We start from the raw sequence: 57,671 nt of genomic DNA on the forward strand, positions 1-57,671 counted from the left end.
CCGAAGACCGAGGCCGGCAAGATGGTCTCGCGGCTCAACGGACTGATTCACGGCAAGCGATCGAAGATCCTCTCCATGCCGGTCCTGCCCCAGGAGGATCCGAGGGACCTCGCACGCCTGGTCGCCGACTTCATCCGCGACGGCCGGCCCGCCGACGCCCTGGAGAGATCGCTCCTCGTCCGCGCCGCCCGGCTCACCTGGATGCTCGAACGCTCCGACCGGGCCGAGTCTGCCCACCTGGCCAACACCGTCCGCGCGCGGCGCTGCCCTCGGATCGACCGCACCGATTCCAGCGAGGCCCGCAGCCGGCGCGTCCGCGACCTGGGCGTCCAGCTCTTCCATCCGCTCTCGCCCCACGAGACCCGCGACCCCGACTGGCAAGATGACCCGGCCTCCTGCCTCGCCGGCCTGGAGGAGACACGCGAGGGCTGCCGCTGGCTCCTCGAGCAGTGGCGGTCCATCCGGGCCTACTTCGTCGCCGGCAAGCAGCCGCTGGTCGGTGATTTCTATCGGTTCATCCGGCTCCACGGCCGCAAGGTCACCGACCTGTTCTGGGACCTCGACCTGAACGCCGTGATGGCCGCGGCCGAGGTCGCCTTCGACGGCTGTAGCCGGGAGATCTACGCCCACTACCTCCGCGGCCTCCGCGCCGAGGAGTTCGGCACCTACGAGCAGCAGCGCCAGTGGTGGACCTTCGCCGCGCCCCCGGCCACGAAGGAGGAGGCCATGTCGCTGCTCCTGGCCGACGCCGAGGCCCGCATGGACCGCCTCGCCGCCATGCTCGGCGACGACGATGACGAGATTGATGACGACGCCGCGGCCTTCGCCGCCGAGCGCGACCTGGACCGCCATCGCCGCACGGTCGCCGCGCGAAGCCGCGAGCTGATGCAGACCCTGGAGATGCTCCGCAAGCTCCGGAAGGAACGCGGCGGCGCCGGCCTGGCCCCGCGCGATCCGGTCGAGCCCAATCTCGAGCCCGAACCCGAGCCCGAACGGGCGGATTTTTCAAGCGGGGCAAGCCCTCCGGTCCCCTCCCCCACGTGGGCGAGGGGACCGGAGCTCGACGCCTCGCTGCTGAGTGAGGAGGAGCTGGGTCATGGGGAGACATCGGACATCGAGCCCGAGCCCGAAGCGGCGGCCTTCGTCGAGGCCGACCGCTGGGAGCCCGCCCCGATCGTGATCGCGGAGGACGAGGACGAGCCGCTGCCGGCCGACGTGAGGGATCCGAAGCCGCCTGGGGCGGAGCATGAGCTCCGGCAGGACAAGGACCCGGAGACGAACGAGGAGTTCCGGCGCTGGGTCGCATCAGGCGGCCCGGCAGGCGAGCGAAGCGAGCGAACCCAGGACCGGCCTCCCCGCGAGCGGGAGCTGCAGAAGAACCGGGACCTGCTCACCCTTTGGCTGGACACACCGGTCGGCCGCGGCCTCGATTATCGCAAGCTGCCGCGAAGGGAATAGCCGGGCCAACGTTCATCGCCGTGTCGATCGCCCGATTCGATCCGGGGATTCGCTCAGGCCCGGGGCTCGTGACGGGACCGGCGGGCATGCGAGCGCCGAGTCAGCTCGTGGCGGACGGCCGAGACGAGCTCGAGGAGCTCCTTCTGGAACCGGCGAAGGGCGGGCTGTTGTGAGATCCAGGACTCGGCGTGCGGCAGAGCCTCGAAGACGCGGCGGCCGTGGCGGATGGACCGTTCCACGACGCCCTTGTCGACCAGGAACAGGAGGATCGCCGCGGTGTGATCCAGGCGGACCTCGCCCCAGAGGTCGGACTTGCAGAGGTCACCCTCCAGATGCAGGCCGACGTACAGCACCGTCTCCTCGAAGAGCGCGGCGAGGTGCTCATCGTTGCGATGCTGCCGGTAATGCGACAGCCGGCCAGTCCAGCTCTCTCGGAATTTACGGGCCAGTTTGTCACGCACGGAATGATCAGCCTCCACGACTTCCGGATTGGAGGCGCCCTTTCGACAAGGCACCTATCGCTTTACTACCTCATAATATGCGCCCCGACAAGTCCGCGGGGAAACCTGACTACACGCATCGATGCGATGCGGTTTTCCGGCATCACGCGTGGAAGGTGGCCCGGGCGGGCCCGGGCGACCGGGCCGGGCGGGCCGAGCCGGCTTCCGCTTTGACACCCGGTGCGGGAAACACTATGTTCGGGCTTGTCAAGTCGAGCGAATCCGTCGAGTTCGGGGCACGGAGCGTTCGGAGCCGCGGCGGGATCGAAGCGGCGGACATCCCCCGGCCGCGTCGCCAACTTCGGGAAGAATGCGTACCCATGTTTTCGATCCTCGCCCGGCTCGTCCAGCGACACTCCTGGTTCGTGCTCATCGCCTGGGGGGTGATTGCCTCTCTCCTCTACTGGTACGCGCCCCTCTGGGACAGGATCACGCAGGACGACGATGTCCGATTTTTCCCCCGCGACTATCCGAGCGTCATCGGCCAGGAGCTCCTCGAGCGGGGATTCCCGCTCGACTCGGCCAGCTCCCAGGTCGTGCTGGTCCACGAACGGGCGGATGGTCCCCTAACTCCCTCGGACCTCGCCGTCGTCGAGGAGCGGGTGGCGAAGTTCCACGAGTTCAGCCAGGAGAAGCCGGAGCTGGGCGTCAAGAAGATCGACACCCATCGCACTCCCGTGATCGGCCCTCGCCTGATCGGCAAGTCCCCGGACCATCCGGGGCAGGCGGTGCTGTCCATCGTCTCGCTCCGGGGGACCTACCTGTCGCGGAAGACCCGGATCGCCGTCGACGAGATCCTCAAGTATCTGGACGGCTCGCCTCCCCTGCCCCAGGGGCTTCGGCGCGTCGTCTCGGGGTCGGCGGTCGTCGGCCACGACATCAACACGGCCGCCAACTCGAGCATCGACAGCACCACCGCGATGACGATCGCGCTGGTCGTGATCATCCTCCTGATCGTCTATCGGTCGCCGCTGCTGGCGATGATCCCCCTCCTGACCATCGCGCTCTCGGTCGTCGTCTCCATGAAGGTGATCGCCCTCCTGACGGAGGTCCCATGGCTCTCCTTCCGGGTGATCACGATCACCAAGGTCTTCCTCGTGGTCGTCCTCTTCGGGGCGGGCACCGATTACTGCCTCTTCCTGATCGCGAGGTATCGCGAGGAGCTCGCCCGGGGGCGATCGCGGGCGGACGCCCTGCGTGAGGCCATCACCCAGGTGGGCGGGGCGCTCATGGCCAGCGCGGGGACCGTGATCGTGGGCCTCGGCATGCTCTTCTTCTCGAGCTTCGCCAAGATCCGATACACGGGCCCGGCGATCGCGATCGGCCTCACCGTCGCGCTCCTCGCCGCCCTGACGCTCGCTCCGATCCTCCTCAAATGGCTCCGTGGCGCCATCTTCTGGCCCTTCAAGCCGCCCCGGCACGAGCCGGGACGGGACGTCGAGCAGGAGGCGCGGTCGCTCTCGTGGCGATCCAGCTTCTGGTTCCGGGTCGCCGACCTGGTGGTGACCTACCCGGCGACGATCCTGGTGATCTGCCTGGTCGCCCTGCTCCCGCTGGCGTTCGTGGGCGCCCGCACGACGGCGAACTACAGCCAGCTCGCGGACCTCAATCCCGACCGGCCGAGCGTCGTCGGGGCCAGCGTGATCCGGAAGTACTTCGCGGTCGGCGAGCTCAGCCCGACCTCGGCCTTCGTCCACAGCGGACGGCTGGACTTCCGCTCCGAGGAAGGACGGCAGGCGATCCGCGAGGTGACCCGTAGGCTGGTGGCGATCCCGATCGTCGCCGAGGTCCGGTCGCTCACCCAGCCTCTGGGAAGGCCGCCGATCCCCGACGGGGAGAAGACGCTGGTGCAGCGGATGGCCGACCAGGCCCTCCGGGCCGTGGCGGACTCGCGGTACGTGAGCACCCGGCCGGCCGACAAGGCCGACCTCAACCACATCACGCGGCTGGACATCGTCTTCAGGTCGGATCCGTTCTCCCCGACCAGCCTGGCGGGGCTCGAGCAGGTCCGTGAGGCCCTCGTGACCTCGGCCCGGCCGGGCCAGCCGCTCCAGGGCACGACCGAGATCGGGCTCGCGGGGTCGACCTCCGCCGTCAACGACCTGCGCACCGTGACGACGGCGGACCAGCGCCGGATGTACGTCCTGGTGACGCTCGGCGTGTACGCCATCCTGGTCGCGCTCCTCCGCCGCCCGGGGATCTGCCTCTACCTGATCTTCACGGTCGTGCTCGGCTACCTCGCCTCGCTGGGGGTCACCGAGCTGGTCTTCCGCTCGCTCCACCACAGCACCGAGCCCTGGGGCGGCCTGGACTGGACCGTCGGGTTCTTCCTGTTCGTGATCCTGGTCGCGGTCGGGGAGGACTACAATATCCTCCTGATGGCCCGGGTCATCGAGGAGGAAGAGAAGCATGGGGTGACCGAGGGGACCCGGCTGGCCGTGGCCCACACGGGGGGCATCATCAGCTCCTGCGGCCTGATTATGGCCGGCACCTTCGGCGCCATGCTGACCGGCAAGCTCGCTTCGCTCCGGGAGATCGGCTTCGCCCTCGGCCTGGGGATCCTCCTCGACACGTTCCTGGTCCGCCCCATCCTGGTCCCGGCCTTCGTCGTGATGATGGACCGGCTCCGGGCCGAGCGTCGCGCGACCCGACCGGCCCCCGCCCCGAATGCCGGGCTCCGTGCCGCGTCGCCGGGGTCCCAGCTCGAACCGGCGGGGATCGCTCGCGAGGATACCTCGCGCCTCCACCCCGAAGCCATCGACTCCTGTCTCGGCGAGATTTACGAGGATTGAACCGGACGCGATCCCCTCGGACGGCCGGTTCGGAACGCCATTTGCCACTGGTGTTGCCCCATCCACGGGTCATCCGACGAGGCGATCCGCCGCGGTCGTCGTCTCCGGATCGGCCCAGAGGCCCGACGAACAACTTGACACGGGGGCGCGAGTCGCGCGATGAAGGTCTTCCACTGCGGACAATGCGATCATCTCATCTTCTTCGAGAACTTCGCCTGCACGAACTGCGGCCACACCCTGGCGTTCCTCCCGGACCGCATCGAGATGGTCGCGCTGGAGCCGGCCGGCGGCACCGAGTGGCGGGCGCTCGGGAAGGGCAACGAGGGCTCGACCTACCGACTCTGCCAGAATTACACAAATGACAATGTCTGCAACTGGGCCATCCCGGCCGACGATCCCGAGCCGTTCTGCCGGTCGTGTCGGCTGGACCGGGTCATCCCCAACCTGAGCCAGCCGGGCACGGTCGAGGCCTGGGCGAAGCTGGAGGCGTCGAAGCGACGGCTGCTCTACACGCTCCTCTACCTGGGCCTCCCGGTGCCCACCAAGGCGGAGGAGCCCGAGAAGGGATTGGCCTTCGATTTCCTGGCCGATCCGCCGAAGGGCTCGGACGAGCCGAAGGTGCTGACCGGCCACGCCGACGGCGTGATCACGATCAACATCGCCGAGGCCAATGACGCCGAGCGGGAGAAGCGCCGGCTCAACATGCACGAGCCGTATCGCACGCTCGTCGGCCATTTCCGGCACGAGGTCGGGCATTATTACTGGGACCTCCTCATCAAGGATTCGGCCCAGCTCGAGGAGTTCCGCCGCCTCTTCGGCGACGACCGCGAGGACTACGCCGAGGCCCTCAATAAGCACTACGAGGCCGGCCCGCGGCCCGACTGGCCGCAGCGGTTCATCTCGGCCTACGCCAGCACCCACCCGTGGGAAGACTGGGCGGAGTCGTGGGCGCACTACCTGCACATGACGGCCACCATGGACTCGGCGATCCGCTCCGGCGTCTCGCTCCAGCCGGGTCGCGACGACGAGCCCACCTGGAAGCCCAAGGCCGCGGGGGCCGGCTACCAGGACTTCACCTTCGACGAGCTGATGGAAGGCTGGTTCGCCCTGACCTATATTATGAACAACCTTAACCGATGCATGGGAATCCAGGACGCCTATCCGTTCGTCCTGGCCCCTCCCATCCTCGAGAAGCTGCGGTTCGTCCACATGGTCGTGCGGCTTTCCGCCGAGGTGGGCCGGCAGACCGGGACCGTGCAGGGGGTGAAGGTGGAGCCGGTCGCGGTCTAGGGGCGAGCCGCGGAGGCGAGCGGAGGACGTCGCCGAGATTCGGGAGCGGGGCCCGTCCACGGGTGGCCCCGCCGGCCCGGGACCTGGTCCTCAGTCGTCCTCGAACTTCGTCTTCGTGAGCGTGGGCAGGCCGTCCTTGAGCACTCCCTCATCGTTGTGATGATAGACGTTCACGGTCAATTCGGGGCCGGAGCCGCGAGGGCCGCAAACGACGACGTAGGAGTCTCCGACGACCCGCCAACGGGACTGGTCCACGACGAAGGCCGTCCGTTCGTCGATCGCGATCCCCGACAGGGACGGATGGCCGGCCATGACGCCGAGGAGTCGGGGTATGCGGTTCCGCCGCAGTGCGTGCTGGTCCACGACGGCCCCGGGGAGGAAACCGAATCCCGTGCCGACCGTGGCCTTCTCGCGCCCCCCCGTGATCATCACCCGCGACATGATCGCCGCGCCGGCGGAGGTCCCCCCGATGACCCCGCCCCGGTCGAGCAGGGCGCGGAGGGCTTTCTCGACTGCCGTCCCGAGATAGGCGTCGGTCACCCGGGACTGGTCGCCCCCGCTGACCCAGACCGCGGTGGCCCGGTCGATCGGCTCGGCGAATCCGGGGGCATTGGCCGATTCGCGGGACCGGGTATGCAGGAGGGTGAGCGACTCGAGGCCGTGCTTCTTCCACGGATCGAGATACTCCTCGCGGACGGCGGGAGGGCCATCCGCATCCTCGCTGGCCGTCGGGATGACAACCAGCCGCCCCTTCTTGCCACCGGCCCTCTCGAGGAAGGCACTCCGGACGGAGTCGGGCATTCCCCCGCCGCCGACGATCACCAGCGAGCCTCGAAGCTCGGCCGCGGTCGCGACCTGCGGAGGGTCACCTCCGGCGACCGACCGCGAACAGCAGAGCCCCGCGATCGCGAGGAAGGAGACGAGGCGGAAGAGGCGCGGAGGGAGACAGGGAAAAAGCGTCATGAACCGTCGAGACCTCATTCGCGGAGGAGCGGCCGGGATTCGTACGAGTCGGGGAAGCTCTTCAGCGTATCCGGCCAGCAATAGTCCTGAAAGGCCGCGTCGGCCCTCCGCCTGCCGACGACGCGGACGTGGCCGAGCTGACGCCCGGCGTCGGCCTCGACGGCCTCGATCTCGGGCCGATTCTCGGGGGCCACCAGCCGCTGCCACTCCAGCCAGCGACGCCAGCCGTCTTCGAGATTGTCGGCGATCTCCACGGAGACGATGCCAGACTTCTCCCAGTGGTGCCCCCACCAGGAGGCGGAGTGGAGCGACCAGAGGTCGTTCGTCCAGAAGCCAGCAAGGTGCGGCGGCACGGGGGAGGTCATCTCGGTGATGAGCCCGGCGCCCGCGATCCCAATCTGACCGCCCGGCTTGACGAAGCTGCCGAGGTAATTGAGATAGAGGTCGTCGGTGCCGTAGTAGTAGTAGGAGTCGACGCTGAAGATGGCGTCGAAGAACTCCCCGGCGAAGGGGAGCGAGCGGGCATCCGCGTGGATCGGGAAGACCCGATCCTCGAGGCCGGCGTCCTTGATCCGGCGGGCATTCCCCGAGGCGGAGAACCAGAGGTCGGTGGCCCAGACCTGCACCGAGAACTCGCGAGCCAGGAAGATCGAGGTGACGGCGCGACCGCACCCGAGGTCCAGGATCCGCATGCCGGGCTTCAGGTCCATGCCCTCCGCCAGCCATTCGGCGAGCCAGAGCGGGTTCGACGAGCCGGTGGCGGCGTTCTTCAGGACCCAGTCGGGCGAATAGGCCGAGGCTCGCGGGAATCGTGCGGAGATCAGGCGGTCGTCGGCCATGGGTTGGAGGATTCCTCGAAGTGGATGTGGTCGGGATCAGCTCCCGCGGGACGCTCACCGCGACAGGGCGAGGATCCACGCGGGGATCTCCACCTGGGTCGCGGTCTGGAATTCCTTGATCCGATCCTGGATGACGTCGATCTGGACCTCGAGCTCGCGGATCATCGAGAGGACTTCGGGCTTCACGAAGACCGCGACGTAGCGGACCTGGGTGCCGTTGCTGCCCGGCTCCGTGCCGTTCCGCGTCTCCAGGCTGCTGAGCATCTTGATCAGGCTCTTGAGCTCTCCAAGCTGGAGCACATCTTCATAGATCGGCTCGTTGCCGCGCCGGATCACCGCCTTGATGACGATGAGGGCGTCCTGGAGCTTGCGGTACTGGTTGTATTCGCCGCGAATGTTGACGGACTCTCGACCCTGCGGGTCGTACTGGCCGACGGGGACGCTGTTGTAGTCCTCGATGATGGTTTGGGCCCGGGAGAGCCGCTCGGCCAGCCGATTCTTGATCGAGATTGCCTTGGCGAGGGTCACGGATTCCTGCTCGGCCATCACGGCCCTCCGGGTGGTTCGCTGCGGCCCATCGAGTCCGCAGACACGCCCGCGAAGACCTGGTTCGCGAGACTCGGCCGGGAAACGAAGATGGGGCCCGAAGGCCCCATCTTGATCTCGCGGTCGACTAGGTGCAAGCAGGTCCGGCCGTCAGCCGCTGATCCCCTTGGCGGACGACTCGCCGCCGACGCCGGCCAGGGCCGGGCCCTGGGATTCGGCCTTGCTGGTGGCCTGGAACTTGAGCTTGCGGTTCTCCTCGTCCCCCTCGGCATCGACGATGATCGTGTCCTTGCCCGTGAAGACGCCCCGGAGGAGCTCCTCGGCGAGCGGGTTCTCGATCATGTTCTCGATCGCGCGGCGGAGCGGGCGGGCACCATAGTCGGGGTTGTAGCCCTTGACGATGATGTAGTCCTTGGCCGCGTCGGTGAGGACCAGCTCCAGGCCCCGGTCGGCCATCCGGCCGCGGATCTTGGAGAGCTCGATGTCGACGATCCGCTTGAGGTCTTCCTTGGTCAGCGAGTGGAAGACGATGACGTCGTCCAGCCGGTTCAGGAACTCGGGGCGGAAGTACTTCTCGATGGCGACCTTGAGCCGCTCCTTCATCTGCTCGTAGGTCGTGGCGTCGTCCAGGGTGCGGCCCCGTTCGAAGCCGAAGCCGGCGTTGACGCTGGTCACCTCGGCGCCGGCGTTGGTGGTCATGATGATGATGGTGTTCTTGAAGTCGACGTTGCGGCCGAAGCTGTCGGTCAGCCGGCCTTCCTCCATGATCTGGAGGAGCATGTTGTAGACGTCCGGGTGGGCCTTCTCGATCTCGTCGAGGAGGACCACGGCGTAGGGCCGGCGGCGGATCTTCTCCGTAAGCTGGCCCCCTTCCTCGTAGCCCACGTAGCCGGGAGGGGCGCCGATGAGCCGGGAGACGTTGTGCTTCTCCATGTACTCGGACATGTCGATCTGGATCAGGGCATCGGCGTCGCCGAACATGAACTCGGCGAGGGCCTTGGCCAGGTGGGTCTTGCCGACGCCGGTCGGGCCGGCGAAGACGAAGCTGCCGATCGGCCGCTTCGGGTCCTTGAGCCCGGCGCGGCTGCGGCGGACGGCCTCGCTGATCCGCTTGATGGCCTCGCCCTGGGAGATGACCTTCTTCTTGACCTCGTCCTCCATCTTGAGGAGGCGGGCGGTCTCCTCGGTCTCGAGCCGGGTGAGGGGGATGCCGGTCATCTTGCTGACGACCTCGGCGATGACCTCCTCATCCACGGTGCCGTCGACCTCCTTGGAGCGTTCCCGCCACTCGCGGGTGATCGTCTCCTTCTTCTTCTTGAGCTTGTCGGCCTGGTCGCGGAGGGACGCGGCCCGCTCGAAATCCTGGTTGGCGACGGCCTCTTCCTTGTCCTGATTGAGGCGCTCGATCTGCTCGTCGAGCTCCTTCAGGTCGGGCGGCCGGGTCATCGCCTTGAGCCGGACGCGGGCGCCCGACTCGTCGACCACGTCGATGGCCTTGTCGGGGAGGCAGCGGCCGGTGATGTACCGGTCGGAGAGCTCGACGGCCGCCTCGAGGGCGTCGTCGGTGATCTGCACCCGGTGGTGGGCCTCGTAGCGGTCGCGGAGGCCGCGGAGGATCTCCAGGGCCTCGGTCTTGTTGGGGGGCTCGACGACGATCGTCTGGAATCGCCGCTCGAGGGCGCCGTCCTTCTCGATGTACTTGCGGTACTCGTCCAGGGTCGTCGCCCCGATGCACTGGACCTCGCCGCGGGCGAGGGCCGGCTTGAGGACGTTGGAGGCGTCGATCGCCCCCTCGGCGCCGCCGGCGCCGACCAGCGTGTGCAGCTCGTCGATGAAGAGGATCGTGTTCTTGGCACGCCGGACCTCGTTCATGACGGCCTTGATCCGCTCCTCGAACTGGCCGCGGTACTTGGTCCCGGCGACCATCATCGCCAGGTCCAGCACCACGATCCGCCGGTCGCGGAGCAGCTCGGGGACGTTGCCGTCGACGATCATCTGGGCCAGGCCCTCGACGATCGCCGTCTTGCCCACGCCCGCCTCACCCAGGAGGACCGGGTTGTTCTTGGTGCGGCGCGACAGCACCTGGATCACGCGCTCGATTTCGTTTTGGCGGCCGATGACGGGATCCAGCTTAGCTTGCCGAGCCAGATCGGTCAGGTCGCGCCCGAAAGAGTCCAGGGCCGGAGTCTTGGACTTGTTTCCTTTTGACGTGGCTCCGCGTTCGGATTCGCCGCCAGCGTCCATCCCGTGACCGAGCAAGTTCAGCACCTCCTCGCGGACTTCTTCGAGCTTCAGGTTCAGGTTCATCAAAACCTGGGCGGCCACCCCCTCCTGCTCGCGCAGGAGCCCGAGCAGGAGGTGTTCGGTCCCCACGTAGTTGTGGTTCAGGTTGCGGGCTTCCTCGATCGCGTACTCGATGACCTTCTTGGCTCGAGGGGTCTGGGGCAGCTTGCCCATGGTGACCATCTCGGGCCCGGCCTGGACGATCTTCTCGACCTCGTTGCGGATCTTGCGGAGGTCGACGTCCAGATTCCGAAGGACGTTCGCGGCGACGCCGCTCCCCTCCTTGATCAGCCCGAGCAAGACATGTTCGGTTCCGACGTACTCGTGGTTGAAGCGCTGGGCCTCTTGGTTGGCCAGTTGCATCACCTTGCGAGCACGATCGGTGAAGCGTTCAAACATTCGGTCTACTCCGATCCGACATTCCTCAGCGAGCGGCCATGCACCGGCCCGTCCGACTGCCGATCCCCACGGGAGCTAGGTCCGAGAAATCTCCAGTTCCATTGTATGCGCGAGGCCCGGCGCGTGTTGAGGCCAATCGAGATGCATCGAACCGGTCGCCGGCCGTCCCGTCGCCCCTTCGACTCCCCCGAAACCGGTCACGGGTTTGTCCTAGAGAACCACGGGGAGCCGCCGTCCTGCAACCCCCGACCGCCCAAGATCATCTTTCGCCGCGATTTCATAAAGGCAAGGACCGCAGCCCAAGAACCACCCCAGGAGGGGGCCGTCGGTCGATGGATCATGGAGTCAGGCCTGGCGATAAAGCGTGGAGGCACCGCCCCGGGACGGCATCTTCTACCTCAGGACCTTCTCCCGGATTTGCCGCCCGAGCATGCGGAGTCGCTCGCGATCCTCCGGGCCGACGGCCTCCGGGATCGGCGTCGCCGAGCCGTCGGCGGTATTGAGGCTGACCCGAACCTGGTTCATGTCGCCGGTCAGCCGGATCGTCGCCAGCTCCTCGAGATCCACGTCAAGCCGCTGGATCAGGCGTCTGGCCCTGGTCGGGAGGCGGTCGGCGACCCCGTCCAGCTTGACCAGGTAGTCGAGGCTGCCGGAGAAGTCGGTCCAACCCGAGATCAGGACCGGGAGCTTGCCGACGGACAGCTCCATCCGTTCGGTCGTGACCCGGTTCGACTGGACGATGAAGTCGGTCCGGAGCGAGCCGGTCTTCTCCGCGATCCGCCCCTTGAGGAGCTTGCCGAGCTCGACCATGAAAGGCGTGCCTTCCAGGTCCACCGGGTCGATGGCCGCATGACCATGACCGACGAGCGACGCGGCGATCTCCGGCCCGCTGGAGCCTCGGCCGCGGAGGTAGAGATCGACGGCCATCCTCCCCTGGACCTGTGCCTCCTTCCCCGCCAGGACGGGGACCGCGTAGGCCAGCAGGTTCATCCGCTCATCCAGGATCACGTCATTGGCCCGCAGCTCCCCCTCGAAGCTGGGCGTGTTCTCCGAAGAATCGAGCTTCGCGCTGAGCTGAAAGGTCCCGCCATTCCAGTGCCCGAACAAATTCGTCGAGAGCCCCGAATCGCGCACCCATGTCCCTTCTCCGGCGACATCTTGCAACGAGAGGGCCGTGCCGTCCGGCTCGTCGATCACCTCGAGCCGAAGGCCGCGAAGCCGGGCGTCGAGGCATGCCGGGCCCGCGGCTTCGGGATCCCGGATGGCGCGGGAGATCGGCCCGGGTGTCTTCCGGGTCGTTTCGGCAATTTCGAGGGTGCCGTCGGACTTCCGCAGGACGCGGAGGGTCGCGTCGTCGACTTCCAGGTAGGTCGGATTGAACTTGCCGCAAAGGAGCTGGAAGAGGCTGACGTTGAGCCGGACGCTCCGGGCGTCGAGCCAGGGCTTGTCGCTCCGCCCGGGTGCGGCCACCCGGAGCCCGCAGAGCTCGATGTTGCCGGCCAGGCAGACGCTCAGGCCATCGAGCTCCACCTTCCGGCCGCTCCTCTTCTCGAGGGCGGCGACGACATGCCGTCGAGCCCAGCTCGTGGGGGCCACCAGGACGATGAGGACCCAGAGCAGGAATGGCGACAGGGCCAGCCCCACGACCGTCAGCCATCCCAGCAAGCAAAACTGGCGGCGTTTCAACGGGTTCCTCCCTGGTCCCGCGGGCGGACCACCGTCCGCATCCGGGGCCATCATGGCCGGCGCCGAGCGTTGGCCCGAGGCGGGGAATCCCCGCCCGTCCAGCCCGGCAACCCTTCGCGCGGGGAACATACTCCAATCTCGCCGGTGTCGCAAGGACAGTACGCCGAGAGCCGGGCACGAAGACGACGGCCCGGCCATTCCACCCAATCGTGGGTCGATGGCCGGGCCGGTGTGGACCGGAAGTCCGGGCGCGGGTCAGAGCGCGTCGCCGCTGATGACCTCGCCGCCGGAGATGGTATTGATGCCGATCCAGATCGGGGCGGCGATCGAGTTCTTGATGAACCTGACGGAGCCGTCGCCCATGCCGGCGTTGACGCCGCCAGGGTGTCGGCTCCGCGATCCGGAGAAGGCCTCGTGATCGCCCGCGCCCGGGAAGCAGGGCATCTGCAGGACCGGCTCGCTGGTGCAGAAGAGTCCGGGGTCGTTGTTGAGGTAATCGCCGCCGTTGACGATGTTCAGGTAATCCTTCAACCCGTTCGGCGTGAAACGCGTCATGAACGACGAGCCGCCGGGCACGATCGACCACATGACGCCGCGGATGTCGTTCTTCGCCCCCTGGAGGACCTCCGCGGTGAACACGGTGTTGCTCGTCCCGTCGGTGATCGCCGCGATCGAGATGTTGCCGTCGTGACCGAAGGCGGATCGCATGTACTGGCTCCCCAGGCCCGAACTGTGGGCCGCGCCCCAGTCCGTGTTCCCCCAACTGACCGCGTAGTTCCCCTTGGTCAGGATCGGTCCGCTGAGCAGTCCACCCGCGTAGGAGGTCGCGATCTGGAACTGCTCCTCGCGGTCGCTCGGGCACTGGAATCCGGAGATCTTGGTCGCGCTGACCGTGGAGTTGGCGAAGAAGCCGGCCGCCGCCGCCAGGCCGGCCCCGTAGTACCCCTCCGCCCCCAGGGTGAAGTTGAACGAGTTCGAGAGGTTCGACTGCTCGACGAGCGGGAGCATGAGCGTGAACCAGGTCGTGTTCTGAACGCCGGCGAAGATGGTCGGGAAGTCGGTGCTGGACTTGGTCGGCCTCGGGGCCCAGATCCGCCCCGGGGGGAGGCTGTTGTGGGTGTTCAGATAGTTGTGAAAGGCCAGTCCCAGTTGCTTCAGGTTGTTGACGCACTGGATGCGCCGGGCCGCCTCGCGGGCGGACTGGACCGCGGGCAGCAGCAGGGCGATGAGGACCGCGATGATGGCAATGACGACCAGCAGCTCGATCAGTGTGAAGGCGCGGCGCGAAGCGCTCATACGAGGACTCCCTGGTACGGCTGAGAGGAAGTAGACCGACGTCGGATTGGGGCTCACCGATGAACCCGCCCTGCAGGAAGCTGAGATTAGATTCTCTGGTGGGGAACTGCATCCGTAGAAATACGAAGCGGGGAGTGCTCCTGTCAACGGGTTGATTCATCGAATTGTCTACTTTCGTCTTGCATCGAGTCCGGACGGCGGATTAGGACCCCCTGCTTGCCTTCTTGCTTCCGTCGGACTTCAATGGACCGATTCGAGCCGTTCATCGCGACCCGGTTCGCGGCCGACACTCCCCATCTCGATCGGACGAGGACTTGACCATGGACTGCCCAGCCTGGACGCCGCTCCCTGCCTTCCTGCTCTCCCTGGCCCTGGTCCTCGCCGCGCCGCCGCCCGCGTCGGCGGAGCGGCTTCCCCTGGTGCCCGGGGTCGAATTCCAGCCCCTTTCGGCCCAGGCGCGACGCGTCGCCGACGCCCTCGAGATGCTCGGCAGGCCGCTCCCGCCGAAGGACAGGGAGCGGCTCTTCCGGGCGATCGAGGGGAGCGACCCGGAGGCGAGCGTCCGGGCGATCCAGCAGGTCCTGGACGCTCATTGCCTGATCGGCATCGAGATCAACGCCGAGAGCCGGGTGAAATCGACCCAGGGTCCGGCGCCCGCTCGGCTCGTGCAGAACGGTTGGTCGGCCTTCCTGGTCAAGGTCCAGAACGGGGCCGGCGTCACCGCCGAGCTGGCGGCGAGCAGCCCCAACGCCGCCCCGGTCTTCCGGCCCTCGACGGGGAGCGCCGAGCCGAAGCCCTCGGTCGCGCCCGGCGCGATCCTCCAGCGCTGGATGGACGTGGCGATGTTCCAGTCCCGCCCCCTCAAGCCCGAGCTGAGCGGCCTGCTGCTCGAGTACCGGATCATCGAGGTCTACAGCCGTGACGCCGGCCGCCGCGAGGCCCGGATCAGCTTCAACGTCGGCCAGGGCTCCCAGGACCTGGGATTCCGGAGCGACGTCGACATCCTCTTCACGATCGATCCCGCCGTCCCCGTGACGCTGGAGGTCCGCGACGTGGACGGCCGACCGGCGATGGCCTCGTTCCTGATCCGGGACGGCCAGGGGCGGGTCCATCCTTCCGCCGGCCGCCGGCTCGCGCCCGACTTCTACTTCCATCCCCAGATCTACCGCAAGGACGGCGAGACCATCACGCTGCCGCCCGGCCGCTACGAGGTCGAATACACTCGAGGGCCCGAATACCGGACGCTCAAGAAGTCGATCACGGTCAAACCGGGCAGCGGGCAGTCCGAGTCATTCCGCCTCGAGCGCTGGATCCACGTCGCGGAGCAGGGCTGGTTCTCCGGCGACCATCACATCCACGCGGCCGGCTGCGGCCATTACGAGAGCCCTTCCGAAGGGGTGAAGCCCGAGGACATGTGGCGGCACATCATCGGCGAGGATCTGGACGTCGGCTGCGTCCTGGCCTGGGGCCCTTGCTGGTACTACCAGAAGCAGTTCTTCGAGGGGAAGACGAACACCCTCTCCACGGCCGAAAACGTCATGCGCTACGACATCGAGGTCTCGGGCTTCCCGTCCTCGCACGCCGGCCACCTGTGCCTCCTCCGGCTCAAGGAGGACGACTATCCGGGGACGACCCGGATCGAGCAATGGCCGAGCTGGGACCTGCCCGTCCTGAAATGGGGCAAGTCCCAGGGAGGCGTCGTCGGCTTCTCGCACTCCGGGTGGGGCCTGCGGATCTCCACCGACGAGATCCCGTCCCTGGAGCTCCCCCCGTTCGACGGGATCGGGGCCAATGAATATGTCGTGGACGTCGTCCACGACGCGGTCGACTTTATCTCGACGGTGGACACGCCGGCGCCCTGGGAGTTGAACGTCTGGTATCACACGCTCAACTGCGGCTACCGGGCGAGGATCAGCGGCGAGACCGACTTCCCCTGCATCTACGGCGAGCGGGTCGGGCTCGGGCGTGTCTACGTGAAGCTCGCCGACGGGAAGCTCGATTTCGATCGCTGGTGCCAGGGGCTCAAGGACGGCCGGTCGTACGTCGGCGATGGCCGCAGCCACCTGATCGATTTCCGCGTCGACGACCGGGCCGTCGGCGAGGACGGCAGCGAGCTGAAGCTGGTGGCTCCCGGCAACGTGAAGGTCCGCGCCAAGGTCGCCGCCTACCTCGACCCGACCCCGACCGCCGAGGCGAAGGCCATCCGCAAGCGCCCCCTCTCGGAGAAGCCCTACTGGGACCTGGAACGGGCCCGGATCGGCGACTCCCGCACGGTCCCCGTGGAGGTCATCGTCAACGGCAAGGCCGTGGCCCGGAAGGAGGTCCCCGCCGACGGAGAGATCCGCGACGTCGCGTTCGACGTCCCCCTCAAGGCCTCGAGCTGGATCGCGCTCCGGATCCTGCCGTCGTCGCACACCAACCCGGTCTTCGTGCTCGTCGGTAACAAGCCCATCCGCGCGTCGAAGGCATCCGCGGACTGGTGCCTCAAGGCGGTGGATCGGTGCTGGGCCCAGAAGGAGACCGCCATCCGCCCCGCGGATCGGGACGAGGCCAAGCGAGCCTACGACGCGGCCAGGGTGTCCTATGCGAAGATCAGGGATGAGGCCGTCGGGGACTGAGGACCGTCCGCGGCTCGACGGCTCCGTCTCCCCTCCGTGCAGCGTTTCGACTCGAGGTATCTCGCGCATGAGCTTCGATCACGACAGGGCCCTGTCCGAGGCATTCGACGGCCAGGCGTCCCTCTTCGAGAAGGCCCCCGTGCAGACCGACCCGCTGGCGATCGAGCGCCTGATCCGGATCAGCGGCTTCCCCGCGGGGAGCCGCATCCTGGACGCCGGCTGCGGGCCGGGGCTGGTCGCCTCGGCCCTGGTCCAGGCGGGCCATCGCGTGGTTGGCGTCGACCTTTCACGCGAGATGATCGATCGGGCACGCAACCGTTGTGGCACTCCGGCGGGCGCCGCGGAGTTCCATCAGGTCTCCCTCCACGACCCGCTCCTGGACGGACTGGCGCCGTTCGACGGGGCGCTCTCGCGATACGTCCTCCACCACGTCGTTGACCCGATGACCTTCGTCCGCCGCCAGGTGGCGCTGCTCCGGCCCGGCGCGGTCCTCGTCCTCAACGACCACCTGACCGATCCCGATCCGGAGCTTGCCGCGCGGCACGAGGCCATCGAGCGGGCCAGGGACGGCACCCACACCCGAAACCTGACCGGCGGGGGGCTCATCGACGTCTTCGCCCGCGCGGGACTGGAGCGGATCCACTTCCTGGAGGAGCCCTTCGTCCTCGACTTCGACGAATGGTTCGACCGCGGCACGCCCGAGCTTCCCAAGGAGGAGGTCCGCCGGATGATCCTCGACGGCCCGCCGATCCGCGGCTTCACGCCATCGCTGCTCGACGACGGCTCGATCCGGATCGAATGCGTCCGGGGCTTCGTGAAGGGGGTGAAGCCGGCGCGGGCCTGAACCCGCGCCGGTCGTTCGCATGGGTCACGCCGGCTTCTTGGTGTCGATCTTGGGGAACAGGGGAGCCGGCTTGCCGCCGGTCAGCGGGGCCTCGATGCGAAGGTCCAGCGGCCGGGCCGGGGTCGCGGCGGTGGCGAACGAGACCTGCTCCCAGGGCGTCGCCTCCTCGAAATTGAACGCCCGGTAGAACGTCTCCGCGGTCCTGGGCAGGAACGGCTTGATCAGGATGGCCGCGACCCGGATCCACTCCACCAGGTTGATCAGGATCTTCCGGGCCGCCTCGAGGTCCGTCTTCGCGACCTTGAACGGCTCGGTCTCCTGGGTGTAGCGATTGGCCCGGTCGACCACGTCGAGCCAGATCCGCTGGAGGGCCACGTTGTACTCGAAGTTGACCATCCGCTCGCGGAGCTCGCCGACCAGCGACGCGAGGTCCAGCCCTTCACGCCAGGCGGCCAGGTCGACGCCGGCATTGTCGCCGAGGCCGTCCGGGAAGTACTTGGCGCACATCGTCAGGATGCGGCTGTAGAGGTTCCCCAGGTTGTTGGCGAGGCCGCTGTTGTAGACGTCCGCGAACCGCTCGAACGAGAACTCGCCGTCCCCTCCGAAGGGGCACTGGCTCATGAAGTAATACCGGAAGCCCTCCGACGAGAACTTGCTGATCAGCTCCATCGGCTCGACGACGTTCCCGAGGCTCTTGCTCAGCTTCTCCGCCTCGCCGGTCGCCTCGTTCTTGCGGAAGACGAAGCCGTGCCCGAAGACCTTGCGGGGCAGCTCGACCCCGGCCGCCATCAGCATGGCCGGCCAGAGCGCGCAGTGGAATCGCGTGATGTCCTTGCCGATCACGTGAACATCCGCAGGCCAGTACGATCGGAATCGCCCCGGATCCGTGCCGTAGCCGACCGCCGTCACGTAGTTCAGGAGGGCGTCGAACCAGACGTAGATCGTATGATCCGGGTCGAACGGGACCGGGATGCCCCAGGTGAATCCCCTGCGAGAGATGGCCACGTCCCGGAGCTCTTCGCGGACCAGGCTCAGGATCTCGTTGCGGCGGCTCTCGGGCTGGATGAACTCCGGGTGGGACTCGTAGTGGGCCAGGAGCTTCTCGCGGAACGAGGAGAGCCGGAAGTAGTAATTCTCCTCCTCCAGGAACAGGAGCTCCTGGTTGGGATGGTTGGGGCAGCGGCCGTTCCCCTCGGCGACCTCCTTCTCCGTCTTGAAGGACTCGCAGCCGTTGCAGTAGTGCCCCTTGTACAGCCCCTTGTAGATGTGGCCCGCGTCGTGGACGACCTGCATGAAGGCCTGGCAGCCGCGGTGGTGCCGCTCCTCGCTGGTCTGGATGAAGTCGTCGTTGGAGATGTCCAGCGCCTTCCAGACGTCCTGGAACTGGCGGGCCATGTCGTCGACGTAGGGCTTGGGCTCCTGGCCGAGCTCGCGGGCGCGCTGGGTCACCTTGATCGTGTTCTCGTCGTTGCCCATCAGGAAGTGGACCGACGCGCCTTCCATCCTGCGGAATCGGGCCTGGACGTCCGCGCCGATCTTCTCGAACGCGGTGCCGATGTGCGGCCGGCTGTTGGGATAGTCGATTGCCGTCGTGATGTAGAACCGGGAAGCATCCGCCATCGTCTTCGTTCCGTTCCTCGATACCGCTCGCGGCGATCCGACCGAGCCACGGCCCTCGGCCCCCGGGGGCCCACGAGCCCGGCTCCCGCACCGATCCGACACGGTGGGCGGTGTCCGGGTTCCGGGAGCCCCTCTCCGGGAACAGCTTACCAGATGAGGCCTCGCGCCGTCGGGCGATTTCGCCGCCCGTGGCGGTCAGCCCTGCCGCTGCTGCCGTTCGATCATCCGATGACGCCACCAGAGACCCACGCCCGCCATCCCGAGGGCCAGCAGGGCCGAATTCGGCTCCGGTACCGAGGCCGGCGTGATGTCCTGGCCGACCGGGTTCTGGAGCGGATCCGAGGAATAGGGCGGGGTCAACGTCTGCGGGGGGGGCGTCACGGCCTGGGGCACCGGGGTATCGATCGGCAAGGGGCCGGGTGCCCCGGAGGGGAGTGTCGGGGACCTCAGCAGTTTGGCCAGTTGAGGAGACAGGTTGGGGTGATAGGTCGCGAACCGCTTGACGTTGAGGCTCCGCCGCCAGAGCAGGTACTCGATCATCGGGTTGGCGAGCTGCTCGCCCTGCGTGCCCGATTTCACGATCTGCCAGATCGTGCTCCGGACCGCCGGCGAGAAGTCGGGAGGGCGATTCGACGCCCAGGTCGTCTCCCCCTTCGCGAGGTAGTTGTTCCAGGCCGCGAAGGCCCTGGCCTGCTGCGGGCTGAGCGTCGACTTCCGCGAAGCCGCCTCGACGCGACCGTTACCCGTGCCGATCGCCCAGGCCCCGGCCAGCATCAGGACGAACCGGGTGCCCCGGCCCGATGCCAGCCTCCGTGCGATTCTGTCCGCATCCATGCGTCACCAGACTTATGTGAAGTCGGGGCATGAGAGCATGCCCGAATCTTGCTCGTCCTCCTGAACAGACATGCCTATCGGAAGTCGACATTGGGCAAGTTGAGCCGATTGTGCTCACGACTCGGATTTTGTTCACGAGGAGGGCGCGCCGGGGCCGTCAAGATCCCAGACCTCCCGGATCCTCATCTCGACCCCTGCCGACGAGGGATCGAAGGGTCCGGATGGGCCTCATTCCAGCCCGGCGAGCGCACGCAATCCCCCGGGGTAGAGATTCACCCCGGTCTGGATCGCGTAGACGGTCGCCAGGCAGGACAGGATCAGGACGAGCTTCCCCAGGCCCGGACGCTTCCGCTCGACGATCTCGCAGGCGACGATCGCGAAGGCGACGGCCGCGAACTTGAACAGGACCATGCCCGCCATGTTCCACCGCGTGAAGAACCACTTCGCGACGGGGTTCGACTCGTAGAAGGCCGGGCTCGTCTGGAGGAGTCGGTAGGTCATGAACAGGTCGCCGGCGCTCAGCAAGAGGAGCGCAACCGCCGGGCGTTGCACCCGAGCATCATCGAGGATCGGGTGTCGCACGCGGCCCCGGTTCTTGGCTCGGGCTTGTTCGGGGATCTCCATGGATCGACCTCGGGATCGTCGGGGATCGACGTCGGGACGGCCTCCACGGACCGCACCGACGGTGGGGGACGGGAATCCTCGACCGAGCATGGTAGGTCGTGACCCATCGACGGGTCAATCTGATGGAGAACGGTCGATGGGACTTGCGACGCCCCGGAAATCCCGAGAGCCGGATTGCCGGGTGCTCGAAATCTGCCGTATCGTGGCCTGGTGCAACTTGTTCGCGGCCCTCATTCACGCGTCGCGTCGCGGGGGATTCATGCGGCCAACCGAGCCAGTCCGTCCCGGACGTCCGGAGCGGGATCCCGCCGATTCGCCACCGGCGGACCTGTCCGACTACGCCCTGGACGAGACCGACACGCTCCGCTACGAGGCGGAATCGCCCCCTCCAGGGGGGTCGGAAGCTCGGGCGATGTCCCCGCCGACGACGATCATCAACGATTCGCGCCAGTTCCTGCGGATCATCCTCGAGAAGGGCCTCGTCCCCGCCGCGGACCTGGCGGCGTTGAGAGATCGACTGGTCGGCCCGGGATCGTCGCTGGAGCTGAGTCGGCTCGCGAGCGAGCTCGTCCGACTGAGGAAGCTCACGCCCTACCAGGTCGCCGCGATCCGCCAGGGGAAGACGCGCGGGCTGGTGATCGGGGACTACGTCGTCGTCGACAAGATCGGCGCGGGTGGGATGGGGCTGGTCTTCCGGGTCCGTCATCCGCGCACCACGGCCGAGCTCGCGCTCAAGCTGCTGTCCCCCTCCATCAGCCGGGACAGCGCGGCCGTCGCCCGGTTCCGCCGCGAGGTCGCGGCCGTCGCGCGACTGAGTCATCCCAACATCGTCACCGCGCTCGACTCCGGCGAGACGCGCGGCCTCCTCTTCCTGGTCATGGAATACGTGGACGGCCGGGACCTCGCCCGTGCCGTCCGGGAGAGCGGGTCGATGACCGTCGGGCGGGCCGTCGACTGCGTGATCCAGGCGGCTCGCGGCCTGAAGGAGGCCCACGACCGCGGCATCATCCACCGCGACATCAAGCCGGCGAACCTGCTCCTGGAGCGATCCGGCGTCGTGAAGGTCCTGGACCTGGGCCTGGCCCGCGTGAGCCAGGGGATCGAGAGCTCGCCCGGAGACGGCTCCGAGACCGACCTGACGGTCAGCGGAGTCATCGTCGGTACCGTGGACTACATGGCCCCGGAGCAGGCCTACGACCCCCGCCTGGCCGACCCCCGATCCGACGTCTACTCGCTCGGCTGCACGCTCCACTACCTCCTCACCGGCCGTGCCCCATACGGCGGCAAGTCGTTCATGGAGCGGATGCTCGGCCATCGCGAGCGACCCATCCCGTCGCTGCGAAACCAGCGCGACGATGTCCCGGTGCCGCTCGATGACTTCTTCTGCCGGATGATGGGCAAGTCCGTCGCGGTCCGTCCCCAATCCATGGCCGAGGTCATCGCGGGCCTCGAAGGATCGAAGGGCAAGCGCCGGGCGCGAGCCGCGTCGACGGGCAAGCAACCGGCCAGCCGCCCTCCTCGAAACGAGGATCGGTTCGACCCGGAGTCGATCTACGGACTCGTCGACCGATCGATGAGCGAGCCCGCGCCGTCGAACCGGAACAGGGACGTCTCGAACGTCTACGTCCGTCGCAAGGGGGAGAACGAGACTCGCCTGGAGACGCCAAGCGTCATCCGCCGCCGCGGGAGACGCCGGCGACTCCTCCTGGGGCTGGCGGGGCTGGCCGTCGCGCTCGTCCTCGGCTGGCTGATCGGCCGGCGGAGGCGATGAGACACCCGCGGCCTGATCGGCGTCAGTTCAACACCGGCAGCACGTTCTTCGCCTGCCGCTGCTTCTCCTTCTCGACGAACGAGGCGAGCGGCTGAGTCTCTTCCTCGAACCGCTCGACCTCCTCGAGGAGGGCCTGGACCATCTCCGCCTCGTTGACCTGCCGGATGGGAACCCCGCGCTTGAAGATGATCCCCTTGCCCGCGCCTGCGGCGATGCCGATGTCGGCCTCCTTGGCCTCGCCGAAGCCATTCACCCGGCAGCCGAGGATGCTGATCCGCAGCGGGTTCGTGAGCCCCTTCATCTTCTCCTCGACCTCGGCGACGATCCGCTCGAGGTCGATGTCGAGCCGGCCGCACGTCGGGCAGGCGACGACCTCGGGCTGGGTCACCCGGCGGTCGCAGGCGCGGAGGATGTCGAAACCGGCCGCGATCTCCGGCACCGGATCGCCCAGGAGCGAGACCCGGATCGTGTCGCCCACCCCCCGCAGCAGGATCGAGCCGATCCCCGCGGCGCTCTTGAGCGTGCCGTATTCCCTGGAACCGGCCTCGGTGATGCCCACATGAGTCGGATAATCGCATTTCGCGGCGTACTGGGTGTAGCACTCGACGGCCGTGGGGACGTGGCTGGCCTTCAGGCTGACGATCATCAGCTTGTAGCCGAGGCCCTCCGCGGTCTCGATGTGCCGCAGGGCGCTCTCGACCATGGCCTCCGGGCAGGGGAAGCCGTACTTGTCGATCAGGTCCTTCTCCAGGCTGCCGGAATTGACGCCGATCCGCATCGGCACGCCGGCATCGCGGGCCTTGCGCACGACCTCCTTGAACCGCTCCTCGCCGCCGATGTTGCCGGGGTTGATCCGGATCTTGTCCACCGCCCTGCGTCCGGAGGGCGTGCGAGCCTCCAGGCAGGCCAGGGCCATTCGGTAATCGTAGTGGATGTCGGCGATCAGCGGGATCTTGATGTGGTCGCGGATTGCCTTGCAGCCCTCGACGTCCTCCTTCTTGGGGACGGTCACGCGGACGATCTCGCAGCCCGCCTCCTCGAGCCGGAGGATCTGGGCGAGCGTCGCCTCGGCGTCGAAGGTGTTCGTCGTCGTCATCGACTGGACCCAGATCGGGTTGGATCCGCCGACGACATGGTCGCCGAGGCCGACTTCCCGGGTGGCGTGACGCGTAACGGTCGTGGAGTAGGCCATCTAGGCTCGTCCCAAAATCCTGGATTGGGCGGACTTATCGCCGAGTCACCGGCGCCGCGGACGCATCAATTTATTGTAATCAGAAGGCCTCGGTCGGTCAATGGCGAGCGTCGGGCCTGTCCCTCCGCCGGCCGCTTCGATACCATCCGGTCATCATCGAGGAGGATGGAGATGGGACGCCTGCCGATGCCGGGCCCGATCAAACGTGTCCTGGTCCCGATCTGGAACGAGGCCCATCGCCTGGGCTGGCTCGTCCGCGAACAGTCCGCCGCGATCCTGTCGGGGAGCACGTCCTTATGCTCCGTCTGCGGCAAGGTCCGGCCGATGATCTACCGCCGGCGAGTCGTCCCCGAGAAGCTGGTCGAGCGCTGGGGACTCACGCCAGAGCTCGCGGCGGCGCTCGCCCGCAAGGAGTCGTCCGACTGCGCCGGTTGCGGCGCCAAGCTGCGAGCCCGGCGGCTGGCCTCGGTGATCCTCGAGACCTTTCCCGTCGGCAGCCCCCCTGCCCCGGCCCGTTCGCTGGCCGGCTGGGTGAAATCTCCGGAGGCCGCCCGCCTGCGAGTCGCCGAGATCAACCGGATCGACGGCATCCACGAGGTCCTCAGGGCCTTACCGAACTTCGCCTCATCCGACTATCATCCCGGTGCCTTGCCCGGCGAGATCGTCGAGGGGACTCGATCCGAGGACCTGACTCGGTTGACTTACCGGGATGAGAGCTTCGACCTGGTGCTGACCTCCGAGTCCCTGGAGCATGTGCCGGACCTGGACGCGGCCCTCGGCGAGATCCGCCGCGTCCTCGTCCCCGGCGGCCGGCACATCTTCACGATCCCCGTACTGCCCGATGAGCCGAGGACATTCTCGCGAGCCGAGCTGCGACCCGACGGGTCGATCAAGCACCTCGCGGCCTCGATCCACCATCCCGGCGGCGACGTGGGCTACCTCGTCTTCACCGAGTTCGGGGCGGATCTGCCGGAGATCCTGAGGGCCGCCGGATTCGAGCTGACCGTCCACTTCGGTCCGGTCCGGGACGACGACCTGGCCCAGGTCTATGGATGCGAGCGAATCGATTCATGAGCGGCTGACAATCGTGTCGTATACAAGGGACATATTCCGCACGAGCAAGCTCCGACACGGATGGTCCCGTAAGCGATCCAATCGAAGGCGCCCGAGGGAGCCGGAGGCGATCAACGTGACGAACCAATCCCGCCAGGCTGGGAAACGGCTGCGTTCTATGGTGCGGGGGTTCATGGCCCTGCTGGCGATACTCGCCATCGCATGGGCCAGTTTCTTCGGTATCGCACATCTATTTGTCTATCATGTTAACGCCTATAAACCTAGAACTACGGATGATCCTGCCATGCGGGCCTCGTTCGAGAGGGACTACGAGAGGGACATCGCCTGGAATCGCCAGAGTCCCGTGTTCGTAGCGACGCTCTCCTCCTTCCTGGCAGTGGCGGGACTGTCCATCGGGCTGAAAAGGATGCTCAGATCAAAAAAGAGTTCGGTAGACTCGCCTCGAAGCAAGGCCATCGTATTCGCATGCTCGACGGTGACGAGGACCATCGTCGCGGGGGTCGTGCTGGCCGTCATCGGCTATGGCGTGGGCATCTTGCTGGTCATGTTCTCGGACGATTGACCTCTCGAGGCGGTCTGTAATTGTCGACGATCGGATCGAGCGGAAGGAGCGAACTGCTCCCGTCACCGGGCATTCGAAGTTATTGGCCTAGCGATCTCCTCGTCGGCGCGTGCCACGTCCTCGTCCGTCAGCTTGTAGACATAGATTGAATGACCAATCCTCTCAATCGGCGTGAACATCCGAAAATAAGAGAAGGCATCCTGTGCGGCGTTCCAGGCCGGCTCCCACACGAAGGGGGACGGGTCGTAGATCCGCCAGCTCAGGCCCTGGACGATGGTGGCGCTGAGGGCATAATAGCCGGGCCGGAGCTGAGCGGCCGGGCCGGTGGCCCGCAAGGGAGGCGCCCCGGGATCGCCCATCGTCTTCAAGCCACCCGGCCGCACCGGCGGGATGAACCACTTCATCACGGGCCCGCGCGACTCGAGCAGGGCGGGGTTGATCTGCCCGAAGTAGGCCAGGCCGATCGGCTGACCCGCGGCCTTGTCGCGATACCAGTCCTGGAGGTTGATCAGGTCCTGTCCCCAGTCCAGGTTGCTGTCGATCAGACGAGGGGGCACCCGGTCGGGCCCCCCCGACAGGACATTGAAGTAGGCCAGGTACGAGGGGTGGATCGTCGCCGTCGCGGCGATCGTCAGGAGGAGCGAACCGAGGATCCCGCGCCGGGCCCAATGTCCTCGCCGGCCGTCGAGTCCCCATGCCCAGGGGACGACCTTGCCGGCCGCGATGTACAGATAGGGCAGGATCGCGAGCACGTACCGCAGGCCCAGGTTGATATCCGTGAGGAAGCTCATCGAGAAGAGGACGACCGCCGGGACGGCCGCCAGGCAGATCTCGTCGGCCCAACTCGCCCGGTCCCTGCTTACGATCGCAAGCAACGCGAACGACCCCAGGATCAGGAGCCATGTTCCTTCCGGCAGCTTGTAGGCCAGCGTCGCCAGGTAGTAATACCACCAGCCGGTTCGTCGGAGCTCTCCATTCAGGTAGACGGGATAGCCGTTGACTGACCTGTCCGAGGAGAGCGCCTCGGCCCGGGCCGCATCCAGGTCCCCACGGCCCAGGGCCTCGAAGGCACGGGAAAGCCGGACCGGGATTCCCTCGGTCTCGACCCGTTGCTCGTCGAACCCGAGCAGGTAGTGCGACGGCAGGGGCGAGGGCAGGCCGGCGAGGAATGTACCGCGGAAGCGGTTCTCGCGGAACGGCCACATCATGGCGAAGAGCTGGTTCTTGGTGGCTGGTGGTTGCCGCAAGCCTCCGGGCACCGGTCGCGTCAGGCTCGATGAGGCGAACTCGAAGCGGCCGAGCGGCGTGCCGACCCCCTCGAAGAAGTAGCCGGCGTCGATCGTCAGGAGACTGAGCAGGACCACGAGAAAACCGTGAGCCGCGTAGCGACCGATCGTCCTCGTTCGCTCGTCGGCGCGGACGACCAGCGCGAGCCAGACGACGGCCAGGAACGGCCAGACGAGATAGAGGACCAGCATGCTGAACTTGCAGAGCTGCGCCAGGCCGAGAAGCACGCCCGCCAGGACAGCCCGGCGCCAGCCGGGTTTTCGGAGGTACAGCCAGAAGGCAAAGGTGGCCAGCACGCCGACGGCCGTCGATCCGGCGTCGGTGGTGAGCAGCCGGCCGTGGGCCAGGATGTTCGGGCAGAAGCACCAGAGCGCCAGGCTCAGGAGTCCGCCGCCGGTGCCATAGAGCGATCTCGACCAGGCGAAGACGACGAGCCCCCCGATCACGCCGAAGACCGGCATGACCATCCGGGCCAGCGTGAACAGGTCGAAGTAGCGATCCGAGTTGAACCGGGCGAACGACTGCGAGAACGTGGTCGGCGACGGGTCGGGGTTGGACCAGCTTTGTTGCTGATAGACGGGCTCCATCACGGGCCTCGCCAGCACCGCGGGGAGTGCGGCGACCATCCGGACGAGGGGAGGATTGTGGTGATACAGGCGGAACGTATGCTGCTGCCAGTACGTGATCCCGGCGGGGAGGTGGACGACCTCATCGACCGTGGCGTTCTCGCGGACCAGGCTCGATTCGGCGAGCGCGACGTGGGCGACCAGGAGCGCGGCGACGGCCAGGGCCTCGCCGAGCGGCCCGCGAAGGCGGATCCGGCCCGGCGAGGACGCGTGAGATTCGGCAAGCTCCTTCTCCTTCGGGGCGTTCAAGCCTGGCTCTCCACCAGCTCGGTCATCTGCTTGAACGTATCCTTCAGATCCGTGTACAACTTCCCGTAGATCTTGAAGCCGCGATCGTAGAATTCCTTGACCTTGGGGTCGACGGGCGTGGTCTCGACCGTCCGGATCGTGGCGTCGCAGGCTTCCGGGACCGAGGCGAAGCCGCCGGTGCCGACCTGGGCGAGGAGCGCGACGCCGAACGCCGGGCCCTCGGTCGAGTTGAGCGTGACCGCGTCGGCCCCGTAGACGTCGGCCTGGATCTGCCGCCAGATCGGGTTCCGGGCGCCGCCGCCGGAGAGCCGCACCTGAGTGACATGGACCCCCATCTCGCGGATCAGCTCCAGGCTGTCCCGCATCGCGTACGTGGCCCCCTCGAGCACGGCGCGGATCATGTGCGGCCGGCCATGGCGGACCGTGAGGCCGATCCAGCCCCCCTTCGCGTCGGGGTCGAAGTGAGGCGCCCGCTCGCCCGTCAGATAGGGGAGGAAGAAGAGGCCCTCGCCCCCCGGCCCCGCGAGCGCCGCCTCCGCGGTCAGGAGGTAGTACGGGTCGATCCCCTGCTCCTTCGCCATGGCGACCTCCGCCTTGCCCAGCTCGTTGCGGAACCACTGGAAGCTGCCGCCGGCCGAGAGGACCACGCCCATCGTGTAATAGGCACCGGGCACCGCGTGGCACCCGCGCTGGAGCCGTCCCTGGGGGTCGAAACCGACCTCGTCGGCGTGGGCGAAGATCACGCCCGAGGTCCCCATGGTCGCCGACACGACCCCCTGCCGGACGATCCCGTTGCCCACCGCGCCGGCCGGCTGGTCGCCGCCGCCGCCGACCACGGGCGTGCCGACGGCAAGACCCGTCGCCTCGGACGCCGCCGCGTTCACCTCGCCGGAGACCTCGTAGCTCTCGTAGCAAGGGGGGAGGATCGCCGGGTCCAGGTCGAGCTTGCCCAGCAGCTCCTTGCTCCAGCGGCGGTTGGCCACGTCGAGCATCAGGGTCCCGGAGGCGTCGCTGACCTCGGTGGCGTACGTCCCCGTGAGCTTGTAGCGGATGTAGTCCTTGGGGAGAAGGACTTGGCGCACCCGGTCCCAGTTCTTCGGCTCGTGGCGGCGGACCCAGAGCAGCTTGGGGGCCGTGTAGCCCGTGAGGGCGATGTTGGCGACCATCTTGACCAGGGCCTCCCGGCCGCCGGCTCGCTCCTCGATCTCCCGGCATTCGGCCGCAGTCCGCTGGTCGTTCCAGAGGAGCGCGGGGCGGATGACCGCGCCCGCGTCGTCGAGGAAGACCGAGCCGTGCATCTGGCCGCTGAGGCCGATCCCGGCCACATCGGCCGGCCTGAACTTGCCCGAGGCGAGCACCCCCTTGAGGGTCTGGACCGTGGCGTCCCACCAGAGTTCCGGGGACTGCTCCGACCATCCGGGCTTGGGGTACGAGCACGGATACTCGGCCGACGCCGAGGCGAGGATGGTCCCCGTCTCGTCGATCGCGATCGTCTTGGTCCCGGAGGTTCCGATGTCGATGCCTATCGTGACGCTCACGAGTGAATCTCCCACCGCTCGCCGCACCGGAGGACCTTCGCCGAGACCCCCGCCGGCAGTCGGCGGGCCTCGGCCTCGAAGCATTCAACCGGAACGGTATTGAATGTGAACATGTCGTAGTGATGAGGCACGACGAAGCGGGGCCGGACCCGGCCGGCCAGGTCCACGGCCTCCGCCGCCGTCATGTTTCCCGGCACGCCCCGCGCCGGATCGCGACCGTTGATCGGCAGCAAGAGCACGTCGAACGGCTCGCCGCCGAGCTCGCGATCCAGCCCCTCGTAGTCCAGGCTGTCCCCGCTATGATACAGGCGAAATCCCGAAGTCTCGATGACGTACCCAAGGTAGAGGCAGCGACCTCGGTCATCCCGGTCGATCGCCTCGTGGGCGGAAGGCACGGCCCGGATTCGAAAGCCGGCCTGCTCGACCGTCCGTCCGGCATCCGTCGGCAATAGCCGGTCGCGCCCCAGCCCCATGCCGGCGGCATGCTCCAGGAGGGACTCGGGCAGCACGAGCCGGGCCCGTCCCGCGCGGAGCAGCTCGGGCATGGTCCCGGGGTCCAGGTGGTCGGAGTGCTTGTGCGAGGCCAGGACGAGGTCCACGCCCCGAAGATCGGCCCCGCGGAGCGGCGATCGCGTCATCCGGACGTGCGGCCGAATCGTCCCCTCGTACTTCGTCGTCAGGTGCTCGGAGAGGTAGGGATCGACGACCAGGATCCTCGTCCCGGATCGGATCACGAACCCGCTCTGCCCCAGCCACCAGATCGACAGCGAGCCAGGTGAGACGGCCCTCTCGAAGATCTCGGCGACCAGGTCCGATCCGCTCCGGACGGGCTCGATCATGTCTCATCGGTCCCCTGATGGCGTCTCGACGGCCCACCCCACGGGCCGCCCGCCGCCGGCTGCATTATGGGCACGTCGACCGCTCGATTGCGACGGGTGGGCCCTTTCGTCCGGTCGGCGCGGGGCCCATGATGAGACCGTGGGCTCGACGCCGGGAGCCCGGCCGCTCCTCGCGCCAGGCTCGTCACCCCGGCCTGCCCTGAATCCGGTGCCCGATGACTCCTCTCTGGCTCCTGCTGGTGCCGCTCCTGGGCACCTCCGGAGATCTCGATCCGATCTCCCGGGCCTTCGATGTGCCGCCCGCCGCCGCGCGGCCCTGGGTCTACTGGATGGTGATGGACGGCAACTTCTCTCGGGCCGGCATCACCGCCGATCTCGAGGCCATGCGAGCCGCGGGGCTGGGCGGGGCGATCCTGCTCGAGACCGACCTGGGCCTCCCCCGCGGCCCCGTCCGCTTCGGCTCGCCCGAATGGGTGGGGCTCGTCGCCCATGCGGCGGCGGAGGCACGCCGGCTGGGCCTTCAGCTCGCGCTCCCGACCGGGCCGGGTTGGTGCGGCACCGGCGGGGCCTGGGTCCGGCCCGAACACGCCATGCAGCATCTCGTGGCGACGGCGACCCGCGTGAAGGGACCCTCGCGATACGACGGGATCTTGCCCCGACCGGCTCCGCGGAAGCCATTCTTCGGGGTCGAGACCCTGACTCCAGAGCTTGCCCGGACCTGGCGGGACTTCTACCGGGATGTCGCGGTCCTGGCCTTCCCCTCGCCGGCACCCACCGCCTCGCCCCCGATCGCGGATCTGGACGAGCAGGCCCTCGTCTACCGTGCGCCCTACTCGTCGCAGCCCGGGGTCCGGGCGGTCCTGCCGGCGCCCTCCCGCGAGCCCGCCGTGGCGGCGGCCTCGTGCGTGGCGCCCGAGAAGGTCCTGGATCTCACCGCGAGCCTCGGGGCCGACGGTCGACTCGCGTGGGACGTTCCCGACGGGACGTGGACCATCCTTCGACTCGGCCGCACCCTGACCGGCCAGACGACCCGGCCCGCCCCGGCGGCGGGCCTCGGCTTCGAGACCGACAAGCTCGCCCCCGAAAGCCTGGATGCTCACCTCGACCGCTACCTTACCCCGCTGCTCGAGGCCATCCCGCGGGCCGATGGCTCCGGGACCGGACTCACGACGCTCCACTTCGATAGCTGGGAAATGGGCTCCCAGAACGCCTCGCCGCGATTCCTCCAGGAGTTCGCCGCCAGGCGGAAATACGACCCCAGGCCATACCTGCCGGTCCTCGCCGGCCTCGTCGTCGGCGATCGCGAGCGATCGGAGCGATTCCTCTGGGACCTCCGCCGTACCGCCCAGGAGCTGACCGTGGCGAACCACCTCAACCGCCTCCGCGATCGCGCCCACGGGGCCGGGCTCGAGCTCTCGGTGGAGCCCTACGACATGAATCCCGCAGGCGACCTCGAGCTGGGGGCCGCGGCCGACGTGCCGATGGGGGAATTCTGGTCCGCGGGCCACGGCTTCAAGACCGAGCACACGGTCTTCGAGGCCGTGTCGATCGCCCACGTGCACGGCCGGCCGATTGTCGGCGCCGAGGCCTTCACGGCGGCCCCCGGCGAGGACTGGCGGCTCTTCCCGGGTGCCCTCAAGTCCCAGGCCGACTGGGCGCTGGCCTCCGGGCTCAATCGGCTCGTCATCCACCGATACCAGCACCAGCCCGAGCCGGTCCGTCCGCCCGGCTGGACGATGGGGCCCTACGGCGTGCACTGGGAACGCACCCAGACCTGGTGGCCCATGGTCAGCGGGTTCCACGACTACCTGGCCCGCAACCAGGCCCTGCTCCGGGTCGGCCGGCCGGTCGCGGACATCCTCTTCCTCACGCCTGAAGGGGCCCCCTCGGCCTTCCGTGCCCCCGGCTCCGCCACCCAGGGCGACCCGCCCGATCGCCGCGGCTACAACTTCGACGGCTGCGATCCGGACTCCCTGATCGAGCTTGCAGCCACCGATCACGACGGCCGCATCGCCTTCCCCGGCGGGGCTTCATACCGCGTGCTCGTGCTGCCTCAGACCCCGGCCATGACGCCCCGGCTCGTGCGAGCGATCGGGCGGCTGCTGGATGCCGGCGGCACGGTCGTCGCCGGCCCGGCCCCCGCGCGCAGCCCGAGCCTCGAGGGCTACCCCGGCTGCGACCAGGAGGTCGCTCGCCTGGCCGCCCCGATCTGGAAGTTGCCGCGGCTCCTCGAGCGGCACGCGGCCGGGCAGCTCTATCCCGATTACGACGTACTGTCGGCCGCGGTCGGCAAGCTCGGGTTGCCCCCAGATTTCGAGTCCGATATCCCCCTCCGCTACACCCATCGCCGGGACGTCGGGGCCGACCTCTACTTCGTGGCCAACCCGACCTCCGCCGCCGTGACGGCGCTGGGCCGCTTCCGCACCCTCCGCCCGCACGTCGAGTGGTGGGACCCGCTCGAGGCCAGGCGGCTTGCCGGCCCGTCGGCGCGGACGGAGGACGGCCGCAGCGTCGTGCCGCTGCAACTGGGACCCTTCGAGAGCGGCTGGCTCGTCTTCCGGGACACCGCCGGTCCGAAGCGGCCCGCCCGCACCGAGCCGCGACCGTGGCGAACCCTCGAGGGCCCGTGGCGGGTCGAGTTCGACCGCGATCGGGGCGGGCCGCCGGAGGTCGTCTTCGACCGCCTCGATGACTGGGCGAGGCGTCCCGAGCCTGAGATCCGCGCCTACTCGGGCCGGGCCGTCTACCGCAAGCGGTTCGACCTGGGACCGTCGGAGGTGCCTGCGATCGACGGCGTCGATCTCGGCCACGTCGAGTGTGCAGCCCTGGTTCGCCTCAACGGGCGGGACCTGGGCCCGGCCTGGTGCTTTCCATGGCGAGTGCGGATCCCCGCGGGCATCCTCCGCGCAGGCGCCAACGACCTGGAGATCACCGTCGCCAACCTCTGGATCAACCGGCTGGCCCACGACGCGGGACTGCCCGAGGCAGAGCGACGGACCTGGACGACGTTGACCCCGTACCGGCCCGGCGAGCCACCCCGAGCGTCCGGCCTGCTCGGCCCCGTCCGGCTCGAGTCGCACCCGGCCGGGCCGTGAGCGTCGGGCTCAGCGGCTCAGCTCGGAGCGGACGATCTTCGCCCCCTCGACCAGGGACTTCGCCTTGGCCGCCGCGACGTGCCGCGCCGTCTGGGAGAAGCCGCAGTCCGGCGTCACCGAGAGCCGCTCCGCCGGGACGAATTTCAGGGCCGTGCGAATCCGGTCGGCGACGAGCTCCGCCGGCTCGATCCAGGTGTTCTTCACGTCGACCAGGCCCACCGCGACGTCCATCGAGTCCGGCAGGCCGCGGAGGAGCTCGATCTCCGCCATCTCGCGGCTGGCGAACTCGAGCGCGAGCTGGTTGACCTTCGCCCGGCCCACGTGCGGGAAGAGCGGCCCGTAGGTCCGATGCCCCACCGCCCGGGCCCGGAAGTTCCCGAAACACATATGCATACTGATGTAAGCATCGACCCCCTCGGTCGTCCGGGCGATCACGTCGAGGAACCGGTCGGCGGCGTCGGGGTGGCAGGCGAAGCTCGGCTCGTCGATCTGGAGGAACTTCACCCCCGCCGCGGCCAGGGCCCGAAGCTCCGCGTTCACGATCGGGATCAGGGCCTCGGTCACGGCCTCGCGATTCGAGTAGACCTCCCCGCCCTCGATGCAGCCGGCCAGGGTGAACGCTCCGGGGACGGGCATCTTGACCGGGAGCTCGGTGATGGCTCGAAGGCGATGATACTCGGCCACGGTCCCGAGCCCCTCCGGTGCCGACAGCGGCGCGACGCATCGATAGCGATCGCGCTGGTCGTGCGCCGGGGCCCCCCAGTGGCGGGCCCTCCGCAGCGGCTCGAGCCCGCCGAGATACTCGTAGAACCCCAGGTTGAAATCCACCCGCTGCATCTCGCCATCGGTGATCAGGTCGAGTCCGGCTTGCACCTGATCGTCGATAGCCAGTCGGACGGCATCGCGAACGGCCTCCTCACGGTCGACCGGTCCGAACTGATCGGGGTGCGACTTCACCTCGGCCACGAATCGTTCGTACCAGCCTGGGAAGGACCAGCTCCCGATCACCGTCGCCGGAATGGTTGGCAAGCGCATGGCAGTTTCCTTCGGCCCTCGCAAGCGGTTGGTGATCGGTTTGAATGTACTGGCACGGGCGCCTATAAGCCAGTGCCGCGCGGTCGAGCCGAGTCCGTCGAGGGAGGGCCTGGCCGATGGATTTCTGGCATGCAATGATGATAAGAATCACGAAATCAATCGTCCGACTGGCCTCGACAGATTCCCGGGTTATAATTTAGACAGATCACCTCCGCTTCAGGGGCCGATGAAGATGGGGAGATCAACGCGGACTCCCTCCCTCTCCAACTCCGGAGGCCGTGTCATGAGTCGTCGCGCACCGGGTCCAATCTCCGCTCTTCTGACAATTGTCGTTGCCTTGGGATCCGCCTCGGGTCAGGTTCGAGGCGGCTCGCCGCGGCCGAGCCGGCTGACGGCCGAGGATCGGGCGGAGCTGCGCCAGTATGCGGTGGCGACCTGGAGGTCGTTCGAGCGGATGACCTTCCCCTCGGGCCTGCCCGCCGACGGCCTGAACCGGGACGGCGCGGGGTGGGGGACGCCGACCCTGCAGACATCGCCGACCAACATCGGCGCCTACCTGTGGAGCATCATCGCGGCGGAGCGGCTGAAGTTGATCAGTCGCGAGGAGGCGCTGGCGCGGACCGAGCGGACGCTCGACACGCTGGCGATGATCGACCGCCATCATGGCTTCTACATCAACGACATCGACCCGCGGACCGGCGGGGCGGTCAAGATCTCGATCCACGACGCGACGCCGAGGCGCCCGCTGGTCTCGTGCGTGGACAACGGCTGGCTGGCGGCCTCGCTGGTCATGGTCTCGAATGCCAGGCCGGCGCTCCGTCCCAAGGCCCAGAAGCTGCTGGATCCGATGAACTTCGGCTTCTTCTTCGATCCCTACAACGCCGCCGATCCCATCAATCATCCGGGGCTCCTCCGGGTGGCCTACTGGGCCGACGATCGCAGCTTCTATGGGCATTACGGGATGCTGAACTCGGAGGCGAGGATCTCGAGCTACCTGGGAATCAGCCGCCGGGACCTGCCGGAGGATCACTATTTTCGGCTCTACCGGACGCTCCCGGCGAGCCTGGGGGAGCAGGCGCAGAAACCGGTCGGCCAGTTCCGCGAATACATGTCCGTGAAGGTCTTCGAGGGGGCCTACACCTACCGAGGCTCCCGGATCGTCCCGAGCTGGGGCGGGAGCATGTTCGAGGCCCTCATGGTGACGCTGTTCGTCCCGGAGGACGTCTGGGGGCCCAGGAGCTGGGGTGTCAACCACCCGCTCTACGTCAATGCCCAGATCCAGCACGGGATCGAGGAGGCACGCTACGGGTTCTGGGGCTTCTCGCCGGCCAATTGCCCGCGGGGCGGTTACGAGGTTTATGGGGTCAAGGCCCTGGGCACCGATCCTCTCGGCTACCTCTCCTTCGACATCGGCGCCCCGCGACTCCCCTCGAGCCCCGCCGCCTCGCCCACGAAGCACGGCGTCGTGACCCCGCATGCCTCGTTCCTCGCCCTCCGCTACGCGCCGCGAGAGTCCATGGATAATCTCCGCAAGCTGGCCGCGAGCTTCCCCATCTACAGCCAGTTCGGGTTCCTCGACTCGGTGGACGTGGGATCGGGGATCGTCTCCGGCGGCGTGCTGGCCCTGGATCAGGGGATGATCATGGCCGCCATCGCCAACGAGCTGGCCGACGACGCCATGCAGCATGCATTCAGCGACGGCCCGATCGAGGAGGCGATCCGCCCCATCATTGCCCTCGAGGAATTCTCCTCCGGGAGGATCGATACGCCGATCGCCTCGGGCGCCCGCCCCCGTGTCCCCGCGGAGCTCACGGCCCACTCGCGATGATCGGGCCCGGGGCCGCGTCCGGATTCCGATTGCGAATTCCGGAATCGGGCGCCAACGGCCCCTGCATCCGGCCCGTACTATCTGGACGATGGACGAGTGTTTGACAAACCTTGGAATCCGGACGGGCAACTGGGATCCCAGGACCCGTACCGATGCCGGAACCTCCGTCGAGTCCCCAGGTTCGATGGATTCGTTGCATTTTGAGGTTCCCGAGGGTCTGGTACTTCCTTCGAGCGCAATCGTCTGATAAACTGCCCTCAGCTTGCATCGGGTTCTCCATCCGCACGTGCATCAGCGTCGACACGGTCCATCCGCCCGTAACCCCTGCCCGGTCGAATCCCTCCACCGAGTATTCTCCCCCCAGGAGATCCCACATGCCGACGCCCAACCGTCAGCCATTGTCCCGCCGCGGCTTCCTGACCGTCGGATCGATCGGCCTGGGGAGCATAACCCTGGCGGATCTGCTCAGGGTCCAGGCCCGAGCCGACCTGAAGAGCTATGCACCGATCCCGGCCAAGGCCGACTCGGTGATCCACATCTTCCTCCCGGGCGGGATCTCCCATCAGGAGACCTTCGATCCCAAGCCGTTCGCCCCGGTCGAGTATCGCGGGGACATGGGGTCGATCCCGACCAAGATCGACGGCGAGCGGTTCAGCGAGACCCTGCCGCAGACGTCCCAGATCGCCGACAAGCTGACCATCATCCGGTCGATGACCCACGGCGAGGCGGCCCACGAGCGCGGCACGCACAACATGTTCACGGGCTACCGGCCCAGCCCGGCGCTCCAGTACCCGAGCTTCGGCAGCGTCATCTCCCACGAATTCGGGCCCAGGAACAACCTGCCGCCGTATGTCTGCGTCCCCCGCCAGCCCAACGTCTACGCGGGGACCGGCTATCTCAGCTCGTCGTTCTCCCCGTTCAGCCTGGGCGCCGATCCCGCCGACGCCGGCTTCCGGGTCCAGGACCTGAACCTCCCGGGCGACGTGAAGGAGGATCGATTCTCCACCCGCCGCCGGGTGCTCGACGCGGTCAATGACCATTTCGCCCGCAAGGAGAAGAGCGACAACATCGCCGCCATGGACACCTTCTACGACCGGGCCTACAGCCTGATCAGCTCGCAGAAGGCACGCGAGGCGTTCAACATCGCGGCCGAGCCGGCCAAGATCCGCGACGAATATGGACGCAACGCGGCCGGCCAGCGGCTCCTGATGGCCCGCCGGCTGGTCGCCGCCGGCGTCCGGATGGTCACCGTCGAGTATGGCGGCTGGGACTTCCACGTCGGGATCGTCAACGGCATGAAGACCCAGTTGCCGGCCTTCGACCAGGCGTATGCGGCCCTGATCCGCGACCTGGAGCGGAACGGGCTGCTCGAGCGCACGCTCGTCATGGTGTCGAGCGAATTCGGCCGGACCCCGAAGGTCAACAAGGACGCCGGCCGCGACCACTGGCCCAAGGTCTTCAGCGTCGCCCTCGCCGGCGGCGGCGTGAAGAAGGGCTACATCCACGGCGCGTCCAACGCCACCGCCAGCGAGCCCGACAAGGATCCGATCGGTCCCGAGGACCTGGCGACCACCGTCTACAGCCTCCTCGGCATCGTCGCCGACAAGGAGCTGATGGCCCCCGGCAACCGGCCGATCGAGATCGTCGACGGCGGCAAGGTGGTCAAGGACCTGCTCGCCTGATCGTGGATTGCAAAGCCCGCCCTCCGAGCCCGCAGGACGACAGAGACGGAGGAGAGGAGTCCGCCTTCCGCATCCCCACCGCCGAGATCCCACCATGCCCCGACCTACCCCCCCCGCCCGCCGGCTCGCCCTCGCTCCGCTCGCCCTGTTCCTCGCGTTCGCCCCGACGGCCCCCGCCGCCCGGGGCGCCTCGCCCAGCCTGACCGCGCTACGACCGACCGGCGGCCAGCGCGGGACGGAGCTCGACGTGGTCCTCTCCGGCGCCAGGCTCGGCGACGCCAAGGAGCTCGTCTGGTATCAGCCCGGGATCGCCGTCGCCTCGATCACCAAGCTGGACGACAACAGCGTCAAGGCCCGCCTCAAGATCGCCCCGGACGCGCCGGTCGGGCTCCACGACCTGAGGCTCCGGACCGCGACCGGGATCAGCGAGCTTCGCACCTTCAGCGTGGGCGCCCTCAAGGAAATCGCCGAGGCGGAGCCGAACAACGACTTCGACAAGCCGCAGGCGATCCCGCTCAACGTGACGGTCAACGGCGTCGCCGGCAACGAGGACGCCGACTACTATGCAGTGGAAGCGAAGAAGGGGGAGCGGCTTTCGGTCGAGGTCGAGGGCCTTCGGCTGGGCATCACCACGTTCGACCCCTATGTGGCCATCCTCAATGCCAAGCGCTTCGAGCTCGCTTCGAGCGACGACGACGCGCTGATCTGGCAGGATGGATTCGCGTCGGTCGTGGTCCCGGAGGATGGCAAGTACATCATCCAGGTCCGCGAGAGCGCCTATGCCGGCAACGACGCCTGCCTCTACCGGCTGCACGTGGGGACCTTCCCCCGCAGCACCGCCATCTTCCCACCCGGCGGGAAGCTCGGCGAGAAGGTCTCGATCCGCTGGATCGGCGACCCGGCCGGCGACGCGACCACTGACGTGACGCTGCCCGCTACGACCGTCCCCGGCTTCGGCCTCATCCGGCAGGACGCCAAGGGGATCTCGCCCTACCCCAACCTCTTCCGCCTCAGCCCGCTCGCCAACGCGCTCGAGGTGGAGCCCAATGACAGCCAGGACAAGGCCACTCGCTTCACCCCGCCGGCCGCGGTCAACGGGATCATCGAGAAGGCCGGCGACATCGACCATTACATCTTCGCGGGCAAGAAGGGCCAGAGCTACGACTTCCGCCTCTTCGGCCGCCAGGTCCGCTCGCCGCTCGATTCCATCATGTTCCTCGGCAAGAAGGGGGCCGGCGCGGCGGTCGGCGACGACGACGCCCTCGCCCCGGACAGCTACTTCCGCTTCGCCTGCCCGGAGGACGGGGAATACTGGCTCTCGATCCAGGACCAGCTCAAGAAGGGGGGGCCGGACTACGTCTATCGCGTGGAGGTCACCCCGGTCGAGCCGAAGCTGTCGATGACCACCAACATCGAGTACATCACCCTGGGGACCGGCCCGATGGCCGCCGCGGTCCCCCGCGGCAACCGCCAGGGGATGCTGATCCTGGGGAGCCGGGCCGACCTGGGGGGCGACCTCGCCCTGGCAATGCGCGACCTGCCGCCCGGCGTGAGCGTCGAGCTGCCGGTCCTGGCGGCCAGCCAGACGATCGTCCCGATCCTCTTCTCCGCCAAGCCCGACGCACCGCTCGGCGGATCGCTCGCCGTGGTCGAAGGTTCGCCGGCCGACGGCAAGACGAAGGTCCCGACCGCGTTCAGCTCCCAGGCCGCCCCGGTCCTGGGCCAGAACAACGTGATCGTCTGGTCGAGGACGGTCCCGTCGCTGTCGGTGAACGTGGTCGAGGAATGCCCCTACACGATCGAGATCGTCGAGCCCAAGGTCCCGCTCGTCCGGGGCGGATCGATGGGGTTGAAGATCAAGGCCGTGCGCAAACCCGGCTTCAAGGCGGCGATCTCGGTCTACCTCCCCTGGAATCCGCCGGGCGTGGGGTCGGGGGGCGGGATCACCATCCCCGAGGGGAAGGATGAGGCCGTGATCCCGCTCAACGCCGACGGCGGCGCGGAGCTTCGGACCTGGAAGATCCTGGTCCAGGGGGACTCCGGGGTCGCCAGCGGGCCGATCCGGGTCTCGTCCCAGCTCGCCAACCTGACCGTCGCCCCGCCCTACGTCGGGCTCGAGTTCCAGGCGGCCAGCGTCGAGCAGGGGAAGGAGACGGACATGGCGATCAAGGTCAACAAGGCCGTGGACTTCCCGGGCGACGCCACGGTCTCGCTCCTGGGGCTCCCCAACAAGGTCACGACCGACGCCAAGACCATCAACAAGGACTCCAAGGACCTGGTCTTCCGCCTCAAGACCGACAAGGTCTCGCCCGCCGGCAACCACGCCAGCCTCTTCTGCCAGGTCGTCGTGACCCAGAACGGCGAACCGATCGTCCACAACATCGGGACCGGTACGCTCCGGATCGACGTCCCGCTGCCTCCGAAAGCGGCGGCCCCGGCCCCCGCGGTCGCCGCCGCACCGACCCCCGCCCCCGCGCCCGCCGCGGCGAAGCCCCTCAGCCGCCTCGAGAAGCTGCGGCTCGAGACCAAGCAGAAGTCGCAAGGTGGCGCAGGCAAGTGAACGCCGCCCACGGACGCCGCCGACCCTCCCTCCTTCCGACCGACGAGAGGTCCTTCGCATGAGCCATCCGAGAATGCCGATCGCCGCCGGGATGCTCGCCGCCGGCCTCTGCCTGGCGGCCCTGCACGGGGTCGCCCCCGCGGCCGACCAGAAGCCCGCCGCCCCCCCCGCGCCGGAGAAGGCCCCCACCGCCGGGCTGGCATCGATCCGCGTCTACCCGGACGCCATCAACCTCAGCACGCAACGCGACCGGCAGTCGATCGTGGTGCAGGCGACCTATGCCGACGGGATCACCCGCGACGTCTCGCGCGAGGCGACCCTGACCCCGGCTAATCCCGCCCTCATGAAGCGCGAGGGCTCCACCTTCACGCCCGTCGCGGACGGCGAGACGACGCTGGCCGTGGCCTTCGGGGACAAGTCCGCCAGCGTCCCGGTCAAGGTGACGAAGGCCTCCGCGCGGCTGCCGCTCAGCTTCCGCCTGGACGTGATGCCCGTCTTCATGCGGGCCGGCTGCAACACCGGCAGTTGCCATGGCGCGGCGAGGGGCAAGGACGGCTTCCGGATCTCCCTCTTCGGCTTCGATCCCGCCGGCGACTACCACCGCCTCACCCGCGAGCAGGTCGGCCGCCGGATCAACCTGGCCGTGCCGTCCGACAGCACGCTGCTCGAGAAGTCGATCGGCGCGGTCCAGCACACCGGCGGCAAGAAGTTCGAGCCCGGTACCGAGCTCTACAACACGGTCCTGGAGTGGATCGAGGCCGGCGCCCCCAACGACGACGTGAGCAAGCTGCCGAAGGTGGTCGGCCTCGACATCTACCCCCCGTCGGGCGTGCTCGACGGCAAGGGGGCGACCCAGCAGATGACCGCCCGCGCCCGCTACTCCGACGGCACGGACCGCGACGTGACGAGCCTGGCCGTCTTCCTGACGAACAACGAGTCCTCCGCGGCGGTCACGCCGGGCGGCCTGGTCACCGCGGGCGATCGCGGCGAGGCGTTCGTGATGGCCCGGTTCGAGACGTACACGGTGGGCTCGCAGTTCATCGTGCTGCCGAAGGCCCTGAAATTCGAGTACCCGAAGGAGCCGGAGGCGAGCTACATCGACAAGCTCGTGGCCGACAAGCTCCGCAAGCTGAGGATCGCCCCGTCGGCGGTCTGCGACGACCCGACCTTCCTCCGCCGGGTCACGCTCGACATCGTCGGCCTGACGCCGACCCCGGACGAGTACAACCGGTTCCTCGCGTCGAAGGACCCGAACAAGCGGGCGAAGCTGATCGACGAGCTCCTGGAGCGGAAGGAGTTCTCCGAGATCTGGGTCAACAAGTGGGCCGAGCTGCTCCAGATCCGGTCGACGATCACGGTCAGCTACAAGTCGATGTTCCTCTACTACAACTGGCTGGTGGAGCGCGTCTCCAAGAACATGCCCATGGACCAGATGGTCCAGGAGCTGCTCGGGGCCAGCGGGGGGACGTTCAAGAATCCGGCCACGAATTTCTACCAGACGACCCTGGAAACGCTGCCGCTGACGGAGAGCGTCGCCCAGGTCTTCATGGGGATGCGGATCCAGTGTGCCCAGTGCCACAATCACCCATTCGACCGCTGGACCCAGGACGACTACTACGGATTCGCGGCGTTCTTCTCGCAGATCGGCCGCAAGCAGGGCGAGGACTACCGCGAGCTGATCATCTTCAACTCCGGGGGGGGCGAGGTGAACCATCCGGTCGGCGGCCGGGCGATGCCCCCCAAGTTCCTGGGCGGCGAGACGCCGGACGTGGCCGGCAAGGATCGCCGGGTCGTGCTGGCGAAGTGGCTGGCCTCCCCTCAGAACCCCTGGTTCGCGTCCTCGTTCGCCAACCGGGTCTGGGCTCATTTCATGGGGGTGGGGATCGTCGAGCCGGTGGATGACTTCCGAGTGAGCAATCCCGCCACCAATCCGGAGCTGCTCGAGGCCCTGGGCAAGCACTTCACCGACACCAAGTACGACCTGAAGTCGCTGGTCCGCGACATCTGCAACTCGAGGGCCTACCAGCGGGCCACCCAGCGGAACGAAAGCAACGCCCAGGACGAGCGCAACTTCGCCCACGCGCTGGTGCGGCGAATCAAGGCGGAGAACCTGCTGGACACGATCAGCGCCGTCACCGAGACCAAGGACAAGTTCCAGGGCCTGCCGGTGGGTGCCCGCGCGGTCCAGATCGCCGACGGCCAGAGCTCGACCTACTTCCTGACCACCTTCGGCCGGGCCACCCGCGAGACCCCCTGCTCGTGCGAGGTGAAGATGGAGCCGACGCTCTCCCAGGCCCTCCACCTCATCAACGGCGACACCGTGAACGCCAAGATCAAGCAGGGACCGGTGATCGCCAAACTGATGTCGGAGAAGAAGTCCCCGGAGGACTGCCTGAAGGACCTCTTCATCCGCAGCCTGGGCCGGCTGCCCTCGAAGGAAGAGACCGACAAGCTGACCCCGGCCCTGGCGGCCGGGCCGAACCAGAAGGTGGCCCTCGAGGACACGTTCTGGGCGCTGCTCAACAGCCGCGAATTCCTGTTCAACCATTGACGACGACAGACCGCCGGGGATGCGTCCCGGCCTGAATGCAGGCCGGACAGCTCCCCGGGGGCTTCCCTTACCTCGCCAAGAGACGACCCATGCGACGAAAGCTGATCGGTGCGGGGCTGACGGCGATCCTCACGGCCGCGATCGGGGCGATGTCCGCCTCGGCCGCGGACGACAAGGCGAAGGCCGCTACCAAGGTCACCTTCGCGGACCAAGTTTCGGGCATCTTCCGGAGCCGGTGCGGGGCCTGCCACAATCCGGACAAGGCCAAGGGGGGCCTGAATCTCGACAGCTTCAGCGCGGCCATGCAGGGGGGCGGCTCCGGCAAGGTCATCGAGCCGGGCGACCCCGATAATTCGAGCCTCCTCGGCGTGATCATGCAGACCGAGGAGCCGAAGATGCCCCCGAATTCGGCCAAGATCCCCGACGCCGAGATCGACCTGATTCGCCAGTGGATCGCCGGCGGGGCGCTCGAGACGTCCGGCTCCGTGGCCGCCGTGAAGGCCAAGCCCAAGGCCGAGTTCAAGCTCGATCCCGCCTCGCTGGGCAAGCCGGCCGGCGAGCCGGCGATGCCGGTGGGCGTCTCCACCGAACCGTCCACGCCCCAGGCACGCCAGGCCGCGGTCGTGGCCATGGCGGCCAGCCCGTGGGCCCCGCTGGTCGCGCTCGGCGGCCACAAGCAGGTGGTCCTCTATCGGTCGACGGACTTCCTCCTCGTGGGGGTCCTCCCCTTCCCCGAGGGGACCATCCATTCGCTGAGGTTCAGCCGCAACGGCGACATCCTGCTGGTCGGAGGCGGCCGCGGCGGCCAGGCCGGCCTGGCCGTCGCGTTCAACGTCAAGACGGGCCAGCGGATGTTCGAGGTCGGCAAGGAATACGACGCGGTCCTCGCCGCCGACATCAGCCCCGATCACTCGATGGTCGCCCTGGGCGGGCCCAGCAAGATGGTCCGCGTCTACAACACGGCCGACGGCAATCTCCTCTTCGAGATGAAGAAGCACACCGAGTGGGTCACGGCCGTCGAGTTCAGCCCCGACGGCGTCCTGCTGGCGACGGGAGACCGGAACAACGGCCTGGTGGTCTGGGAGGCCCAGACGGGCCGCGAGTATTTCGACCTCCGGGGCCATTCCGCGGCGATCACCGACGTCTCCTGGCGGCTCGATTCCAACGTCCTGGCCTCGTCGAGCGAGGACGGCTCGGTCAAGCTCTGGGAGATGGAGAACGGCAACGCGATCAAGTCCATCGCCGCCCACGGCGGCGGCGTGGCCTCGGTCCGATTCGCGAAGGACGGCCGCCTGGTCACCTCGGGCCGCGACCAGCGGGTGCGAACCTGGGACCCGAACGGGAACAAGCAACGCGAGTTCGACCCGTTCAACGACCTCGCCCTGGAGGCCGTCTTCACCCAGGACGAATCGAGGGTCGTCGCCGCCGATTGGTCCGGCGAGGTCCGCGTCCTGAACGTCGCCGACGGCAAGAAGCTGGCCAACCTGGCGATCAACCCCGCGCCCGTCGCCGTCCGCCTCGACCTCGCGAAGAAGGCGGCGATCGTCGCGCGGGCCGAGGCCGATTCGCTCGCCAAGCAGTTGGAGCCGCTCCAGGCGCCCGTCGCGGCCGCGGCGGCGGCCCTGGCGAAGGCGCAAGGCGACCTCGCCGTGGTCGAGAAGTCCGCCGCCAGCCAGCAAGGAGCGGTCGCCGCCCCCCAGCAGGCGGCCCAGGCGAAGCACGCGGCCTGGAACGACGCGAACGCCATGGCGCAGGCCGCCGCGGAGCTGCTCAACCGCGCCCGCGGGGAACAGGCCGCCGCGGAAAAGGCCGTCGCCGAGGCCGCGGCCGGGGAGAAGGCCGCCGCCGAGGCCCTCGCCTCCAGCCGGTTGGCGGTCGAGAAGGCCCTGGCGGACAAGCTGGCCCATGACCCGGCGATCGTGGCCGCCGCCAACGCGCTGAAGGCCGCGAAGACGCCGGAGGAAACGGCCAAGGCGACTGGCGAGCTGACGAAGCAGGCCGCCCGTGCCGGCGAGCTTGCCGCGGCCCTCTCCGCGGCCGGGACTCGCCAGGCGGAGGCGCAGGCCGCGGTCGTCCGGGCCGCCACGGTCAAGGCGGCCGCCCCGGCGGCGGTCGCCCCCGCCCAGCTACGCGCCCGGGCGGCCACCCTGGGCGACCAGTCCGCCAGGGAGCTGGTCGCGAGGATCGCCCAGGAGAAGGCCGCCGCGGACAAGGCCCTCGCCGACGCCGCCGCCGCCGCCAAGACCGCCGCCGATTCGCTGGCCGCCGCGAAGAAGGCCGTCGAGAACGCCACGGCCGCGAAGGCGGCCGCCGACAAGACGCTCGCCGAGAAGCGGGCCCCGCTCGACGCCGCCACGGCGAGGGCCCAGGCCCTCAAGGCGGAGGTCGATGCCCTCTCCGCCGAGGTCCAGCGTGCTCCCAAGGGGGGCCTGGCCGCGACCCCGGCGGCGGGCCCCCAGGCCAATCGCTGAAATTGGACCGATCAGGGGTTTTGAGCCCACCTCGGGAGCCGCTTCTCGAGGAAGGCCCGAACCCCCTCCTGGGCCTCGTCGCCGACCCTGATGGCGGCGCTCACCGCGGCGGCCCCTCGAAGGTTCCCGGGGCGATTCCCGACCTCGTCGAGCTGACGCTTGATCGCCGCCACGGCCTTGGGTGCCGCCTCGATCATCTGCTTGCCCATGAGGATCGCCTCGGGCAAGCACTTTCGAGGCTCGGTCACGAGGTTGACGAGCCCCCATTCCCGGGCGGTGTCGGCGACGATCAGGCCGCCCGTGAGGAGCAGGTGCCGCGACCGGCGATCGCCGATCAGTCGCGTCAGGTCGTACATCACGGTCGAGGGGACGAGCCCCCTGAGCACCTCCGGATAGCCGACACGAGCCGTGGTGGAGGCGACGGCAAGGTCGCAGGCCGCCATCAGGCCGGCCCCGCCGGCCAGGGCGTCGCCGTTCACCGCGGCGATCGTCAGCTTGGGGAGCGTGTGCACCTTCTGGATCAGGTCCGCGTAGTCTTGAAGCGTGACGACGGCGTGCTCCTCCGCCTCCGCGTTGCTCGCCTCACGGGCCGCCTCCCCCAGGTCCATGCCGGAGCAGAAGGCCGTACCGCTCCCAGTCAGGACCACGGCTCGGACCCTCGGCTCGCTCGCGGTGCGGCCGAGGTGGTCTTCCAGGTCGTGCATCATCGACCGCGAAAGCGCGTTCCGCTTCGCCGGTCGATTCAGGGTCAGGACGGCCACGACACCGTCGTCGGACCGAAGTACCAGGGGCTCCGCCATGATCGAATCTCCGCGCTCTCGAGTCTTTCCCTCTCGGGGGCCGCGACGGGTCTCTCGGACTGGCCGATCAGTGCAATCGCGGGTCGGTTGCCGCAATGATGGCGCTGACCGCCTGCTGATTGAACCCCTTGTAGCCCTCGCGACGTTGCAGGTTTTCGAGATGACTGCCGATCGCGCCATCCCGGAGGAATTTCAGGTGTTCTGCCTCGTTGATCCAGCCGAGCCGCAGGGCGCGGTCGACCCTGGCCTTCGCGACCGGCCAGCGCTCGCCCGCCGTGAAGGCCTGGCGGAGGAACGGGAAGTCGGAAAAGGGTGCCATGGTCTGGATGCCCGCCTCGGCCTCCAGCCCAGCCTTGAGGGCATCGAATTCGAACTGAGCCTCGAGGTGGTGCATGCCGGCGTCGAGGATCGACTCCCCATGGAGCGCGACCCAGAGCCCGACGGTGCTCGGTCGAGGCAGGTCCGGGAGGGCCTGGTGCGCGAAGTCCTGGGTCGCCTCCTCGGGGGCCAGGTCCAGGTCGGCGAAGATCACGATCCCGGTGGTGGAATGCTCGAGCACCTGGGCGCCCCAGCCGGCGTGCTGGCCGGCGTGGAATCGCTCGCGGAGCGAGAATCCCAGTCGCGCGAACATGGCCATGATGTCCGGGAAGAATCGGCGTGAGCAGCGGAAGGTGTGATGGTCGTGGTTGGCCCACCCGAGTCCCAGCCGATCCTGCCGCTCCTTCTGCACCCGCGCGGCCCGGTTGCGGGCTTGCCAGTATTCGCGCTCGGCCTGGAAGATCAGATGGCATGCCAGGTCCCTGTCCCCGGCGAGCTCGATCGCCCGCTCGAGGGTGGCCCGGGTCGCACGGATGCCCTCCGCGTCGTCGTCGAATCGCCGCCTCCGGGCGCGCCAGAGGTCGAGCACCGCCAGCGCGTCCCGGGCGGCCTGCGGCCTCATCCGGCCCTCGCGCGCCAGCTCCCCCGGGAAGGCCTCGAATCCCTGATAGGCCCGCCGCTCCGCGGCCGTGAAGGCCGTCGCCTCGCCGGGGATCGTGGCCGTCCGATAGGGCCCCATCGGCGGCCCGAGGATCTCGATCCCGAGGTCATGGGCCCTGACGAAGTCGGCGGCGGAGTCGACCTTGATGACGATCTCCGAAACGGCGCCGGAATTCCCGCCGTCGTCCTTCCCGACCCTGACGACCAGCCTGGGGAAGAGGCCTCCGCGATGGGCGAAGGCGGCGCCGCCCGAGGGATGCCGGATCGCCTGCCGTTCGAAGCCCATCGCCAGCAGCCGTGCCTCGAAGTCCGGCCCTCCGGAGACGACGAGATGGTCGACCCAGACCGGCAGCGATGTCCCGGTCTCGCCGGGCAGTCGGACCGAGAGCTCGGCGGCGAACCGATTCCCTTCCAGGCCCTTGGCGATCAGTCCGTCCACGAATTCTGCCGCCTGCGGCCATCGCCGCCAGTCGAACGTCGTCGTCGAGTCCCGAATCGTCGCTCTGGACATGGGATCGCCTCCCGGAGGGTCGTTCGTGCGGGGTCGTGCTCGGCGCCGTCATCAAGCGGGCCTCGACGCCGGCTCGGTCGCCGCCGCGGAGGGGCCGGTCCCGCCGTCAGCCCCGGAATCCTCGATCGCCCGCTCGAGCAGTTCCAGGCCGATCTCGACCTGACGGGCGGTCAGGCAGAGGGGTGGACAGAAGCGGACCGTGCTCTGGCCGCACGGCAAGAGCAGGAGTCCGCGACGGAACGCAAGGTCGATGATCCGGTCCCTGAGAGCCGGATCGGGATCGCCCGACGATCCCTGGACCTCGGCGCCGAGCATCAAGCCCAGGCCGCGGACTTCACGGATGAGGCGGTGGCGGCGGCCGAGCTCCTCCAGCCCGGTTCGAAGCTGCTTGCCTCGCTCGACGCAATTCGCGAGGTAGCGGTCCTCGATGAGCGAAAGGGATGCCAGGGCGGCGGCACAGGCCACCGGATTACCGCCGAAGGTGGAGGCGTGGCTCCCGCTCGGCCAGTCCATGACCGAGGACCTGGCGACGATGGCCCCCAGCGGCAGGCCATTGGCGATCCCCTTGGCCAGGCAGATGATGTCGCCGGCGATGCCCCAGTGCTCCGATGCGAAGAGCGTCCCGGTCCGTCCGAAGCCGCTCTGGACCTCATCCAGGACCAGCAGGATGCCGTGCTCGTCGCAGAGAGTCCGGAGGCCGGGCAGGAAGTCCGGCGGGGGGACGATGTATCCCCCTTCCCCCTGGATCGGCTCCACGAAGATGGCGGCCAGCTCCTCCGGGGGGCAGACCGACCGCAGGAGCGCCCGGACGCTCTCGAGGTCCCCGTAACGCGCGTGGTGGATCTCCGGGACGAGGGGGGCGAACCCGCGGCGCTGGAGCGGCTTCGAGCCCGAGAGCGAGAGCGCGCCGTAGGTCCGCCCGTGGAAGGCCCCCAGGAAGGCCATGGCGCGGTTCCGCCCGGTGTGGCGCCTCGCCAGCTTGAGCGCCGCCTCCACGGCCTCGGCCCCGCTGTTGGTGAAGAAGACGCGCTTGGCCTCGTCACCCGGGGCCCGCTCCGCCAGCCGCTCGGCGAGCAGGACCTGCGGCACGTAGTAGAAGTCGGTCCCCGACATGTGGACCAGCCGCCGGCTCTGGCGCGCGATCGCGGCCGTGACCTTGCGGTTCGAATGGCCGGCATTCGTGACGGCGATCCCGGCGGTGAAGTCGAGGAATCGGTTGCCGTCCACGTCCTCGATCATCGCCCCCGATCCGCGGCGAACGACCAGGGGATAGGTCCGGGTGTAGGACGGCGACATCACCGCGCGGTCGCGTTCCAGCCATCGGGTCGCCCGGGGCCCGGGGAGGGGACCGAGGATTCGTGGCTCGGAGCGATGCAATGCCGCCATGGGGGTGTCCTTCCTGGTCGGCGGCCGTGGCGGTCTGCCGCTCGCCCGGCCGGATCTCGCGATCGAGGCCCCGGGCCTCAGAAGTCTCGAGTCCCCTTCGCCAGCTCGTCTTCCCACTGGTCGAGCAACGGCCAGTCGACGGCACACGTGCCGAAATCCGCGAGGTGGGTGTAGGACTCCAGGCGGCGGATCGTGGCGTCGATGAGGGCGTTGTCCTTGCGGAAGACCGGCCCGTGCGACGGCAGGAGGAACTCCACGTCGCTCGCCCGGATCCGCTCGAGGCTGGCGATGAAATCGGGGATGCTCGATCCGTGATGGGCGTCGATCGCCCCCACGGAGCCGTCCCGGAAGATGTTGTCGCCGGAGAAGAGCAGATTGCCCATCCGCAAGGCGAGCTGGCCGGCGGTGTGGCCGGGCGTGCTCCAGACCTCCATCGTCCGCTCGCCGATCCGGATCGTGTCACCCTCGTTGATGGGCCTGTCGACCTTGCACCGGGGCATCGGGATGTGGATCCCCTGGGCGTCGATCCGGGCGAACGTGAAGATCTCGTCCCCCTGCTCGAGCGCCGGGATGCTCAGCGGGTGGGCACCGATCGGGCACTTGAGGATCTCGCGGGCGCGGGCCAGTCCCTGGGTATGGTCCACGTCCGCATGGCTCGCCACGATGAGCTTGCAGGCGGAAAGGCTGAAGTTCATCTGGCGGATCAGCTCGAGGACGTCCGTCAACTCGTCGAGGAAGCCGACATCGAGCAGGGCGTATTCGGTCCCCCCGTCGATCAGGTAGACATTCACGCCCATCCGACGTCGAGACTGGTAGTTCATCTCGATCACGCCGGGGAAGAGATAATTCCGTTCGATCATGGCAATCCGAAGCTCCTGCGGCGCACGATCCTCGACGGGACGGGCCAGCCTACGGGACGGGCATTCACCAGCCATCTTACCGACCGTCGAGGAAACGACTCAACGCGAAAGATCGGCGGGCCCGGGGAACGCGCGCCACGAGGCCGGCGTCTAAGGCCCGGAGGCTTCATGGCGCCGCATCCCGCGCCGGGACCCCGGGCCGGCGAGGCCGACGAAACCGGCGCCCACCAACGCCCGCGGGTGCCATTCCGCCGACTTGACATGGCCGAAAACGCGGGGTAGATTGAAACATGGTAATTTGCTGGAAGTGGTTAATTTACCTCAAGATGAGTTGACGACCCGGGGTGCGCGAGGGGTGGACGAATTCATCCAGCCAACGGGAGTCTGAGCCCCCCTTTCGTCGCGTTATCATCTCGGGGACGACGTCTTCGATACCGACCCGGCGGCCGGCCGAGCGATTGGCTCGCCTGGTCGCCGATGTCGCATCGGCAAGGTCTCTAGCAGGTCGGTGGTCGGCTCGCCGGAATCCATCGGCGCGGGGTTGAGGCATCTATCAACGGGGATTGCCGACATGGTCAAGGTGTTGCCGCCGCGGCGGTCGTTGAGGTTCTGGCGCGGAGGCACGGCGATGAGCCTCTCGCTGATGCTGACGCTGGCGATGGCGGCCGCGGATCGGTGCTTCGCGCAGGTTCAACCCGGCGGACAGACGAAGGGGGCCACGCCGGGCAAGGCCGCGGCGGGGAATGCGGCCGCCGGCTCGCAAGAGAAGGCGAAGGGCGACTCGGGGTCTCAGCCCGCCGATCCGGGCCAGCCCGCGGCCAAGTCGAAGGAGGGCGATGGGCCCGCGGAAGCCCCCCCCGATCCGTCTCAGACCCAGAAGGTCTCACCGGTTGAGATCTTCAAGGATCCCCTGGCCAGCCAGCTCATCGACCTCAAGAGCTTCAACCCGATCAGGAACCGGCCGCCGGCCCCGGGGGACATCGAGGCCGTCAAGGATATGGCCCAGAATCCGGCCGCCCCGGTCGACCCGACGCTCATCCGCCGGATGGTGGGGGGCATGATCGCCCAGCTCACCGACACCAAGAACATCCAGCTCGTCATCGATCCTCCCCCGACGAGCGCCCCGGGCACCGACGCGCGAGCCATCGAGACCGCGACTCGAAACCTGCAAGAGCCCCTGTTCGTGGCCAGGGCCAACAAGAGCACGCAGTTCCTCACGGAATACAACAAGGCCCTGATTCAACTCCTGCCCCCGGTCCTGAAGAACCACCTGGTCCCTCGAGTCCAGGCGATGATCGTGCTCGGCCAGACGGGGAGCCCCGAGGCGTACAAGCTCTTCCTGGACGAGATCAAGAACCCGAAGCAGACGGTCTGGGTGAAGCTCTGGGCGTTCCGGGGGATCACGAACATCATCAGGTACAACGAGACCCCGCGCCTGAACAACCAGCAGACGGTCGATGCGGCCCGGGTCATCTCGGACTTCCTTGGCGAGAACAAGGAGGTCCCCTGGCCGGTCCAGTATCGGGCCCTGGAGGCCCTGACATACCTCCGGCAAGGGACGGAGCCGAAGTCCCCCAAGGAGGCCAAGATCGCCTCCACGGTCGCGCGAATCCTCGCGGACCCGAAGGCCCGGCCCGACGTCCGCTCGGAAGCGGCCCGAGCGCTGGGCTTGATGCAGATCACGACCGCGGTCACGGACTACAATCACGCCCTGGTTGCCTATCTGACCGGCCAGGTCGCGGCGGCGATCGGCGATGAAATCGTGGCCAGCTATTCCGAGAAGGGTCCCGCACTCAACGCCACCAAGGCGCAGTACCTGGCGACGCTCCTGATCGGGCCGATCTTCCAGACCTTCGAGGGCCAGGCCGGGGTGCGGGACAGCGGGCTGCTGCACAATCCCGCGGCCGCCTCCAGCCGGTCCGAGATCCAGAAGGTCCAGGATCTGATCACGCCGCTCTCGAAGTCGGCGGTGGACCTGGTCAAGGCGCCCGCCGGCCAGCTCGCAAGTCGGCGGAAGGACCTCCAGGCCAGGGTGGCGGCGGTCCGGGCCTACCTCGCCAAGAACGTCCCGGCCAACGGTCATCTGGTGCCCGGAGACGACGGCTTCCTTGCCGGCGCCGAGGAGCCGGCCAGCCCCCCGGAACCCGCGTCAGGGCCCGCCACCGCGAAGGCGGCCGGGCCCTCCCGGTGACGGCCAGCCCGGGGCCGGGCGGCCCTCCGCCGGCCGTCGATACGGGACCGATCTCGGTCCCGGAGCTGCGGGATTACCACCGGATCAACGCCGAGCTGGTGCGTCGACTCCAGCTCGGCCAGAGGTATGTCCGCCTCGACGGCGTTGAGGGGCATCGGCTGCTCCTGTTCGGCCTCCGGGGTCCCTGGCACGCGGTCGTGGAGCTGGCGGGCAACGCCGGCCCGGAGCTGGCCGCGGAGATGGACGCCCCCGGGGTCACCGTCGTCTGCCGCGGCTCGGCCGCCGATGGTGCAGGACGCTCGCTGGTCTCGGGCACGCTCCTGATCCTCGGCCGCTCGGGGGTCGCCCTCGGATACGGCCAGATCGGCGGCCTGATCGTCGCCGCCGGCGATGCCGGGGCCCGCGCCGGGCTCCTTCAGCGGGGGGGGGACCTCGTCCTGCTGGGCCCGTCGGGATCATTGTCCGGGGAGGGCCAGCTCGGCGGCCGTCTCCTGTTTCGGCAGGCCCTCGCCGGACCGAACCCGGGGCATGGCAGGCGTTCCGGCCGCCTGGTCGATATTGGCCAGGTAGAGGCAGGCGACGGCCGCGGTCCCGGGCCTCACGTCGATCCCGGCCTGGTTCGCCTGCTCGACGCCGCGCAGGACCTCGCCTCGCGGCACTCCTCGAACGAGTGAGGGAGCTACCATGGAAAGCCCGGCGGATCGACCCGGTCGGTGGGCCCTGCCGGGGCTCGTCTGCGTCGGGATCCTGATCGCGGGCTGCAGCGAGGAGCTGGGGCCGGAACGATTCGAAACGACGCGTGTCCGCGGCCGAGTCCTGCTGGGGGGCAAGCCGGTCGGAGGCGGGTTCGTGGACATGCTCCCGGCCGGCGGGACCCGAGGCTTGATCCGGTCGACGCGGATCGGATCCGACGGTCGATTCGATGCGGATCGGGTTCCCGTGGGCGTCGTCGCGATCCGGATCGTCGGCGCCCCGATCCCGCTCGACTACGCCATGCTCTTCTCGAGGTTCCCGACACGGATCCAGCGAACGATCGACGCTCACGCCTCGACGCCGATCGAGATCGAGCTCATGGAAGAGGCCATCCGGGCCCAGGCCACGCACGAGGCCCAGGTCGAGGAATCCCGCGCCAATCAACCGCCAGGAACCGGGCCATGAACCCATCGGCCAGCTCGGCCGCCGACTCGAAGCCCTCGGACGCGGAGCCGCGAGGCCCCGTGCTCGCGGCCGATGTCGCGGAGATGCCCATCATCCGCCTCGTCTATCGCGACGGCTCGGGTGAGATGCACCTCGACTGGACGGTCGAGCGGATCCCCCAGGCGCTGGCCGATCCTTCCGGGATCCTCTGGGTCGACCTGGAGAGCACGACGCCCCAGGACCGGCAGGACAATCACGCGGGGCGGCTCCTGCGCGAGGTCTTCGGGTTCCATCCGCTGGCGGTCGATGACGCGATCGACGAATGCAACCTCCCCAAGGTCGACGACTGGGGCGACTATCTCACCCTGGTCTTCCACAGCACGTCGATGGAGCGCCGGGGGGATGTGCTCCGGCTCCACGAGCTGGACATCTTCCTGGGGGGGAACTACGTCCTCACGTATCATTCCGGCCCGCTCGAGTTCCTCGACAAGGAACGGGCCTCGATCCTCCGCGACCACCGCGATCGCCTCCGCCGCGGGGCCGACCATCTGCTCGCCCGCCTCCTCGAATGCGCCGTGGACGAATCCCTGAAGACGATCGAGCAGCTCGACGACCGGCTCGATCTGATCCAGAACCGGGTGCTCGACAATCCGACTCCCGCGACGCTCAAGACGATCTTCCGCGTGAAGCGGGCGGCGATCCGCCTCCACAAGATCTTCGGCCCCCAGCGCGAGGTCCTCAATCGCCTGGCCCGCGACCCGTACGACCAGGTGCGTCCGGAGAATCGCGTGTACTTCCGGGACGTCTACGATCACGTCGTCCGCGTCCACGACATCTCGGAGAGCCTGCGCGACCTGATTGCGGGGACCCTGGAGACCTACCTGTCGGTGATGTCGAACCGCACCAACGACATCATGAAGACGCTCACGATGGTCACCGTGATGTTCATGCCGATGTCGTTCCTGACGGGTTTCTTCGGCATGAATTTCTTCGCCGAGCCCCTGGCCCTGAATTCCCCCATGCCCCGCCTGGCTCTCTTCCTCGGCACGATCGCGGTCATGGCCCTGTCGCCGGTGGCGATGTGGACCTACGCACGGCTCAAGAAGTGGATCTGAGCGGAGCCTCACCGGTCACCGGAGGGTCCCGAAGGAGGCAAGCGGGGGCCTGGCCCGCGAGGTTTCCTCGGGGGCGGGTGGCCTGATGCCCCGGCGACTCCGAGGCTGTAAGCTAGAGTCGGAAGGCAAGGCACCAGGGTCGTCAGCCTTCCCTGCTTTCGTCCGATCGAGGTCCCGCGGACGGTGCAACGACGTGGCTCGTGCATCCTCCCCGCGGACGATCCGCCTGATGGCTCGAGGATGTAGCCCCGGAGAACCTGGGCCGTGGCCACTTTTTCGCTCAATTTTGTGATGGAGAGTACGAACCCACGGGAAGGGCACGGGACGTGTTTCGAGGAGGAAACGCTCATGATCGAGATCCGATGTCCGGCGTGCGGGGCGGGGGGAAGAGCATCGGCCGATAAGGTGAACACGCGGCTGATCTGCCGGAAATGCCTGAAGGTCTTCCACGTCACGGCCAGCGGCAGGGCGGTCCTCGGCGAGCCGCACGACCCTGGCGCGGCCCAGGCGCCTCAGCACGACCATCACGTTCCCGACTCGGCCCAGAAGGTGGATCAGTTCTTCGAACAGACCCGCAGGTCCGTCCTGTCGCCCAAGGGCCTGGTCATCGGGCTGGCATTGCTCGCCGCGATCGTCGCGGCGATCTACTACTCCACCCGGAAGGGACCGGAGAGCCTGGAGGACACGGCCTCGCGCGTGGCCCGGGCCACCGTACAGGGCGATCTCCAATCCATCCGCGCGGTTTCCCTGTTCGGGACGGAGGCGGAGGCGATCAAGTGGTACGACTCGATCCGGACCCAGTGTGACGAGCTGAGGCAGCGATTGGGATCGAACCGGATGCGGGTCGAGGTGGCCGTGAAGCAGCAGGACATGGGGGCGGGGACCGCCGAGACCCTGGCTCGGATCGAGACCGAGGAGGGCCTGGAGCGAAAGGCCGGCAGCCTGCCCGATCCCACGATGCCGGCCGTGGGGTCGGACGTGTCCCTCTCGCTGCCGATGGCCTGGAAATCCGAAGGCTGGGCGGGATGGAAGCTCGACGCCCGGAAGACACTGGAGCTGGGACCGGCATCTCCCTGAGGGAAGGCACGCCGGGCCGCTGATTCCCTCGACGTCTCCCGTGAATCGGATCGAAGTGCTTCCGTGGAGATGAGATACGCAAACGAGCTCCGATCAGTGGGCCTTGACGGTCGTCGGGCATGAGGCTACCATGTGCCGACCGTCGGTCTGGCAGACCTCGACGCCTGGGACGATCGACGGTGGTCATCAGGATGCCGAAGTCCGTGTCGGGCCTGGCGCCGGGCTGTCCCGGCAACGGATCGTTCGGTCGTGGTCCTCGGGCCACGCCCGGCCGATCCTCGTCTCCCCGCGGCGTATCTCCCCCAGCGAGGTGAGAATCCTTGCCGATGCCACCTTTCGACGGATTTCAGGACTTCGTCCGGGTTGATGTCCCGCTGGCTCCGCAGGTTTGGTTCCGCGTCGGGGGCCCTGCCCGCTTCTTCGCCCGCCCCCGGTCGCTCGACGAGCTGCTCGCCCTCCTCGATCGGGCGCGACAGGAATCCCTCGCGTTCAAGATCCTCGGCGGCGGCTCCAACGTCCTCGTCCGCGATGAAGGCGTGGATGCCCTGGTGATCCAGCTCGAGAGCCCGTTCTTCTCCGATGTTTCCATCGACGACAACGTGATCAAGGTCGGGACGGCCGTGCCGCTCACGGCGCTGATCTCGCAGACCGCCAGGGCGGGACTCGCCGGCCTCGAGATCCTCACCGGGATTCCCGGGACCGTCGGCGGTGCGCTCCGCGGCAACGCCGGCAGCCGGCAGGGCTCCATCGGCCAGTACGTCCGCCGGGCCACGGTGCTGGACGCGTCCAACGAGGTCCACGTCCGCGAACGCGACGACATCACCTTCGCGGACCGTTCCTCGAACCTGGACGAGCCGGTGCTGCTGTCCGCCGAGTTCGAGCTGACCCACGAGGACCCGGAGTCCGTCGTCCGCCGGATGCGTCGGATCTGGATCATCAAGAAGGAGAACCAGCCTTACGGGCACCAGTCGTCCGGCTGCATCTTCAAGAATCCCGCGCCGGATGTCTCTGCGGGGGCGCTCGTGGACCAGGCCGGGCTCAAGGGGACCCGATGCGGCGGCGCGGAAGTCTCCGACCGCCATGGCAACTTCATCGTGGCCCATCCGGGCGCCAAGGCGGCCGACGTGCTCCGCCTGATCGACCAGATCCAGCAGCGAGTCTGGCAGCAGTTCGGCTACGAATTGGAACTCCAGATCCAGGTGTGGTAAGCTACGGCGTCCGCATTCATCTCGGCAGGCTGCGTCGCGGGATCCGTCTCATTCCCGCGTCGATCCCTCGACGCAGGGCGATCCGGCGGTCACCTCGCCCATGGCCGCCTTGCTCGGGCGGGCTCTAGCCGCGACCGGGATGGAGGAAATCGGTGATGGACTACCGCGAGTCTCCTGGAATTTCCGCCGGCTCGCGGCTCGAGGGTGGGGTCGACGACCAGGCCGAACCCAGGCGTTTTCGACGCTTCGATTTCGTCCGCCCCCAGCGACAGCTCGACGTCCCTCGAGTCGTGCTCGCCGTCGGCCTGATCGGCATGGCCGCGGTGCTGGCCGTTTACCTCGTGACGATGGCCGTTCGCTCCGCCGTCTCGTGGCTTCATCTCCAGTCGCAGTATCAGATTCAATTCGCCGATATCGCACTCGCGGAGCCCCCCCCAGCGTGGTTTCGGGGCGGGCGTGAGACCTTCCTTAGGAAGGTCCGAGAGAACGCCGATGAGCCCGAAATCCTGCCCCTCCTCGACCTGGAAAGGGGCCGGATCGACCGCGCGTTCCGCCTCTCGCCATTCGTCGAAGACGTGATCCGGGTCGAGTATCCGCCGCATCAGATCATCGTGCACCTCGTCTACAAGCAGCCCATCGCGACCCTCCCATTCCCGCGCAGTCCGGCCCTCATCCTGGACCGCAATGCCCACGTCCTGCCTCGCGAGGACATCGATCTCGACAAGCTGGATCCGCTCATCGAGGTGATCGCCCAGGGCTTGCTCCCATCCGCCGCCAAGCCCGGGCTCCCGTTCCGGCCACCCGGCTCTTCGCCCGAATCGGATCGGTGCGAATCCTGCATTCGCCAGGCGACATCGCTGGCCGCCTACTTTCGGGAACCGCCTCGCGCCCGCGCGGCCAGCTCCCCCGCGCTCCGGATCACCAAGGTCATCGCGACGGAGTGCATCGCGGCCGCGAGCTCGACGCTCGACCACCGCGGATTCTTCGTCGCCAATGCGGACCGAGCCCTGATCCTCTGGGGCCAGCCGCCCGGTGAAGAGCCCCCCGGGGCCGCGAAGGCCGACGACAAATGGGCAATTCTGGAAAAATGGGCAACAGGCCCCGTTCACGAACCCCTGCCGGATCGGGATTTCTGGTCCTTTACGCCGACCTATCTGGATCACATCCGCACAGCGCCCGCGTCCGGCCATGCGAGTACGCCGGCGAATCCGGGAAGATAGACGTTTCGGGCGTCCCATTAGGAGGGAGAGCACCCGGATGGCCTTCAGCCGGCCGTCCGCGCCCTGCGCCATCAGATTTGAGGATTTGAGGGGGGAGAGGTTGCACCATGGCGAACCGCCTTGGCCCGATGTGGTTGAATCGCGTCTCCCAGTTCACGGGGCCGACGTCCAGCGGACGATTCAGCCGGTTCGCCATCCAGGTGCAGAAGGTGAACGACCTTGAGCCCGTCTTCGAG

General features: G+C 68.2%; 41 protein-coding genes (2 of these 41 cut by a window edge). 22 read left to right on the forward strand and 19 right to left on the reverse strand.

What is annotated here, in order from left to right:
• Nucleotides 1-1,458, forward strand: the 3' portion of a protein-coding gene (locus tag G6O54_RS00215) for a hypothetical protein (RefSeq protein WP_165219030.1). The gene continues 57 nt to the left of window position 1, outside the view; only the last 1,458 of its 1,515 coding nucleotides appear in the window; its start codon lies beyond the left edge, outside the window; the stop codon is at nucleotides 1,456-1,458.
• A gap of 53 nt (nucleotides 1,459-1,511) precedes the next feature.
• Here the strand turns inward: G6O54_RS00215 and G6O54_RS00220 are convergent, their stop codons facing one another.
• Nucleotides 1,512-1,919, reverse strand: a complete 408-nt coding sequence (locus tag G6O54_RS00220; protein WP_165219031.1) for a hypothetical protein — start codon at nucleotides 1,917-1,919, stop codon at nucleotides 1,512-1,514.
• 359 nt (nucleotides 1,920-2,278) lie between these two features.
• On the opposite strand from G6O54_RS00220, the gene G6O54_RS00225 reads away from it, so the two are divergent.
• Entirely contained in the window at nucleotides 2,279-4,750 is a 2,472-nt protein-coding gene (locus tag G6O54_RS00225) for an MMPL family transporter (RefSeq protein ID WP_165219032.1), read from the forward strand.
• A gap of 159 nt (nucleotides 4,751-4,909) precedes the next feature.
• The gene (locus G6O54_RS00230) at nucleotides 4,910-6,040 is read left to right on the forward strand and encodes a zinc-binding metallopeptidase family protein (protein ID WP_165219033.1); all 1,131 of its coding nucleotides are present in this window, start codon (nucleotides 4,910-4,912) and stop codon (nucleotides 6,038-6,040) included.
• A 90-nt stretch (nucleotides 6,041-6,130) separates the two neighbouring features.
• On the opposite strand, the gene G6O54_RS00235 is transcribed toward G6O54_RS00230, so the two are convergent.
• The 6 genes from G6O54_RS00235 to G6O54_RS00260 form a co-directional block, all read right to left on the reverse strand.
• Entirely contained in the window at nucleotides 6,131-7,003 is an 873-nt protein-coding gene (locus tag G6O54_RS00235; protein ID WP_165219035.1) for a cyanophycinase, read from the reverse strand.
• Between the two features lie 14 nt (nucleotides 7,004-7,017).
• On the reverse strand, nucleotides 7,018-7,842 hold the full coding sequence (locus G6O54_RS00240; protein ID WP_165219037.1) for an SAM-dependent methyltransferase: 825 nt from the start codon (nucleotides 7,840-7,842) through the stop codon (nucleotides 7,018-7,020).
• A 54-nt stretch (nucleotides 7,843-7,896) separates the two neighbouring features.
• Nucleotides 7,897-8,388 carry a hypothetical protein gene (locus G6O54_RS00245; RefSeq protein WP_165219039.1) on the reverse strand — a complete coding sequence of 164 codons (492 nt, stop codon included), beginning with the start codon at nucleotides 8,386-8,388 and terminating at the stop codon, nucleotides 7,897-7,899.
• Between the two features lie 150 nt (nucleotides 8,389-8,538).
• Nucleotides 8,539-11,070: an ATP-dependent Clp protease ATP-binding subunit gene (locus G6O54_RS00250; protein ID WP_165219041.1), complete on the reverse strand. Its 2,532-nt coding sequence runs from the start codon at nucleotides 11,068-11,070 to the stop codon at nucleotides 8,539-8,541.
• A 393-nt stretch (nucleotides 11,071-11,463) separates the two neighbouring features.
• The gene (locus G6O54_RS00255) at nucleotides 11,464-12,756 is read right to left on the reverse strand and encodes an AsmA-like C-terminal region-containing protein (RefSeq protein ID WP_165219043.1); all 1,293 of its coding nucleotides are present in this window, start codon (nucleotides 12,754-12,756) and stop codon (nucleotides 11,464-11,466) included.
• A 255-nt stretch (nucleotides 12,757-13,011) separates the two neighbouring features.
• A complete protein-coding gene (locus tag G6O54_RS00260) occupies nucleotides 13,012-14,052 on the reverse strand; it encodes a DUF1559 domain-containing protein (RefSeq protein WP_165219045.1) in 1,041 nt (346 codons plus the stop codon).
• A 320-nt stretch (nucleotides 14,053-14,372) separates the two neighbouring features.
• On the opposite strand from G6O54_RS00260, the gene G6O54_RS00265 reads away from it, so the two are divergent.
• Complete coding sequence (locus tag G6O54_RS00265) at nucleotides 14,373-16,670, forward strand: CehA/McbA family metallohydrolase (protein ID WP_165219047.1); 2,298 nt, start codon at nucleotides 14,373-14,375, stop codon at nucleotides 16,668-16,670.
• Between the two features lie 67 nt (nucleotides 16,671-16,737).
• Entirely contained in the window at nucleotides 16,738-17,514 is a 777-nt protein-coding gene (locus G6O54_RS00270) for a class I SAM-dependent methyltransferase (RefSeq protein ID WP_165219049.1), read from the forward strand.
• Between the two features lie 24 nt (nucleotides 17,515-17,538).
• Here G6O54_RS00270 and metG read toward each other — a convergent pair whose 3' ends face one another.
• The 3 genes from metG to G6O54_RS00285 form a co-directional block, all read right to left on the reverse strand.
• The gene (gene metG, locus G6O54_RS00275; protein ID WP_165219051.1) at nucleotides 17,539-19,134 is read right to left on the reverse strand and encodes a methionine--tRNA ligase; all 1,596 of its coding nucleotides are present in this window, start codon (nucleotides 19,132-19,134) and stop codon (nucleotides 17,539-17,541) included.
• A 195-nt stretch (nucleotides 19,135-19,329) separates the two neighbouring features.
• Nucleotides 19,330-19,968, reverse strand: coding sequence for a PEP-CTERM sorting domain-containing protein (locus G6O54_RS00280; protein ID WP_165219053.1), 639 nt, complete (start codon nucleotides 19,966-19,968; stop codon nucleotides 19,330-19,332).
• A gap of 228 nt (nucleotides 19,969-20,196) precedes the next feature.
• On the reverse strand, nucleotides 20,197-20,592 hold the full coding sequence (locus tag G6O54_RS00285; protein WP_165219055.1) for a DUF5658 family protein: 396 nt from the start codon (nucleotides 20,590-20,592) through the stop codon (nucleotides 20,197-20,199).
• A gap of 259 nt (nucleotides 20,593-20,851) precedes the next feature.
• Here G6O54_RS00285 and G6O54_RS00290 point away from each other — a divergent pair, with 259 nt between their 5' ends.
• Complete coding sequence (locus G6O54_RS00290; protein ID WP_165219057.1) at nucleotides 20,852-22,363, forward strand: serine/threonine-protein kinase; 1,512 nt, start codon at nucleotides 20,852-20,854, stop codon at nucleotides 22,361-22,363.
• Nucleotides 22,364-22,385: 22 nt separating this feature from the next.
• Here the strand turns inward: G6O54_RS00290 and ispG are convergent, their stop codons facing one another.
• On the reverse strand, nucleotides 22,386-23,555 hold the full coding sequence (gene ispG, locus G6O54_RS00295) for a flavodoxin-dependent (E)-4-hydroxy-3-methylbut-2-enyl-diphosphate synthase (RefSeq protein WP_165219059.1): 1,170 nt from the start codon (nucleotides 23,553-23,555) through the stop codon (nucleotides 22,386-22,388).
• 171 nt (nucleotides 23,556-23,726) lie between these two features.
• Between ispG and G6O54_RS00300 the strand changes: the two genes are divergently transcribed.
• Nucleotides 23,727-24,629, forward strand: a complete 903-nt coding sequence (locus G6O54_RS00300; protein WP_250846632.1) for a class I SAM-dependent methyltransferase — start codon at nucleotides 23,727-23,729, stop codon at nucleotides 24,627-24,629.
• Between the two features lie 115 nt (nucleotides 24,630-24,744).
• Complete coding sequence (locus G6O54_RS00305; RefSeq protein ID WP_165219061.1) at nucleotides 24,745-25,191, forward strand: hypothetical protein; 447 nt, start codon at nucleotides 24,745-24,747, stop codon at nucleotides 25,189-25,191.
• 62 nt (nucleotides 25,192-25,253) lie between these two features.
• Here G6O54_RS00305 and G6O54_RS00310 read toward each other — a convergent pair whose 3' ends face one another.
• From G6O54_RS00310 to G6O54_RS00320, 3 genes are read right to left on the reverse strand one after another with little or no spacing between them, the layout of a single operon-like run.
• Nucleotides 25,254-27,353, reverse strand: a complete 2,100-nt coding sequence (locus tag G6O54_RS00310) for a glycosyltransferase family 39 protein (RefSeq protein ID WP_165219063.1) — start codon at nucleotides 27,351-27,353, stop codon at nucleotides 25,254-25,256.
• Nucleotides 27,350-28,891: a xylulokinase gene (gene xylB / locus G6O54_RS00315; protein WP_165219065.1), complete on the reverse strand. Its 1,542-nt coding sequence runs from the start codon at nucleotides 28,889-28,891 to the stop codon at nucleotides 27,350-27,352. The genes G6O54_RS00310 and xylB overlap by 4 nt, the downstream gene beginning before the upstream one ends.
• Nucleotides 28,888-29,730, reverse strand: a complete 843-nt coding sequence (locus tag G6O54_RS00320) for an MBL fold metallo-hydrolase (protein ID WP_165219067.1) — start codon at nucleotides 29,728-29,730, stop codon at nucleotides 28,888-28,890. Before G6O54_RS00320 ends, xylB begins: the two co-directional genes overlap by 4 nt.
• 215 nt (nucleotides 29,731-29,945) lie before the next feature.
• Between G6O54_RS00320 and G6O54_RS00325 the strand changes: the two genes are divergently transcribed.
• Nucleotides 29,946-32,825: a glycosyl hydrolase gene (locus G6O54_RS00325; protein ID WP_165219069.1), complete on the forward strand. Its 2,880-nt coding sequence runs from the start codon at nucleotides 29,946-29,948 to the stop codon at nucleotides 32,823-32,825.
• Between the two features lie 9 nt (nucleotides 32,826-32,834).
• Here the strand turns inward: G6O54_RS00325 and G6O54_RS00330 are convergent, their stop codons facing one another.
• A complete protein-coding gene (locus G6O54_RS00330; RefSeq protein WP_165219071.1) occupies nucleotides 32,835-33,860 on the reverse strand; it encodes a cobalamin-independent methionine synthase II family protein in 1,026 nt (341 codons plus the stop codon).
• Between the two features lie 337 nt (nucleotides 33,861-34,197).
• Here G6O54_RS00330 and G6O54_RS00335 point away from each other — a divergent pair, with 337 nt between their 5' ends.
• From G6O54_RS00335 to G6O54_RS00355, 5 genes are all read left to right on the forward strand, one after another.
• A complete protein-coding gene (locus tag G6O54_RS00335; RefSeq protein ID WP_205678632.1) occupies nucleotides 34,198-35,688 on the forward strand; it encodes a glucoamylase family protein in 1,491 nt (496 codons plus the stop codon).
• A gap of 374 nt (nucleotides 35,689-36,062) precedes the next feature.
• Nucleotides 36,063-37,370 (forward strand): DUF1501 domain-containing protein, encoded by a 1,308-nt coding sequence (locus tag G6O54_RS00340; RefSeq protein ID WP_165219075.1) that lies wholly within the window; start codon nucleotides 36,063-36,065, stop codon nucleotides 37,368-37,370.
• 94 nt (nucleotides 37,371-37,464) lie between these two features.
• Nucleotides 37,465-39,930 (forward strand): pre-peptidase C-terminal domain-containing protein, encoded by a 2,466-nt coding sequence (locus G6O54_RS00345; RefSeq protein ID WP_165219077.1) that lies wholly within the window; start codon nucleotides 37,465-37,467, stop codon nucleotides 39,928-39,930.
• 58 nt (nucleotides 39,931-39,988) lie between these two features.
• The gene (locus tag G6O54_RS00350) at nucleotides 39,989-42,481 is read left to right on the forward strand and encodes a DUF1549 domain-containing protein (RefSeq protein WP_250846633.1); all 2,493 of its coding nucleotides are present in this window, start codon (nucleotides 39,989-39,991) and stop codon (nucleotides 42,479-42,481) included.
• Between the two features lie 89 nt (nucleotides 42,482-42,570).
• Nucleotides 42,571-44,952 carry a c-type cytochrome domain-containing protein gene (locus G6O54_RS00355; RefSeq protein WP_165219079.1) on the forward strand — a complete coding sequence of 794 codons (2,382 nt, stop codon included), beginning with the start codon at nucleotides 42,571-42,573 and terminating at the stop codon, nucleotides 44,950-44,952.
• An 11-nt stretch (nucleotides 44,953-44,963) separates the two neighbouring features.
• Here G6O54_RS00355 and G6O54_RS00360 read toward each other — a convergent pair whose 3' ends face one another.
• The 4 genes from G6O54_RS00360 to G6O54_RS00375 form a co-directional block, all read right to left on the reverse strand.
• Entirely contained in the window at nucleotides 44,964-45,752 is a 789-nt protein-coding gene (locus G6O54_RS00360; protein ID WP_165219081.1) for an enoyl-CoA hydratase/isomerase family protein, read from the reverse strand.
• 67 nt (nucleotides 45,753-45,819) lie between these two features.
• The gene (locus G6O54_RS00365) at nucleotides 45,820-47,241 is read right to left on the reverse strand and encodes a hypothetical protein (protein WP_165219083.1); all 1,422 of its coding nucleotides are present in this window, start codon (nucleotides 47,239-47,241) and stop codon (nucleotides 45,820-45,822) included.
• 51 nt (nucleotides 47,242-47,292) lie between these two features.
• Nucleotides 47,293-48,627, reverse strand: a complete 1,335-nt coding sequence (locus G6O54_RS00370) for an acetyl ornithine aminotransferase family protein (RefSeq protein ID WP_165219085.1) — start codon at nucleotides 48,625-48,627, stop codon at nucleotides 47,293-47,295.
• Between the two features lie 77 nt (nucleotides 48,628-48,704).
• On the reverse strand, nucleotides 48,705-49,487 hold the full coding sequence (locus G6O54_RS00375; protein WP_165219087.1) for an MBL fold metallo-hydrolase: 783 nt from the start codon (nucleotides 49,485-49,487) through the stop codon (nucleotides 48,705-48,707).
• Nucleotides 49,488-50,115: 628 nt separating this feature from the next.
• Here G6O54_RS00375 and G6O54_RS00380 point away from each other — a divergent pair.
• The 8 genes from G6O54_RS00380 to G6O54_RS00415 all read left to right on the forward strand — a co-directional run.
• On the forward strand, nucleotides 50,116-51,678 hold the full coding sequence (locus G6O54_RS00380; RefSeq protein ID WP_165219089.1) for a hypothetical protein: 1,563 nt from the start codon (nucleotides 50,116-50,118) through the stop codon (nucleotides 51,676-51,678).
• A complete protein-coding gene (locus G6O54_RS00385) occupies nucleotides 51,675-52,352 on the forward strand; it encodes a glutamate synthase (RefSeq protein ID WP_165219091.1) in 678 nt (225 codons plus the stop codon). The genes G6O54_RS00380 and G6O54_RS00385 overlap by 4 nt, the downstream gene beginning before the upstream one ends.
• A 10-nt stretch (nucleotides 52,353-52,362) precedes the next feature.
• Nucleotides 52,363-52,836 (forward strand): hypothetical protein, encoded by a 474-nt coding sequence (locus G6O54_RS00390; RefSeq protein WP_165219093.1) that lies wholly within the window; start codon nucleotides 52,363-52,365, stop codon nucleotides 52,834-52,836.
• Complete coding sequence (gene corA / locus G6O54_RS00395; protein WP_250846634.1) at nucleotides 52,833-53,930, forward strand: magnesium/cobalt transporter CorA; 1,098 nt, start codon at nucleotides 52,833-52,835, stop codon at nucleotides 53,928-53,930. Before G6O54_RS00390 ends, corA begins: the two co-directional genes overlap by 4 nt.
• 348 nt (nucleotides 53,931-54,278) lie before the next feature.
• Complete coding sequence (locus G6O54_RS00400) at nucleotides 54,279-55,007, forward strand: hypothetical protein (protein ID WP_165219095.1); 729 nt, start codon at nucleotides 54,279-54,281, stop codon at nucleotides 55,005-55,007.
• A 326-nt stretch (nucleotides 55,008-55,333) separates the two neighbouring features.
• A complete protein-coding gene (gene murB, locus G6O54_RS00405) occupies nucleotides 55,334-56,215 on the forward strand; it encodes a UDP-N-acetylmuramate dehydrogenase (RefSeq protein ID WP_165219097.1) in 882 nt (293 codons plus the stop codon).
• 152 nt (nucleotides 56,216-56,367) lie between these two features.
• A complete protein-coding gene (locus G6O54_RS00410) occupies nucleotides 56,368-57,435 on the forward strand; it encodes a hypothetical protein (protein WP_165219099.1) in 1,068 nt (355 codons plus the stop codon).
• Nucleotides 57,436-57,542: 107 nt separating this feature from the next.
• Nucleotides 57,543-57,671: the 5' end (the start) of a preprotein translocase subunit SecA gene (locus G6O54_RS00415; RefSeq protein ID WP_165219101.1), read on the forward strand. Its footprint extends 1,821 nt past the window's final position; only the first 129 of its 1,950 coding nucleotides appear in the window; its start codon is at nucleotides 57,543-57,545; the stop codon falls past the right edge of the window.

Source organism: Aquisphaera insulae, from assembly GCF_011064615.1.
Taxonomy (GTDB): Bacteria; Planctomycetota; Planctomycetia; order Isosphaerales; family Isosphaeraceae; genus Aquisphaera; species Aquisphaera insulae.

Excerpts from the sequence above, each read along its gene's own strand:
- metG (WP_165219051.1), bottom strand. The coding sequence starts at position 19,134 with ATGGCGGATGCTTCCCGGTTCTACATCACGACGGCAATCGACTATCCC.
- G6O54_RS00260 (WP_165219045.1), bottom strand. The coding sequence starts at position 14,052 with ATGAGCGCTTCGCGCCGCGCCTTCACACTGATCGAGCTGCTGGTCGTC.
- G6O54_RS00320 (WP_165219067.1), bottom strand. The coding sequence starts at position 29,730 with ATGATCGAGCCCGTCCGGAGCGGATCGGACCTGGTCGCCGAGATCTTC.
- G6O54_RS00375 (WP_165219087.1), bottom strand. The coding sequence starts at position 49,487 with ATGATCGAACGGAATTATCTCTTCCCCGGCGTGATCGAGATGAACTAC.
- G6O54_RS00330 (WP_165219071.1), bottom strand. The coding sequence starts at position 33,860 with ATGCGCTTGCCAACCATTCCGGCGACGGTGATCGGGAGCTGGTCCTTC.
- G6O54_RS00340 (WP_165219075.1), top strand. The coding sequence starts at position 36,063 with ATGCCGACGCCCAACCGTCAGCCATTGTCCCGCCGCGGCTTCCTGACC.
- G6O54_RS00265 (WP_165219047.1), top strand. The coding sequence starts at position 14,373 with ATGGACTGCCCAGCCTGGACGCCGCTCCCTGCCTTCCTGCTCTCCCTG.
- G6O54_RS00380 (WP_165219089.1), top strand. The coding sequence starts at position 50,116 with ATGAGCCTCTCGCTGATGCTGACGCTGGCGATGGCGGCCGCGGATCGG.
- G6O54_RS00325 (WP_165219069.1), top strand. The coding sequence starts at position 29,946 with ATGACTCCTCTCTGGCTCCTGCTGGTGCCGCTCCTGGGCACCTCCGGA.
- G6O54_RS00235 (WP_165219035.1), bottom strand. The coding sequence starts at position 7,003 with ATGACGCTTTTTCCCTGTCTCCCTCCGCGCCTCTTCCGCCTCGTCTCC.
- ispG (WP_165219059.1), bottom strand. The coding sequence starts at position 23,555 with ATGGCCTACTCCACGACCGTTACGCGTCACGCCACCCGGGAAGTCGGC.
- G6O54_RS00225 (WP_165219032.1), top strand. The coding sequence starts at position 2,279 with ATGTTTTCGATCCTCGCCCGGCTCGTCCAGCGACACTCCTGGTTCGTG.
- G6O54_RS00285 (WP_165219055.1), bottom strand. The coding sequence starts at position 20,592 with ATGGAGATCCCCGAACAAGCCCGAGCCAAGAACCGGGGCCGCGTGCGA.
- G6O54_RS00345 (WP_165219077.1), top strand. The coding sequence starts at position 37,465 with ATGCCCCGACCTACCCCCCCCGCCCGCCGGCTCGCCCTCGCTCCGCTC.
- G6O54_RS00355 (WP_165219079.1), top strand. The coding sequence starts at position 42,571 with ATGCGACGAAAGCTGATCGGTGCGGGGCTGACGGCGATCCTCACGGCC.
- G6O54_RS00400 (WP_165219095.1), top strand. The coding sequence starts at position 54,279 with ATGATCGAGATCCGATGTCCGGCGTGCGGGGCGGGGGGAAGAGCATCG.
- G6O54_RS00390 (WP_165219093.1), top strand. The coding sequence starts at position 52,363 with ATGGAAAGCCCGGCGGATCGACCCGGTCGGTGGGCCCTGCCGGGGCTC.
- G6O54_RS00280 (WP_165219053.1), bottom strand. The coding sequence starts at position 19,968 with ATGGATGCGGACAGAATCGCACGGAGGCTGGCATCGGGCCGGGGCACC.
- G6O54_RS00365 (WP_165219083.1), bottom strand. The coding sequence starts at position 47,241 with ATGTCCAGAGCGACGATTCGGGACTCGACGACGACGTTCGACTGGCGG.
- G6O54_RS00240 (WP_165219037.1), bottom strand. The coding sequence starts at position 7,842 with ATGGCCGACGACCGCCTGATCTCCGCACGATTCCCGCGAGCCTCGGCC.
- G6O54_RS00230 (WP_165219033.1), top strand. The coding sequence starts at position 4,910 with ATGAAGGTCTTCCACTGCGGACAATGCGATCATCTCATCTTCTTCGAG.
- G6O54_RS00245 (WP_165219039.1), bottom strand. The coding sequence starts at position 8,388 with ATGGCCGAGCAGGAATCCGTGACCCTCGCCAAGGCAATCTCGATCAAG.
- G6O54_RS00350 (WP_250846633.1), top strand. The coding sequence starts at position 39,989 with ATGAGCCATCCGAGAATGCCGATCGCCGCCGGGATGCTCGCCGCCGGC.
- G6O54_RS00300 (WP_250846632.1), top strand. The coding sequence starts at position 23,727 with ATGGGACGCCTGCCGATGCCGGGCCCGATCAAACGTGTCCTGGTCCCG.
- corA (WP_250846634.1), top strand. The coding sequence starts at position 52,833 with ATGAACCCATCGGCCAGCTCGGCCGCCGACTCGAAGCCCTCGGACGCG.
- G6O54_RS00370 (WP_165219085.1), bottom strand. The coding sequence starts at position 48,627 with ATGGCGGCATTGCATCGCTCCGAGCCACGAATCCTCGGTCCCCTCCCC.
- murB (WP_165219097.1), top strand. The coding sequence starts at position 55,334 with ATGCCACCTTTCGACGGATTTCAGGACTTCGTCCGGGTTGATGTCCCG.
- G6O54_RS00270 (WP_165219049.1), top strand. The coding sequence starts at position 16,738 with ATGAGCTTCGATCACGACAGGGCCCTGTCCGAGGCATTCGACGGCCAG.
- G6O54_RS00250 (WP_165219041.1), bottom strand. The coding sequence starts at position 11,070 with ATGTTTGAACGCTTCACCGATCGTGCTCGCAAGGTGATGCAACTGGCC.
- G6O54_RS00290 (WP_165219057.1), top strand. The coding sequence starts at position 20,852 with ATGCGGCCAACCGAGCCAGTCCGTCCCGGACGTCCGGAGCGGGATCCC.
- G6O54_RS00360 (WP_165219081.1), bottom strand. The coding sequence starts at position 45,752 with ATGGCGGAGCCCCTGGTACTTCGGTCCGACGACGGTGTCGTGGCCGTC.